Source organism: Klebsiella sp. V115_8 (genome assembly GCF_029967715.1).
GTDB lineage: Bacteria > Pseudomonadota > Gammaproteobacteria > Enterobacterales > Enterobacteriaceae > Klebsiella > Klebsiella quasipneumoniae.
Map to the genome: position 1 here is coordinate 57,060 of NZ_JASCAR010000043.1, position 57,044 is coordinate 114,103.

At 62.7% G+C, this 57,044-nt stretch carries 49 protein-coding genes and 1 pseudogene (2 of these 50 cut by a window edge); 27 read left to right on the plus strand and 23 right to left on the minus strand.

The genetic code is table 11. The annotated features are described in order from the left end of the window. The 3 genes in view from QLG03_RS19810 to QLG03_RS19820 are tightly spaced (at most 12 nt apart) and all read right to left on the minus strand, a layout consistent with a single transcriptional unit that may run on beyond the window. Positions 1 to 92, minus strand: the 5' end (the start) of a protein-coding gene (locus tag QLG03_RS19810) for a 2-hydroxyacid dehydrogenase (protein WP_255988284.1). The gene continues 937 nt to the left of window position 1, outside the view; 92 of the gene's 1,029 nt are visible here — the first part of the coding sequence; the start codon lies at positions 90 to 92; the stop codon falls past the left edge of the window. Then, entirely contained in the window at positions 89 to 1,585 is a 1,497-nt protein-coding gene (locus tag QLG03_RS19815) for an FGGY-family carbohydrate kinase (RefSeq protein ID WP_048297029.1), read from the minus strand. The genes QLG03_RS19810 and QLG03_RS19815 overlap by 4 nt, the downstream gene beginning before the upstream one ends. Positions 1,586 to 1,597: 12 nt before the next feature. Next, positions 1,598 to 2,206 (minus strand): methylthioribulose 1-phosphate dehydratase, encoded by a 609-nt coding sequence (locus tag QLG03_RS19820; RefSeq protein ID WP_147734044.1) that lies wholly within the window; start codon positions 2,204 to 2,206, stop codon positions 1,598 to 1,600. Between the two features lie 452 nt (positions 2,207 to 2,658). Between QLG03_RS19820 and codB the strand changes: the two genes are divergently transcribed. From codB to QLG03_RS19855, 7 genes are all read left to right on the plus strand, one after another. Continuing rightward, positions 2,659 to 3,921 (plus strand): cytosine permease, encoded by a 1,263-nt coding sequence (codB, locus tag QLG03_RS19825; RefSeq protein ID WP_032455098.1) that lies wholly within the window; start codon positions 2,659 to 2,661, stop codon positions 3,919 to 3,921. Next, positions 3,918 to 5,153 carry a PucR family transcriptional regulator ligand-binding domain-containing protein gene (locus QLG03_RS19830; protein ID WP_023288805.1) on the plus strand — a complete coding sequence of 412 codons (1,236 nt, stop codon included), beginning with the start codon at positions 3,918 to 3,920 and terminating at the stop codon, positions 5,151 to 5,153. Before codB ends, QLG03_RS19830 begins: the two co-directional genes overlap by 4 nt. Then, positions 5,150 to 6,388 carry a cytosine deaminase gene (gene codA / locus QLG03_RS19835; RefSeq protein WP_023288804.1) on the plus strand — a complete coding sequence of 413 codons (1,239 nt, stop codon included), beginning with the start codon at positions 5,150 to 5,152 and terminating at the stop codon, positions 6,386 to 6,388. The genes QLG03_RS19830 and codA overlap by 4 nt, the downstream gene beginning before the upstream one ends. Before the next feature lie 145 nt (positions 6,389 to 6,533). After that, positions 6,534 to 7,490 carry a LacI family DNA-binding transcriptional regulator gene (locus QLG03_RS19840; RefSeq protein WP_255988524.1) on the plus strand — a complete coding sequence of 319 codons (957 nt, stop codon included), beginning with the start codon at positions 6,534 to 6,536 and terminating at the stop codon, positions 7,488 to 7,490. 121 nt (positions 7,491 to 7,611) lie between these two features. Further along, a complete protein-coding gene (locus QLG03_RS19845) occupies positions 7,612 to 8,421 on the plus strand; it encodes an inositol monophosphatase (RefSeq protein ID WP_023288802.1) in 810 nt (269 codons plus the stop codon). Positions 8,422 to 8,531: 110 nt separating this feature from the next. Then, positions 8,532 to 9,890 carry an MFS transporter gene (locus tag QLG03_RS19850; protein WP_044521583.1) on the plus strand — a complete coding sequence of 453 codons (1,359 nt, stop codon included), beginning with the start codon at positions 8,532 to 8,534 and terminating at the stop codon, positions 9,888 to 9,890. Positions 9,891 to 9,916: 26 nt separating this feature from the next. Beyond that, on the plus strand, positions 9,917 to 11,185 hold the full coding sequence (locus QLG03_RS19855; protein ID WP_132134043.1) for a histidine phosphatase family protein: 1,269 nt from the start codon (positions 9,917 to 9,919) through the stop codon (positions 11,183 to 11,185). Between the two features lie 59 nt (positions 11,186 to 11,244). On the opposite strand, the gene mtnA is transcribed toward QLG03_RS19855, so the two are convergent. Beyond that, complete coding sequence (gene mtnA, locus QLG03_RS19860; protein WP_023288799.1) at positions 11,245 to 12,273, minus strand: S-methyl-5-thioribose-1-phosphate isomerase; 1,029 nt, start codon at positions 12,271 to 12,273, stop codon at positions 11,245 to 11,247. A gap of 101 nt (positions 12,274 to 12,374) precedes the next feature. Here mtnA and mtnK point away from each other — a divergent pair, with 101 nt between their 5' ends. Continuing rightward, entirely contained in the window at positions 12,375 to 13,574 is a 1,200-nt protein-coding gene (gene mtnK / locus QLG03_RS19865) for an S-methyl-5-thioribose kinase (RefSeq protein WP_023288798.1), read from the plus strand. Positions 13,575 to 13,836: 262 nt separating this feature from the next. Here mtnK and QLG03_RS19870 read toward each other — a convergent pair whose 3' ends face one another. The 4 genes from QLG03_RS19870 to QLG03_RS19885 all read right to left on the minus strand — a co-directional run bounded on the left by QLG03_RS19870 (position 13,837) and on the right by QLG03_RS19885 (position 18,778). Next, complete coding sequence (locus QLG03_RS19870) at positions 13,837 to 15,078, minus strand: LVIVD repeat-containing protein (RefSeq protein ID WP_233672776.1); 1,242 nt, start codon at positions 15,076 to 15,078, stop codon at positions 13,837 to 13,839. Positions 15,079 to 15,195: 117 nt separating this feature from the next. Then, complete coding sequence (locus tag QLG03_RS19875) at positions 15,196 to 16,260, minus strand: sugar ABC transporter substrate-binding protein (protein WP_032455089.1); 1,065 nt, start codon at positions 16,258 to 16,260, stop codon at positions 15,196 to 15,198. Positions 16,261 to 16,280: 20 nt separating this feature from the next. Beyond that, on the minus strand, positions 16,281 to 17,279 hold the full coding sequence (locus QLG03_RS19880) for an ABC transporter permease (RefSeq protein ID WP_032455088.1): 999 nt from the start codon (positions 17,277 to 17,279) through the stop codon (positions 16,281 to 16,283). Then, positions 17,276 to 18,778 (minus strand): sugar ABC transporter ATP-binding protein, encoded by a 1,503-nt coding sequence (locus QLG03_RS19885; RefSeq protein WP_060589606.1) that lies wholly within the window; start codon positions 18,776 to 18,778, stop codon positions 17,276 to 17,278. The genes QLG03_RS19880 and QLG03_RS19885 overlap by 4 nt, the downstream gene beginning before the upstream one ends. Before the next feature lie 163 nt (positions 18,779 to 18,941). Here QLG03_RS19885 and QLG03_RS19890 point away from each other — a divergent pair, with 163 nt between their 5' ends. From QLG03_RS19890 to QLG03_RS19905, 4 genes and pseudogenes are all read left to right on the plus strand, one after another. After that, entirely contained in the window at positions 18,942 to 20,030 is a 1,089-nt protein-coding gene (locus QLG03_RS19890; RefSeq protein WP_132134049.1) for an oxidoreductase, read from the plus strand. 57 nt (positions 20,031 to 20,087) lie between these two features. Next, positions 20,088 to 20,831 carry a 3-oxoacyl-ACP reductase family protein gene (locus QLG03_RS19895; RefSeq protein WP_233672773.1) on the plus strand — a complete coding sequence of 248 codons (744 nt, stop codon included), beginning with the start codon at positions 20,088 to 20,090 and terminating at the stop codon, positions 20,829 to 20,831. 183 nt (positions 20,832 to 21,014) lie between these two features. After that, positions 21,015 to 21,147: pseudogene (locus tag QLG03_RS19900) on the plus strand (hypothetical protein). After that, complete coding sequence (locus tag QLG03_RS19905; protein WP_072421327.1) at positions 21,122 to 21,526, plus strand: helix-turn-helix transcriptional regulator; 405 nt, start codon at positions 21,122 to 21,124, stop codon at positions 21,524 to 21,526. Before QLG03_RS19900 ends, QLG03_RS19905 begins: the two are co-directional and overlap by 26 nt. Here QLG03_RS19905 and QLG03_RS19910 read toward each other — a convergent pair. The 7 genes from QLG03_RS19910 to entC all read right to left on the minus strand — a co-directional run bounded on the left by QLG03_RS19910 (position 21,523) and on the right by entC (position 29,267). Then, positions 21,523 to 21,720: a YbdD/YjiX family protein gene (locus QLG03_RS19910; protein WP_023288790.1), complete on the minus strand. Its 198-nt coding sequence runs from the start codon at positions 21,718 to 21,720 to the stop codon at positions 21,523 to 21,525. The two genes, QLG03_RS19905 and QLG03_RS19910, sit on opposite strands and share 4 nt — an antisense overlap. A gap of 60 nt (positions 21,721 to 21,780) precedes the next feature. Then, entirely contained in the window at positions 21,781 to 23,886 is a 2,106-nt protein-coding gene (gene cstA / locus QLG03_RS19915) for a pyruvate/proton symporter CstA (RefSeq protein WP_023288789.1), read from the minus strand. Between the two features lie 554 nt (positions 23,887 to 24,440). Next, positions 24,441 to 24,854 carry a proofreading thioesterase EntH gene (gene entH / locus QLG03_RS19920; RefSeq protein ID WP_023288788.1) on the minus strand — a complete coding sequence of 138 codons (414 nt, stop codon included), beginning with the start codon at positions 24,852 to 24,854 and terminating at the stop codon, positions 24,441 to 24,443. Beyond that, a complete protein-coding gene (gene entA / locus QLG03_RS19925) occupies positions 24,855 to 25,601 on the minus strand; it encodes a 2,3-dihydro-2,3-dihydroxybenzoate dehydrogenase EntA (protein ID WP_255988526.1) in 747 nt (248 codons plus the stop codon). An 8-nt stretch (positions 25,602 to 25,609) separates the two neighbouring features. After that, on the minus strand, positions 25,610 to 26,461 hold the full coding sequence (entB, locus tag QLG03_RS19930) for an enterobactin biosynthesis bifunctional isochorismatase/aryl carrier protein EntB (protein WP_048334361.1): 852 nt from the start codon (positions 26,459 to 26,461) through the stop codon (positions 25,610 to 25,612). 13 nt (positions 26,462 to 26,474) lie between these two features. Beyond that, positions 26,475 to 28,082 (minus strand): (2,3-dihydroxybenzoyl)adenylate synthase EntE, encoded by a 1,608-nt coding sequence (gene entE / locus QLG03_RS19935; RefSeq protein ID WP_072421329.1) that lies wholly within the window; start codon positions 28,080 to 28,082, stop codon positions 26,475 to 26,477. Positions 28,083 to 28,091: 9 nt separating this feature from the next. Next, positions 28,092 to 29,267, minus strand: a complete 1,176-nt coding sequence (entC, locus tag QLG03_RS19940; RefSeq protein ID WP_255988297.1) for an isochorismate synthase EntC — start codon at positions 29,265 to 29,267, stop codon at positions 28,092 to 28,094. A 188-nt stretch (positions 29,268 to 29,455) separates the two neighbouring features. Between entC and fepB the strand changes: the two genes are divergently transcribed. Next, a complete protein-coding gene (gene fepB / locus QLG03_RS19945; protein ID WP_032455076.1) occupies positions 29,456 to 30,415 on the plus strand; it encodes a Fe2+-enterobactin ABC transporter substrate-binding protein in 960 nt (319 codons plus the stop codon). Positions 30,416 to 30,672: 257 nt separating this feature from the next. On the opposite strand, the gene entS is transcribed toward fepB, so the two are convergent. Next, positions 30,673 to 31,914, minus strand: coding sequence for an enterobactin transporter EntS (entS, locus tag QLG03_RS19950; protein ID WP_255988299.1), 1,242 nt, complete (start codon positions 31,912 to 31,914; stop codon positions 30,673 to 30,675). Between the two features lie 112 nt (positions 31,915 to 32,026). On the opposite strand from entS, the gene fepD reads away from it, so the two are divergent. From fepD to fepC, 3 genes are read left to right on the plus strand one after another with little or no spacing between them, the layout of a single operon-like run. Further along, a complete protein-coding gene (gene fepD, locus QLG03_RS19955; protein ID WP_023288781.1) occupies positions 32,027 to 33,034 on the plus strand; it encodes a Fe(3+)-siderophore ABC transporter permease in 1,008 nt (335 codons plus the stop codon). Continuing rightward, a complete protein-coding gene (gene fepG / locus QLG03_RS19960; RefSeq protein WP_165457695.1) occupies positions 33,031 to 34,023 on the plus strand; it encodes an iron-enterobactin ABC transporter permease in 993 nt (330 codons plus the stop codon). The genes fepD and fepG overlap by 4 nt, the downstream gene beginning before the upstream one ends. Further along, positions 34,020 to 34,814, plus strand: a complete 795-nt coding sequence (gene fepC / locus QLG03_RS19965) for an iron-enterobactin ABC transporter ATP-binding protein (protein WP_032455067.1) — start codon at positions 34,020 to 34,022, stop codon at positions 34,812 to 34,814. Before fepG ends, fepC begins: the two co-directional genes overlap by 4 nt. A gap of 64 nt (positions 34,815 to 34,878) precedes the next feature. On the opposite strand, the gene entF is transcribed toward fepC, so the two are convergent. From entF to fes, 3 genes are read right to left on the minus strand one after another with little or no spacing between them, the layout of a single operon-like run. Then, a complete protein-coding gene (entF, locus tag QLG03_RS19970) occupies positions 34,879 to 38,760 on the minus strand; it encodes an enterobactin non-ribosomal peptide synthetase EntF (RefSeq protein ID WP_255988306.1) in 3,882 nt (1,293 codons plus the stop codon). 10 nt (positions 38,761 to 38,770) lie between these two features. Continuing rightward, positions 38,771 to 38,974: an MbtH family NRPS accessory protein gene (locus QLG03_RS19975; RefSeq protein ID WP_032455062.1), complete on the minus strand. Its 204-nt coding sequence runs from the start codon at positions 38,972 to 38,974 to the stop codon at positions 38,771 to 38,773. 27 nt (positions 38,975 to 39,001) lie between these two features. Further along, complete coding sequence (gene fes / locus QLG03_RS19980) at positions 39,002 to 40,210, minus strand: enterochelin esterase (protein ID WP_072421904.1); 1,209 nt, start codon at positions 40,208 to 40,210, stop codon at positions 39,002 to 39,004. A 259-nt stretch (positions 40,211 to 40,469) separates the two neighbouring features. Here fes and fepA point away from each other — a divergent pair, with 259 nt between their 5' ends. Next, positions 40,470 to 42,698 carry a siderophore enterobactin receptor FepA gene (gene fepA, locus QLG03_RS19985; RefSeq protein ID WP_048296999.1) on the plus strand — a complete coding sequence of 743 codons (2,229 nt, stop codon included), beginning with the start codon at positions 40,470 to 40,472 and terminating at the stop codon, positions 42,696 to 42,698. 66 nt (positions 42,699 to 42,764) lie between these two features. Further along, on the plus strand, positions 42,765 to 43,394 hold the full coding sequence (gene entD / locus QLG03_RS19990) for an enterobactin synthase subunit EntD (RefSeq protein ID WP_048334344.1): 630 nt from the start codon (positions 42,765 to 42,767) through the stop codon (positions 43,392 to 43,394). A gap of 34 nt (positions 43,395 to 43,428) precedes the next feature. On the opposite strand, the gene QLG03_RS19995 is transcribed toward entD, so the two are convergent. Beyond that, positions 43,429 to 44,364: a transketolase C-terminal domain-containing protein gene (locus QLG03_RS19995; protein WP_049013966.1), complete on the minus strand. Its 936-nt coding sequence runs from the start codon at positions 44,362 to 44,364 to the stop codon at positions 43,429 to 43,431. Then, positions 44,357 to 45,187, minus strand: coding sequence for a transketolase (locus QLG03_RS20000; RefSeq protein ID WP_032455056.1), 831 nt, complete (start codon positions 45,185 to 45,187; stop codon positions 44,357 to 44,359). The genes QLG03_RS19995 and QLG03_RS20000 overlap by 8 nt, the downstream gene beginning before the upstream one ends. A gap of 382 nt (positions 45,188 to 45,569) precedes the next feature. On the opposite strand from QLG03_RS20000, the gene QLG03_RS20005 reads away from it, so the two are divergent. The 8 genes from QLG03_RS20005 (at position 45,570) to QLG03_RS20040 (ending at position 54,511) form a co-directional block, all read left to right on the plus strand. Further along, positions 45,570 to 46,520, plus strand: coding sequence for a sugar-binding transcriptional regulator (locus QLG03_RS20005; protein WP_002893602.1), 951 nt, complete (start codon positions 45,570 to 45,572; stop codon positions 46,518 to 46,520). 347 nt (positions 46,521 to 46,867) lie between these two features. Beyond that, the gene (locus QLG03_RS20010; protein ID WP_110243922.1) at positions 46,868 to 48,388 is read left to right on the plus strand and encodes an FGGY-family carbohydrate kinase; all 1,521 of its coding nucleotides are present in this window, start codon (positions 46,868 to 46,870) and stop codon (positions 48,386 to 48,388) included. 160 nt (positions 48,389 to 48,548) lie between these two features. After that, complete coding sequence (locus tag QLG03_RS20015; RefSeq protein ID WP_023288769.1) at positions 48,549 to 49,484, plus strand: D-ribose ABC transporter substrate-binding protein; 936 nt, start codon at positions 48,549 to 48,551, stop codon at positions 49,482 to 49,484. Positions 49,485 to 49,527: 43 nt separating this feature from the next. Beyond that, positions 49,528 to 50,148 (plus strand): DUF2291 domain-containing protein, encoded by a 621-nt coding sequence (locus QLG03_RS20020; RefSeq protein ID WP_032455053.1) that lies wholly within the window; start codon positions 49,528 to 49,530, stop codon positions 50,146 to 50,148. Position 50,149: 1 nt separating this feature from the next. Continuing rightward, on the plus strand, positions 50,150 to 51,694 hold the full coding sequence (locus tag QLG03_RS20025) for a sugar ABC transporter ATP-binding protein (RefSeq protein WP_023288767.1): 1,545 nt from the start codon (positions 50,150 to 50,152) through the stop codon (positions 51,692 to 51,694). Between the two features lie 17 nt (positions 51,695 to 51,711). Beyond that, entirely contained in the window at positions 51,712 to 52,779 is a 1,068-nt protein-coding gene (locus tag QLG03_RS20030) for an ABC transporter permease (RefSeq protein ID WP_023288766.1), read from the plus strand. 60 nt (positions 52,780 to 52,839) lie between these two features. Further along, positions 52,840 to 53,637, plus strand: a complete 798-nt coding sequence (locus QLG03_RS20035) for an SDR family oxidoreductase (RefSeq protein WP_255988315.1) — start codon at positions 52,840 to 52,842, stop codon at positions 53,635 to 53,637. An 88-nt stretch (positions 53,638 to 53,725) separates the two neighbouring features. Next, positions 53,726 to 54,511: an SDR family oxidoreductase gene (locus QLG03_RS20040; protein WP_072413688.1), complete on the plus strand. Its 786-nt coding sequence runs from the start codon at positions 53,726 to 53,728 to the stop codon at positions 54,509 to 54,511. A 52-nt stretch (positions 54,512 to 54,563) separates the two neighbouring features. Here the strand turns inward: QLG03_RS20040 and QLG03_RS20045 are convergent, their stop codons facing one another. Further along, a complete protein-coding gene (locus QLG03_RS20045) occupies positions 54,564 to 55,169 on the minus strand; it encodes a glutathione S-transferase family protein (protein ID WP_255988318.1) in 606 nt (201 codons plus the stop codon). Positions 55,170 to 55,423: 254 nt separating this feature from the next. On the opposite strand from QLG03_RS20045, the gene QLG03_RS20050 reads away from it, so the two are divergent. Next, positions 55,424 to 56,317: a LysR substrate-binding domain-containing protein gene (locus QLG03_RS20050; protein ID WP_023288763.1), complete on the plus strand. Its 894-nt coding sequence runs from the start codon at positions 55,424 to 55,426 to the stop codon at positions 56,315 to 56,317. Here the strand turns inward: QLG03_RS20050 and QLG03_RS20055 are convergent. Beyond that, positions 56,314 to 57,044, minus strand: partial view of a mechanosensitive ion channel domain-containing protein gene (locus QLG03_RS20055; RefSeq protein ID WP_306064786.1) — the 3' portion only. Its footprint extends 205 nt past the window's final position; the window shows 731 of its 936 coding nt (coding positions 206–936); its start codon lies off the right edge, out of view; it ends in the stop codon at positions 56,314 to 56,316. The two genes, QLG03_RS20050 and QLG03_RS20055, sit on opposite strands and share 4 nt — an antisense overlap.

The following is a 57,044-nucleotide window of genomic DNA, read 5'->3' on the forward strand; positions in this document are numbered from 1 at the left end:
TTGCCCAGCGCCCATCCCTCTACCAGCAGTTCGCCCAACTGGTGGAAGGCGCTAAGGTCGCCAGCATGCTCGGCGGTAAAAACGATTTTCATGGTTGAACTTCCTGAGAAAGACGTTGAAGAGCGGCCTGCCTGGCCTGCCATACCGGCAGCATCTGCTCGCGCAGCAGGCGATAAACGGGATACAGCGCCGCATAGCGGGCATGCGCCTGAGGGCGCGGCTGATAGCGGGTCTGCGCCAGCGGAGGCGTCTCGGCCAGCGCAGCGACGCTGCGGGCCGCCAGAATCGCCGCCCCGCGCGCGCTCAGTTCGTTAAAGGCGCTGGAGACCACCGTGCGCCCGGTACAGTCGGCGATAATCTGCAGCCAGGTGGCCGAGGCGGCGCCGCCGCCGGTCAGATACAGCTCGCCGCCCTGCGGATAACCCTGCAGCGCATCGACAATGGCGAAGGCCAGGCCTTCAAACACCGCGCGCTGCAGTTCGGCGCGGGTGGTGTGCGGGCTAATGCCGATAAAGCCGGCCCGCGCGTCGGGACTGTAAAACGGCGCGCGTTCGCCATTGAGGTACGGCTGCCAGAAGACGCCGCCGCTGCCCGGCTCCACGTCCGCGATCGCCTGCTCCAGCCGACCCAGATCGGCGTCCAGCGAAATATGCTGCTGCAGCCAGTCAATGTTTGGCGTACCGGCCTGCATCGGAAACAGCGAGATCACCTGTCCGGCTTCGGTATGGGTGACAAAGCGCGTCGCCTCGTTCACCGTCTGCGGGCCGCGGCAGACGATCCCGGTGCAGCAGGTGGTGCCGAGGATCGTGTAGATGTCCCCTTCGTTGACCGCGCCGCAGCCCAGCGCGGCGCTGCAGACATCCAGCGCCCCGGCGGCCACCGGCGTCGCGGCGGGCAGCCCGGTTAGCGCCGCCACCGCGTCGCTCAGCGTACCGGCCGGAGCATCCGGAGCCAGCAACGGGGGAAACAGCGGCAGCAGTTCGTCCAGCCCCATCTCGTTCATCACCACCGAGGACCAGCTGCCGCTCTGCTGATTGAGTAACGAGCTGCTGGCGTCCGTCAGCTCCAGCGCCGCCACGCCGGTCAGGCGAAAGCGGATCCAGTCCTTGGCGAAAAACAGATAGCGCGCGGCCGCCAGCCGCTCCGGCTGATACTGTTTCAGCCAGTACAGCTGCAGGCTGGTATTGCAGGGCTGCAGGTGGGTGCCGGTATCGGCGAAATAGCGGCGGTCAAAGCCGGGCCGGCGCAGCAGGTCGCTCATCAGCGCGTGGCTGCGGGTATCGCTCCACAGGATCCCCGGGCCCACCGGTTCGCCCTGCTCATCGCTGAGCCAGACTCCCTCCCCTTGCCCGGCGAGGCCGATGGCCCGCAGCCGCCCCGCCTGCAGCGCCGGGTGGCGGGCAATCTGGCGCAGAATAGCCAGCACCGAATGCCACAGTTGGGTCATATCCTGTTCCGCGTAGCCATTGGCCGACAGGCGGGGGGAGGTGTTTTCCGCGGCGCTGGCGCGCGCGGTGAAATGCTGATCAAACAGCACCGCTTTCACCCGGGAGGTGCCGATATCGATACCAAGATAAAAATCCATACCTGCTCCGGCTCAGGGCTCGTAGCGGCGGCGCATCAGCTCGCACTCGAACAGGAACTCCAGCCCTTCCAGTTGTCGGCGGGCCTCCTGAATATCTTTCCCCCAGCAGGTCAGGCCATGTCCACGCAGCAGAAAACCGTAGCGCAGCGGGCGGGTTTGCGCATAATCGGCAATCCGCGCCGCCAGGGCGTCAATATCCTGATCGTTATCGAAGATGGCGACCGGAACGGTGTCGAGATGGCTGTGCTGCCCGCTGAGGGTTTTCTGCATTTCATACCCCTGCAGCGCCAGCGTGTCGCTTTTTTCGATGCGCGACAGCACGGTGGCGTTGACGGTATGCACATGCAGCACCACGTTGGCCTCCGGGAACAGGCGATAGACCAGCGTGTGCAGGCCGGTCTCGGCCGACGGTTTCCGTCCGGAAGGGGCCAGGTTGGTGGCGATCTCCACCTGCAGGAAATCCTCGGTCGTCAGGCTGCCTTTGTCGCGGCCCGACTCGCTTAGCCAGCACCAGGTGTCATCCTGACGCACCGACATATTGCCGCCGGTCGCCGGCGCCCAGCCTTTCGCGCCGATCCAATGACAGGTGGTAACCAGTTGCGCGAGTCTTTCTTGCCACATAGCAGTTCCTTAGGTTAGCGATGATTTATTTAGCCGTCTAAATGGCTATTTACCCGATACTAACACCGCTAACCGGAGGGAACAATATTTCAGGAAACACACATAAGACAAATGGTTATATCATAAATGCATATTAAATAACCTTTATTCACAGCAATTTAACCAACCGCGGTGAGTCCGCTACGATTCCCTCCTGTCTGGCGCCAAAACGCTGGCGGATTCTGCTGGCTGAAATTCTCCGCCTGCGCCGGAAATGCCGTCGCCGCTCTCCTCTGCCCCCGACTGGTGCAAAACATGGCAGGATGCACACTAAAATGGCATTACTCCCCCTGCATCCTGCAATAACTGTGCATATTGCACACCGCGCGCTATTCCCCGTGCCCGGTTTTTCCTGGCACATCTCTTGCTACTTCCGGCTATCACCGCCCATCTAACCAGCCAGAGGTTCCAGGATGTCAAACAGCAATGATTTTCCCCTCGTCGAAGCGCCCGCCGCCGGACGCAAAGGCGTATTTTCCATCGCCATGGTGTTATTCAGCTTTACCTTTTTCACCGGCACGATGTTCGCCGGCGGTAAACTCGGCGTCTCCTTTTCCATCGTCAATCTGCTGTGGATAGCCGTCATCGGCAACGCCTTGCTGGCCCTGTATGCCGCATCGCTGGGCTGGATCGCCGCGCGCAGCGGCCTGAATACGGTGCTGATGGGCCGCTTCTGCTTCGGCGAGATCGGCAGCAAGCTGGCCGATTTTATCCTTGGCTTTGCCGAGCTGGGCTGGTACGCGTGGGGGACGGCCACGGTCGCTATCTCGCTGGTGAAGATCCTCGCCCTGCCCGAGGCGCTGACCCTGCCGCTGATGGTGCTGTTTGGCATTCTGTTCTGCGTCACCGCGCTGGTGGGCTACAAGGGGCTGGACGCGCTGTCGCGCCTGTCGGTGCCGCTGATGTTCGTGCTGCTGGTGGTCTCCATGTATCTGGCGCTGCGCCACGCCGGCGGCTGGCAGGCGATGACCCGCATTGCGCCAGGCGACGCCATGACCTGGTCGGCGGCCATCACCATGGTCTTTGGCACCTTCGCCAGCGGCGCCACCCAGGCGACAAACTGGACCCGGCTGGCCAACTCCAGCCGTACCGCCATTCTCGCCAGCATGGGCAGCTTCCTCGTCGGCAACGGGCTGATGATCGTCGCCGGCGCCTGGTGCGCTATCGTCTATCAACAGGCCGATATCGTCGAAGTGCTGATCCTGCAGGGGCTGTCGGTGGCCGCGGTGATCATGCTGTGTCTCAATCTGCTGACCATCCAGGGCCCCACCATCTATAACGTCTCCGCCGCCGCCTGCCATCTGCTGCGCAGCGAACGTCGCCGCACGCTGACCCTCGCCGCCGCCGGGGTGGGCATTGTGCTGGCCATTGGCGGTATGTACGAAATGCTGATCCCGTTCCTCGTGCTGCTGGGCAGCATTATCCCGCCCATCGGCGGGGTGATCCTCGCCGACTACTGGTTCGCCCGTGGCGGACGCTATCCCCTGCTGCAGAACGCCCGCCTGCCGCGTTTTAACTGGCTGGGACTCGGCGCCTACGCCGCCGGCGCGGTGGTGGCTTATCTGTCGCCGTGGATCGCGCCGCTGGTGGGGATCACCGTCTCCGCGCTGGTCTATATCGCCCTGACCCTGCTAAGCAAGCGTCAGCCTGCCGCCGTCGCGGAGCAGGAGCCATGAGCCTGACGGTCAGCGAACTGCTGGCCCTTGAGGGACTCTCCGCCCTGCGTCTGCGGGCGGGAAAGCAAGGGCTGCAGCGGGCGGTACGCTGGTACTACGTGGCGGAAAATGAGCATATCGCCGAGTGGATCATGGGCGGCGAGCTGGTCTTTATCACTGGCATCAACCATCCCCGGGATGAAGCCAACCTGATCCAGCTGCTGATGGAGGGCAAACAGCGCGGCATCGCCGGGATGGTGATCCTCACCGGCGAGGCCTATATCCACGCCATTCCCGCCACGCTGATCGCGCTTGCCGACGAGCTGGGCATTCCGCTGATCGAGCAGCCCTACCTGCTGAAGATGGTGATTGTCACCGAGCGGGTCGGCACCGCGCTGGTCCGCAGCGAAAGCGCCCTGCAGTCGCAGCGCGACATCCTGATGCAGCTGGTCACCGGCGACTATCCGGACCTGCAGATGCTCCACCAGCGCGCCCTCCACCAGCAGCTCGATTTTACCCGCCCGCTGCGGCTTGCGGCGCTGCGCCTGGAGGGACTGTCCCGCCTGTTTCGCCAGTTTCCGCCCGAACAGGCCGAAGCCTGGCTGCAGCAGGCCCACCGCAGCGTGCGCCAGCAGCTGCAGCTGCAGCTCAACCAGCAGGGCAACCCCTTCCCGCTGTTGGAGCGCAGCAACATGTTCCTTTTCCTGCTGCCGGATGAGGAGGGGGAAGGCTTTCAGCAGAAAAAGTGGCTGCAGCAGTGGCTGCAGACGCTGGCGGAGGGAGAAGAGAGTTTGTCGCTGCTCTGCGGCCTTTCCGCGCCGGTCAGACAGCTGCAGGGCTACCCGCGGGCGCTGTCGCAGGCGCGACAGGCGCTGGATCTTTGCGATACCCTGCGGCCGACCCAGCGGATCAGCGACTATCAGCAGCTGGGGTTTATCAAACTGCTGTCCGCGGTCAGCGACCCGGCGCTGCTCAACGATTTTATGCACGACACCCTGGGCTGCCTGATCGAGCCGGGCCGTAAAGCGCCGTGGCTGCTGCTGGAGACCCTCGAGACGCTGCAGCAGGAGAACGGCAACGTGGTGCGGGCCGCCGACCGGCTGGGTCTCCATCGCAACACCCTGCATCAGCGCATCCAGCGTATTGAAAAACTGACCGGCTACCCGGTCAGCCACCCTCAGTTTCATCTCAACGCCTCGGTCGCGCTGGTGATCTGGCGTTTATCGCAAAACCATTTACAGGACCAACCATGAAAATTGTTAACGCCCGCCTGCGCCGCCAGGAGGCGCTGTTTACCCTTGAGCTGCAGGACGGCCTGATTCAGCGCATGACCGCCCAAACCGCGATGCAGACCGCCGTCGCCGGCGATATCGACGCCCAGGGCCGGCTGGCGATCCCCCCCTTCGTCGAGCCGCATATTCATCTTGACGCCACCCTCACCGCGGGCGAGCCGGAGTGGAACCGCAGCGGCACCCTGTTTGAAGGCATCACCCGCTGGAGCCAGCGCAAAGCGAGCATCACCCCGGAGGACACCCGCCAGCGGGCGCTGAAAACCATCGGCATGCTGCGCGATTTCGGCGTCCAGCACGTCCGGACCCATGTGGATGTCACCGACCCGTCGCTGTCGGCCCTGCAGGCGCTGCTGGCGGTGAAAAAAGAGGCCGCCGATCTCATCGATCTGCAGATTGTCGCCTTTCCGCAGGAGGGGATTGAATCCTACCCCGACGGTCGGGGGCTGATGACGCGCGCCATCGAGATGGGCGCCGACGTGGTGGGCGGCATTCCGCACTATGAAAACACCCGCGACAAAGGGGTCAGTTCGGTGATGTTTTTGATGGACCTCGCCCAGCGCTATGGCCGCCTGGTGGATGTCCACTGCGATGAAATCGACGATCCGCAGTCGCGTTTCCTCGAAGTGCTGGCGGAAGAGGCCCGGGTGCGCGGTATGGGGGCGCAGGTCACCGCCAGCCACACCTGCGCGATGGGCTCTTATGACAACGCCTACTGTTCGAAGCTGTTTCGCCTGCTGAAAGCCTCGGGGATCAACTTTATCTCCTGCCCGACCGAAAGCATTCATCTGCAGGGCCGGTTTGACAGCTGGCCGAAACGGCGCGGCGTCACTCGGGTGGCGGAGCTGGATCGCGCCGGCATCAACGTCTGCTTTGCTCAGGACTCGATTCAGGATCCGTGGTATCCGCTGGGGAACGGCAATATCCTGCGCATTCTGGATGCCGGACTGCACATCTGTCATATGCTCGGCTATGACGATCTGCAGCGCTGCCTCGACTTCGTCACCGACAACAGCGCCCGGGCGCTCTGTCTGGGCGATAACTACGGCCTCGCCGAAGGCCGCCCGGCTAACCTGCTGATCCTCGATGCGGAAAACGACTACGAGGCCGTCCGCCGCCAGGCGCGGGTGCTAACCTCCATTCGCCACGGTAAGGTGATTTTGCAGCGTGAGGTGGAGCACATCCGCTACCCGGCATAAGGCGCAAGGCGCTGCGCGTCAGCGCCTTTCTGTGATACCTTTTCAGGCAGTGTGCGTGACCGACGCCCGCCCGGGCGTCGGCTTCCTGGAAAACAGACGGCGCGAAACGACGATGAGCGATAAAAAATGGATTAAGGCCGAGGATGTGGCCAGACTGGCCGGCGTCTCGCGCTCGGCGGTCTCCCGGACCTTCACCCCCGGCGCCTCGGTGTCGGAGAAGACCCGGCAGAAGGTGCTGAGCGCCGCGGAAGCTCTGGGCTATCAGGTGAATATCATCGCCCGGACGATGATCACCGGCAGCAGTAATTTTATCGGCATCGTCACCGCCGGTTTCGACAACCCGTTTCGCAGCAAACTGCTGGCGCCGCTGGTCCATCAGCTGGCGCTCAACGGCTTTATGCCGCTGCTGATGAACGCTGACGATCCGCAGCAGCTCGCCCCTTCGCTTAAACAGCTGCTGAGCTACCACGTCGCCGGCGTGATCATCACCTCCGGCGCGCCGCCGCTGTCGCTGGCGGAAGAGTACCTGGCGCGCAAGATCCCCGTCACCCTGATCAACCGTCATGCGGACCTCGCCGGCTGCGACCGGGTGTGCAGCGATAACGCCCAGGGGGCGAAGCTGGTGGCGGGCTTGTTCAGTCGTCGAGGCTGGCGGCAGGTTGGCTTTATTGGCGAAAATCGCGAGAACTTCAGCACCCGCCAGCGTTATGACGCTTTCATCGCTCAGACGTCGGGCATGGCGGTAACCAGCCGCTTCTGCGACGGCGGCGGTTATCAGGCCGGCCACCAGGCCGCCAGAGAATTAGTTGCTGAAAACCCCGGGGTGCAGGCCCTGTTCTGCGCCACCGATATGCTGGCGCTGGGCGCCCTGGACGGCCTGCGGGACGCCCCCGCCGCCGCCCCGCTACCGGCCATCGTCGGCTTTGACGATATCCCGCAGGCGGACTGGCGCCCCTATCAGCTCACCACCGTTCAACAGAATACCGCCCTGCTGGCCCACCACGCGGTGGATCTGTTGATGACGCGGATCGCCCGCTTCAGCCTGCCCTCGCGCCATCGCGAAGTGCCGGTGAAACTAATTATTCGTCAAAGTGCGAAATGAAAAAATCATTTTATGCTGGATCGATCACAGAATCTTCTGTGAAACCCGGCCACACTCATTCGGCCCTTCGGGGCTGTTTTTTTCACGCAAAATGCACACGTGTGCAAAATAGGGAGTCACTATGCAATCTCAGGAATCAGAAGCGCTACAGGCCCGCTACCGCCTGGCCTGCGAGCTGGCGAAAGCAGGGGCTGAGCTGGCGTTTGAATACTATCAACAACGCGAAGCGCTGACCGTCGACCATAAGGGCGACGATCTGCAGGATGTGGTCAGCGTGGCCGATAAGCGGGTGGAGGCCTTTGTGAAACAGCGCATTCAGAGCGCGTTTCCGGAGGATGGCTTTCTCGGCGAAGAGAGCGGCGCCCGCCTGTCCGACGCGCGGGTGCTGTGGGTGGTCGACCCCATCGATGGCACCAGCTGTTTCCTCAACGGCCTGCACACCTGGTGCCTGTCGCTGGCGATCGTCGCCGACGGCGAACCGGTCATCGGCGTGGTCTATGACCCCAACCATCGCGAGCTGTTTCACGCCCTGCGGGGCCATGGCGCCTGGCTCAACGACGCCCCGATCCGTCCGCACCCCGCGACGACGGTCAGGGAGGGGGTGATGGGCGTCGGCACCTCGCATCGCGTCACCCCGGCGGACTTTCTGCCGTTTCTGCAGGCGCTGCTCAGCGACGGCGGCATGTTTATCCGCAACGGCTCCGGCGCGCTGATGAGCGCCTGGGCGGCGGCAGGCCGGTTGATTGGCTACTACGAGCCGCACATGAACCCATGGGACGCCCTGCCGGGGCTGGTGCTGATGCGCGAAGCGGGCGGCGCCAGCAACGATTTTCTGGCGCAGGAGGGGATCCAGCGCGGCAACCCGCTGCTGCTGGCCAGCCAGACGCTCTACCCGCAGCTGAAAAAGATGATCCTACAACCATTACATTAACCCTTACGGGTCAGGCTATTTCTGATTATGTACTCTACACAGTAACGATAACTTCATTCACGGACGAACCACATCAATCAGTCAGGCCTCCGACCTGCGGAGAACCACCTATGTCTGGAATTATCGCTTTTTTCCGGGCGTCGCCGCCGAAAGCGGGCGCCGCGTTTGATGAACACCGTTTTCGCCGGGTGCGCTGGCAAACCTTTATCGCCATGACCCTGGCCTACGTCACCTTTTACGTCTGCCGGTTATCGTTCACCGTCGCCAAAAGCGCGCTCGTGGAGCTGGGGATCACCCCGACGGAGCTCGGCATGATCGGCTCCACCCTGTTCTTCAGCTACGCCATCGGCAAACTGGTCAACGGCTTTATCGCCGACCACGCCAACGTGGTGCGCTATATGAGCCTCGGTTTATTGCTCAGCGCCGGGATGAACCTGATGATGGGCATGACCACCAACGCCCTGCTGCTGGCCATCTTCTGGGGGATCAACGGCTGGGCGCAGTCAATGGGCGTCGGCCCCTGCGCGGTCTCGCTGGCGCGCTGGTACGGCGTTAAGGAGCGCGGCACCTTCTATGGCATCTGGTCGACGGCGCATAATATCGGCGAGGCCGTCACCTATATGGTGATCGCCGCGGTGATCGCCGGGTTTGGCTGGCAGATGGGCTACCTGTCCACCGCCGCGCTCGGCGCCGCCGGCGTGGTGCTGCTGGTGCTGTTCATGCACGATTCGCCGCAGAGCAGCGGCTTCCCGTCCATCAACGTCATCCGCGATGAACCGCAGGAGGAGGCCGAAGCCCGCGGCTCGGTGTTTAAAAACCAGCTGCTGGCGCTGCGCAACCCGGCGCTGTGGACCCTCGCCCTCGCCTCCGCCTTTATGTACATCGACCGCTACGCCGTCAACTCCTGGGGGATCTTCTTTCTGGAGCAGGATAAAGCCTACTCCACGCTGGAGGCCTCTGGGATTATCGGCGTCAACGCCATCGCCGGCATCGCCGGGACCATCATCGCCGGCATGCTCTCCGACCGCTTTTTCCCGCGCAACCGCAGCGTGATGGCCGGGTTTATCAGCCTGCTGAACACCGCCGGCTTCGCCCTGATGCTCTGGTCGCCGCACAGTTATTACACTGATATTCTGGCGATGATTATCTTCGGAGCAACCATTGGCGCTCTGACCTGCTTCCTCGGCGGGCTGATCGCCGTCGATATCTCCTCGCGCAAAGCGGCGGGGGCCGCGCTCGGCACCATCGGCATCGCCAGCTACGCCGGCGCCGGCCTGGGCGAGTTTCTCACCGGGATCATTATTGATAAAACGGCTATCCTTGAGAACGGCAAAACGCTGTATGATTTCAGCACGTTGGCGCTGTTCTGGGTGGGTACCGGTCTGGGTTCCGCGCTACTCTGTTTTACCACTGCCGCCATCGTCGCCCGGCGCCATGCCGTCGAACGGCAGACCTCGTTCTCCTCATAACCGATTAACGAATTAAGGAAGAAGATATGATGCCTGCAAGACATCAGGGGCTGTTACGCCTGTTTATCGCCTGCGCGCTGCCGCTGCTGGCGCTGCAATCTGCCGCCGCCGCGGACTGGCAGCTGGAGAAAGTGGTGGAGCTTAGCCGCCACGGGATTCGTCCGCCGACGGCCGGCAACCGGGAAGCCATCGAGGCCGCCACCGGACGACCGTGGACCGAGTGGACCACCCATGACGGCGAGCTCACCGGTCATGGCTATGCCGCCGTGGTCAATAAAGGGCGTGAGGAAGGCCAGCACTATCGCCAGCTTGGCCTGCTGCAGGCGGGATGCCCGACGGCGGAGTCGATTTACGTGCGCGCCAGCCCGCTGCAGCGGACGCGGGCGACCGCCCAGGCGCTGGTGGATGGCGCCTTCCCCGGCTGCGGCGTCGCTATCCATTACGTCAGCGGGGACGCCGATCCGCTGTTTCAGACCGACAAATTCGCCGCCACGCAAACCGACCCCGCCCGCCAGCTGGCGGCGGTAAAAGAGAAGGCCGGGGATCTGGCGCAGCGTCGGCAGGCGCTGGCGCCGGCCATCCAGCTTTTGAAACAGGCGGTTTGTCAGGCCGATAAGCCCTGCCCGGTCTTCGACACCCCGTGGCAGGTCGAGCAGAGCAAAAGCGGGAAAACCACCATTAGCGGACTGAGCGTGATGGCCAATATGGTGGAGACGCTGCGTCTCGGCTGGAGTGAAAACCTGCCTCTCAGCCAGCTGGCGTGGGGCAAGATCGCCCAGGCCAGTCAGATCACCGCCCTGCTGCCGCTGTTAACGGAAAACTACGATCTGAGCAACGACGTGCTGTATACCGCGCAAAAACGCGGGTCGGTGCTGCTCAACGCCATGCTCGACGGCGTCAAACCAGAGGCGAATCCGAACGTACGCTGGCTGCTGCTGGTGGCCCATGACACCAATATCGCCATGGTGCGCACGCTGATGAACTTTAGCTGGCAGCTGCCGGGCTACAGCCGGGGAAATATCCCGCCGGGCAGTAGCCTGGTGCTTGAGCGCTGGCGCGACGCGAAGAGCGGGGAACGCTATCTGCGGGTCTATTTCCAGGCGCAAGGCCTCGACGACCTGCGTCGTCTGCAGACGCCGGACGCGCAGCACCCGATGCTGCGTCAGGAGTGGCGTCAGCCGGGCTGCCGTCAGACCGACGTCGGTACGCTGTGTCCCTTCCACGCGGCTATCACCGCGCTGGGTCAGCGTATCGACCGGCCCTCCGCCCCGGCGGTAGCGATGGTCCTGCCGTAGCGGCCAGGCGATTGCCCGGGCCCGGGAAACCGTTTTTTCCAGGCCCGGCACAGGGTCCGCTATCCGTGGTCCGGCGCAAACGCCCCGGCGGCAACTTGCGCCGGGGTGACCACCCCGCTGTCCAGCACCCAGCCGCTAATCAGCCCGGCAGGCGTGACGTCGAACGCCGGATTGTAAACGGCGGCCCCGGTCGGCGCCCACTGTACCGCGCCAAAGCTGCCCGCCACCCCGGTCACTTCCGCCGCGGCGCGCTGCTCAATGGGGATGGCCGCCCCGTTCGGGCAATGGCGGTCGAGGGTCGTCTGCGGCGCAGCGACGTAGAACGGGATCTGGTGGTAATGGGCCAAAACCGCCAGCGAATAGGTGCCGATTTTATTCGCCACATCGCCGTTGGCGGCGATACGGTCGGCGCCGACCCACACCGCATCCACCTGCCCCTGCGCCATCAGGCTGGCGGCCATTGAATCGGTGATCAGCTGATAGGGCACGCCCAGCTCGCCCAGCTCCCACGCGGTTAAACGTCCGCCCTGCAGCAGCGGCCGGGTTTCATCGACCCACACGCTGGCCACCTTTCCCTGCCGGTGCGCCAGCGCGATAACGCCCAGGGCGGTCCCCACCCCGGCGGTCGCCAGGCCACCGGTGTTGCAGTGGGTCAGCAGACGGCTACCGGGCTTCACCAGCGCACTGCCTGCCTCAGCGATGCGGTCGCACAGCTGTTTATCTTCTTCGACCAGACGCAGGGCTTCCGCTTCCAGCGCCTGCGGGTAATCCTCCCGGGCCAGCGCCTGCTTCATGCGATCCAGATTATTCATCAGGTTGACCGCCGTCGGCCGCGCCGCGCGCAGCGTCTCCAGCGCCTGCTGGAGTTCATCCCGGCTCAGGCCGCGCTGGGCCAGCAGGGCCAGCAGCAGGCTGGCGGACAGGCCAATCAACGGCGCGCCGCGCACCCGCAGGGCGTGAATATGGTCCACCAGCAGCGCAACGTTATCCGCCGCCAGCCAGCGTTTTTCCTGCGGCAAGGCCTGCTGGTCGAGAATAAAAAGCTGATTTTCACTCACCCGCAGGCTGGTGGTCTGTAATGTCTGCATGTCGTTAAATCCCTGTTGCGTTGTTGTATCACATTGTGTCAGGATGAAATCCAGAAGTATAGACGTCTGAACGGCTTAATCAGAATTCGAGGATCGAGGCAATGTCGCAATACCATACCTTCACCGCCCACGACGCCGTGGCTTACGCGCAGCAGTTCGCCGGCATCGACAACCCATCTGAGCTGGTCAGCGCGCAGGAAGTGGGCGATGGCAACCTCAATCTGGTGTTTAAAGTGTTCGATCGCCAGGGCGTCAGCCGGGCGATCGTCAAACAGGCCCTGCCCTACGTGCGCTGCGTCGGCGAATCCTGGCCGCTGACCCTTGACCGCGCCCGTCTGGAAGCGCAGACCCTGGTCGCCCACTATCAGCACAGCCCGCAGCACACGGTAAAAATCCATCACTTTGATCCCGAACTGGCGGTGATGGTGATGGAAGATCTTTCTGACCACCGCATCTGGCGCGGGGAGCTTATCGCTAACGTCTACTACCCTCAGGCGGCCCGCCAGCTTGGCGACTATCTGGCGCAGGTGCTGTTTCATACCAGCGATTTCTATCTCCATCCCCACGAGAAAAAGGCGCAGGTGGCGCAGTTTATTAACCCGGCGATGTGCGAGATCACCGAGGATCTGTTCTTTAACGACCCGTATCAGATCCACGCGCGCAATAACTACCCGGCGGAGCTGGAGGCCGATGTCGCCGCCCTGCGCGACGACGCCCAGCTTAAGCTGGCGGTGGCGGCGCTGAAGCACCGTTTCTTTGCCCATGCGGAAGCGCTGCTGCACGGCGATATCCACAGCGGGTCGATTTTCGTTGCCGAAGGCAGCCTGAAGGCCATCGACGCCGAGTTCGGCTACTTCGGCCCCATCGGCTTCGATATCGGCACCGCCATCGGCAACCTGCTGCTGAACTACTGCGGCCTGCCGGGCCAGCTCGGCATTCGCGACGCCGCCGCCGCGCGCGAGCAGCGGCTGAACGACATCCACCAGCTGTGGACCACCTTTGCCGAGCGCTTCCAGGCGCTGGCGGCGGAGAAAACCCGCGACGCGGCGCTGGCTTACCCCGGCTACGCCTCCGCCTTTCTGAAAAAGGTCTGGGCGGACGCGGTCGGCTTCTGCGGCAGCGAACTGATCCGCCGCAGCGTCGGGCTGTCGCACGTCGCGGATATCGACACTATCCAGGATGACGCTATGCGGCATGAGTGCCTGCGCCACGCCATTACCCTGGGCAAAGCGCTGATCGTATTGGCCGAGCGTATCGACAGCGTCGACGAGCTGCTGGCGCGGGTGCGCCAGTACAGCTGAGCGCGGCCTGTTGCCCTCTCCCCAGCCCTCTCCTCTGGGAGAGGGAGCAAAGCCTAAAAAGTGCATTCTTCTGGGATTGCCCGGCGGCGCTGCGCTTGCGCGGGCCTACAGATAACCGCATGACGGTTTGATATTGCAGTCTTTTGTAGGCCGGGTAAGGCGAAAGCCGCCACCCGGCAGACATGCGAGCACAATAACGAAACAGGTTTGTCATCAGCCAGAAAAAGGCAATTGTCATTGCCTTTTTGCGTTTACCTTGCCCTCACCCCAGATACTCAATCACCGACAGCCCGCCGTTGTAATCGGTGCTGTAGATAATGCCCTGCGCATCGACAAACACATCGCAGGACTGGATCACCCGCGGGCGGCCGGGACGGGTATCCATCATCCTCTCAGGAGCAGCCGGCACCAGCGCCCCGGTCTCCAGCGGACGATACGGGTTGGAAATATCGTACGCCCGTACGCCGGCATTCTGATAGGTGGCGAAGATAAGCGTTGAGCTGACAAAGCTCCCCGGCCGGTTCTCATGCAGGTTATGCGGCCCGAAGTGCGCCCCTTTCGCCGCATAGTCGATTTCGTCAGGCTGTGGGAAAGTTGAGATACTCACCGGGTTCGCCGGCTCGCGAATATCAAACAGCCAGATCAACTTCTCGCCGTCCTCCTGATTGTCGAGCACCGCTTCATCCAGCACCACCAGCAGATCGCGATCCGGCAGCGGCAGCGCGGTATGCGTTCCGCCGCCGAACGGCGGGCTCCAGTTGCGATGGCTGATCAGCGTCGGCTGGGTACGGTCTTTGACATCCAGCAGCGTCAGGCCGCCGTCGCGCCAGCTGCCGTAGGCGGTATCCCCGGCAATAATGGCGTGGTGCAGCGCATAGCGTTTACCCTGCGGCCAGTCCGGTGTTTCACCGCCCGCCTGGTGCATCCCCGGCAGCCACCAGCGCCCGGCAACCTGCGGTTTACGCGGATCGGCCAGATCGATGGTCAGGAAGATGTAGTCGGTAAAACCGTCGATCAGCGCGGACACATACGCCCAGCGGCCGCCGACGTACCAGATGCGGTGAATGCCGATACCGCTCAGCGACAGAAAGCCAATTTCACACGGCTTATCCGGCGTGGAGATATCAAACACGCGCAGCCCGGCGCTCCAGCCGTTGTCCTGCACATCGCTGACCGTGTCACCCACCGAGCGGGTGTAGTACACCTTCTCATCGGCAAAACGGGCATCGGCAAACAGATCCCGGGCGTTGATCACCAGCAGCAGATCGTCATGCGTCTGGAGGTGCACGTTCCAGGTGCCCGGCGGCGCGGCAATATAGTTGACCGTGGTGGGCCGGGTCGGATCGCGAACATCGACCACGGAAAAACCCTGCGACACCATATGGCCAATATAGGCGAATCCGCGATGCACCATCAGCTGGACGCCGTCCGGACGACCGCCCTGGTCGCTATGGCCGATCAGCCGCATATTGCGGCTGTATTCTGGGGAAGGTAATGCTGACATAGGGAATTCCTTTCGCCCGGTGGCGCTGCGCTTACCGGGCCTAAGGGCGCTGTTGGTTTTCCCCCTCTCCCTGTGGGAAAGGGCAACAGGCCGCCCCCGCCGCCACCCGGCTTCGTTTTATTTGTTTTTCGCTTCCAGCGTCGCAAACCACGGCGCGATAAAGTCTTCCGTCTGGCCCCAGCCCGGAATGATTTTCCCCAGCGTGGCCACGTTCACCGCCCCCGGCTGGGCCGCCAGCAGCGCCTGCGGGATCGCCGCCGCCTTGAAGTCGTAGGTGGCCGGCGTCGGCTCGCCGGCGATCTTATTGGCGATCAGCCGCACGTTGGTCGCGCCGATAAGCTTCGGATCCACCGCCACGCTCACCTTCCACGGGCTGCCGGCTTCGCGCATCAGCTGCAGATCCTGGTTGGAAATATCAATACTGTAGAGTTTGATCTCGGTGCGGCCGTTCTCTTTCAGCGCCTTATAGGCCCCCTGGCTAAAGGCATCCCAGGTGCCCCAGATAGCGTCGATTTTCCCTTTCGGATATTTGGCGAGGATCGCCCCCACCTTGTTAGCGGTATCTCCCTGCACATCGGACGAAACGGCGCCGATCGACTCCAGCTCTTTAATCCCCGGGTTTTGCTTCAGCAGTGTCTGGTAAGCCGCCTGACGGCGCTCCATTGGCGGGAAACCCGCCACCCACAGCTTGACGATGTTGGCTTTGCCGTTGAAGTCTTTCACCAGCTGGCCAAAGGAGAGATCGGTCAGTGAGGCGTCATCCTGCTGGCTGACCGTCACGCCGGGGATCTCGCCGCTCACCGCGGTATCGAACACCGCCACTTTGATCCCGGCGTCCACCGCCTTCTTCACCAGGGCCGTCGAATAGGGGTCACGCCCCTGGGAGAGAATAATGCCGTCGTATTTCTGGCTGATCGCCTGGTTGACGAAGTCCTGGAATTTGGCGTCATCGCCGTTGCTCAGGAAGGTGCTGATTTTGAAACCGAGCTTTTTGCCTTCCTGCAGCGCCCCGGCGACAAACTGGGTGGTGTTATCGTCAGACCCCAGGTTGCGGATCACTGCAATGCGGATCGGGCCATTGTGTTCGGCAATGGCCGCCGGCACCGGCGTCGGGGCGGTGGCCAGCGCCGCCGTCGACTGCAGCAGACCCAGCGTAATGAGAGAGAGTGCGATCTTTTTCATGCGGTTTACCCTGTAAAATGTTAAGTACGGCGCTGAAAATAGGTCAGTGCCAGCGCGCCAGCCAGTACCAGCCCTTTAATAATGTCCATCGCGTAATACGGCACCGAGAGCATCACCAGCCCGTTGGAGAGCACGCCGAGGATCACCGCCCCCACCAGCGTCCCCAGGGCGTTCGGCTTGCCGGAACCGGCCAGCGAAAAGCCGATCCAGGCCGCCGCCACCGCGTCCATCAGATAGCCGCCGCCGGCGTTAACCTGCGACGATCCGATACGCGAGGCCAGCAGAATGCCGCCGAGCCCGGCCAGCAGCGAGGCAATCACGTACGCCGCCACTTTATAACGCGTGATCCGCAGGCCGGAGAGCCGCGCCGCCTCCGGGTTGCCGCCGATGGCGTACATCCGCCGGCCGTGGGTGGTGAACGACAGCGCCAGCTGGGCGACCAGCGTCACCACCAGCATGATGATGACGATGGTCGGCACCTGGCCCAGCGCGCCAAACGCCGCCGGGATGGTGCCTTCTGCCATCTCGCCGCTCGGCAGCACCATGTTTTCGGTAATCGACCCGCCGTAGCTGTATGTCATTGCCACCCCCTGAATCACAAACAGGCTGGCCAGGGTGGCGAGCATGTCGGGGATGCGCAGCACCACGATCAGAAAGGCGTTAAACAACCCCACCAGGGTGCAGAGCGCGAGGGTGATCAGAATGGCTTCGGTGGTCCCCAGGCCGTGCCAGACAAACAGGGAGATCACCAGGGCGTTGGCCAGCGACGCCGTCGATCCGACGGACAGATCGAAGCCACCGATGGTGAGGGAAATCGACACCCCAATGGCAATCACCGTCACGATGGCTATCGAGCGCAGAATGTTGATGATGTTGAACGGGTCAAGGAAGTTGTCCGAGGCGAAGCCAAAGACCGCCACCAGCAGCACCACGGTCAGCAACATGCCCCACTTATAGAGAAAATCAAAAAATCGCTGACGGCCCGATACCGTCGCGTTCACTGCCAGGGCCTTGCTCACGCTGCCGCTCCTCCGGTTGAATAATAAAGCAGTGTCTCTTCCCGGGCTTCCGCGCCGGGGATCTCCGCCACGATCCGTCCGTCCCATAGTACGCAGATGCGGTCGCATAAACCGACCAGCTCGGCGAATTCACCCGAGGCATAAATCACCCCTTTGCCTTCCCGCGCCAGACCATCGATCAGCATGAACAGATCGGTTTTCGCTTTCACATCGACCCCTTTGGTCGGTTCGTCAAAAATCAAAACGTTGGCATCGCCGCGCAACCATTTGCCAATGGCCACCTTCTGCTGATTGCCGCCGGACAGACGGCGCAGCGTCTGACCGGGACCGGTGGCGCGCACGCCGAGGCGGGCTATCACCTCCTCCGCCCAGCGCCAGGCCTGGCGATGGCCGAACAGGCTCCAGCGCGAAAAGTGGTTATCGGCGCTGACCGCCAGGTTCATCGCGATCGGCTCTTCGATGAAAATGCCCTCTTTGCGCCGCTCCTCCGGGACCAGCGCCAGGCCGCGCCCCACCGAGTCGGCGGGATCCCGCGGCCGCCACGGCTGGCCGTTCAGCTCGCCGCGCTGCACCCGGCTTTTGCTGGCGCCGAACAGCGCTTTGCACAGCTCGGTTTTGCCCGCCCCGGCCAGCCCGGCGATCCCCAGAATTTCCCCCTTACGCAGGCGCAGCGAGATATCCTGCAGCAGCGCCTCATCGTGCAGCCCTTCCACCTGCAGCAGCACGTCTTCACCGTGCGGCGGACGCGGCGGCGGGAAGATATCGCTCAGCTCGTGGCCCAGCATCTTTTCGACAATCTGTTCCCCGCTCAGCGGCGCCATCGGGCCGCTCTCAATCAGACGCCCGTCGCGCAGCACCGTCAGGGTGTCGCAGATCGCCTTCAGCTCGTGGATGCGGTGCGAAATAAACACCACCCCGATCCCCTGCTGCTGCAGACGGCGTACCACCGCAAACAGGCGTTCGCTTTCATGCTGATCCAGCGGCGCGGTGGGTTCATCGAGGATCAGAAAGCGGCAATGGTGCGACAGGGCGCGGGCCAGCAGGATCTGCTGTTTTTCGGCGAGCGTGCAGCTGTCAATAGAGCGCCTGACGTCCAGCGCCACGTCCAGCTGCGCCAGCGCCTCGCGCGCCAGCTGCCGAACCCGCGACCAGCGGAAGGTCGTCCCCGGCTCCGCCAGCCTGTCCAGCATGATGTTTTCGGCAATGCTCAGGCCCGGCACCAGCGCCACGTCCACCTCCTGCTGCACCAGGTGGATCCCCAGCTGTTTGGCATCCCGCGGCGAACGAATGGTGACCGGCTGGTTATTGATCGTCACTTCGCCCTGATAATGGGCGTGGGTGCCGCACAGTACCGCCATCAGCGTCGACTTACCCGCGCCGTTGGCGCCGGTCAGGGCATGCACCGACCCGCCATGAAGGGTGAAGGCTACCTTGTTCAGCGCCTGAAAGCCGGAGAAGGCCAGGCTAATGTTATGCATCTCAAGGCGATTCGCGCTCATCACTGCTCCCGTGCGGCAATTAATCTTCTGATTTAACGAATTTTTCATAGCCGCCGCTGGCTGACAACTGCGTAAAAAGCATAAGATACAACGAAATAATATTAGCCATCTGGATGTCCAGACATAACATCAGGTTAGCCCAACACCTATAAGGACAGCTTTCATGAGCAACAGCGAGATCCGCGTCGTGCCCGGCCCGGCCAACTATTTCTCCCACCCTGGCAGCCTTCAGCGGCTAAGCGATTTTTTTAACGCCGACCAGCTATCGCGGGCGGTGTGGGTCTATGGCGAGCGCGCCCTGGCCGGCGCCGAACCTTTTCTGCCGGCGGCCTTCCACCTGCCGGAGGCAAAAAAGATCCGCTTTACCGGCCACTGCAGCGAACGCGATGTGGCGGCGCTGGCGCAGGCCTCAGGTGACGATCGGGCGGTAGTGATTGGCGTAGGCGGCGGCGCGCTGCTCGACAGCGCGAAAGTGCTGGCCCGCCGCCTGGGGGTTCCGCTGGTGGCCATCCCGACCATCGCCGCCACCTGCGCGGCATGGACGCCGCTGTCGGTGTGGTACAGCGACGCCGGACAGGCCCTGAATTTTGAGATCTTCGATGACGCGAATTTCCTGGTGCTGGTCGAGCCGCGCATCATTCTCAACGCCCCGGCGGAGTACCTGCTGGCGGGCATTGGCGACACCTTAGCCAAATGGTACGAGGCAGTGGTGCTGGCGCCGCAGCCGGAGGCGCTGCCGCTCACCGTGCGGCTGGGGATTAACGGCGCGCTGGCGATCCGCGACGTGCTGCTGGCCAGCAGCGAAACGGCGCTGGCGGACCAGCGCCGCGGCGAGCTGAGCCAGGCGTTTCGCGATGTGGTGGATGCGGTTATCGCCGGCGGCGGGATGGTTGGCGGGCTGGGGGAACGTTACACCCGGGTCGCCGCCGCCCACGCGGTGCATAACGGGCTGACGGTGCTGCCGCAGACGGATAAATTCCTCCACGGCACCAAGGTGGCCTACGGCATTCTGGTGCAAAGCGCCCTGCTCGGTCAGGATGAGGTCCTGGCGCAGCTGGTGCAGGCCTGGCAGCGCTTTAACCTGCCGGCGACGCTGGCGGCGCTGGAGGTCGATATCAATAACCGCGCAGAGCTTGACCGGGTCATTGCCCATACCCTGCGCCCGGGCGAGTCGATTCACTATTTACCGGTGACGTTAACCCCTGAGGTTCTGCGCGCGGCGTTTGAGAAGGTGGAATACTTCAGCCGTTAATCACCCCGACCGTCTATACCTAATGATGATTCTCACCACTCTCGCAACGAGGTCATCATGCAGATCGATTTAACAGGTAAGAAGGCGCTGGTTACCGGCGCCAGCCGTGGGTTGGGTCGGGCTATCGCCCTGTCGCTGGCGCGCGCCGGCGCCGATGTGGTTATTACGTATGAAAAATCGGCCGATAAAGCCCAGGCGGTCGCCGATGAAATAAAAGCGCTGGGCCGGCACGGTGAAGCGGTGCAGGCCGACAGCGCCAGCGCGCAGGCGATTCAGGATGCCGTCACCCATGCGGCGCGTTCCCTCGGCGGGCTGGACATTCTGGTCAACAACGCCGGGATCGCGCGCGGCGGCCCGCTGGAGTCCATGACGCTGGCGGACATCGACGCGCTTATCAACGTCAATATTCGTGGGGTGGTTATCGCCATCCAGGAGGCGCTGGTGCATATGTCAGACGGCGGGCGCATCATCAACATCGGCAGCTGTCTGGCTAACCGCGTGGCGCAGCCGGGCATCGCGGTTTACTCGATGACCAAGTCCGCCCTCAACTCCCTTACCCGCGGCCTGGCGCGCGATTTAGGCCCCCGCGGGATCACCGTTAACCTCGTCCATCCCGGCCCGACCAACAGCGATATGAACCCGGAAAACGGCGAGCAGGCCGATGCCCAGCGTCAACTTATTGCGTTAGGTCACTACGGCCAGCCGGAAGACATCGCCGCGGCGGTCACCTTCCTCGCCAGCCCGGCCGCCGGGCAGATCTCCGGCACCGGGCTGGACGTGGATGGCGGTTTGAACGCCTGATCGCACATTTTCTGCAAGCCTCTGTCGCCCGGCAGAGGCCTTTTCGAGCCGCCTCGACGGGTTGCGTTTTGCCGCTTACCTGCGTTTTTTCTCCGCTCTACCCTACCCCATAAGAAATTCGGAATTTATCTAATAGTCTTATTATTTCCTTATATTTTGTGTGGTCGTACAGTGGAGGTACGGATGAAGATTGTCTGGTCAAAAACGGCAGATAAGCCATTTTCTAAAATCGATAGTGGCGGTTGAACGCCGAACCACCACCACCTACCTGCATGAGGAGCATGCCGAATATGACTATTCAGTACATCAAGGATGAAGAAGGAAAAGATCAGTATGTCGTCATTCCTTACAGTGATTACTTTCGTATGCGCCTGGCTCTGCTGGAGTACGACGACGAGGATGAAAGCGACTGGGAAGATATTCCTTATGAATCAGACATCTATGATAACGTCATGCTGCCAGGCCAAGTATGCGACGTGATGCATAAAGAAAACGTCAGCCTGCAGGCTGCGTGGCGCATCCTGCGCGGGATGTCCCAGCAGGAGGTCGCCGAAAAGCTCGGCATCAGCCAGTCCGCCGTGTCACAGCTGGAAGCGCTGGACTCCCGTCCGCAGAAGCGCACCCGCGAGAAGCTGGCGGCGCTCTACGGCTGTAAGCAGGAGCAGATCAGCCTCTATCTGCCGAAAGAGGGTTAACAGCACTTCGCCCCGCCCTTGCCGCCGTAGCGGGCGTCCTGGCGTTCGCGGAAAAATGCTTCGTAGGTCATTGGCGTCTGATCCGGATGGTTGACGCGCATGTGCTCGACGTAGTTGTCGTAATCCGGCACGCCAATCATCATTTTGGCGGCCTGGCCCAGGTACTTACCTGCTTTGGAAAGGGTGTCGAACATAATTCTGATCTCACAGAAAAAGTACGCCGGGTAAGGCGAAGCCGCCACCCGGCACACAGGTTAATGCGCCCCTTTCGCCTGGGTCACTATCGCGTCCAGGTTTTCAGGCATTGGCTCATACGGTGTCTCTTTCGCCGTCGGTTTATTCTCTTTCAGCGCCGCCAGCGCGGTTTTTATCGAGAACAGCGCCAGCACCACCACCACGATCATAAAGAAGATGGTCAGCCCGGCATCGAGACGGTTGTTAAACACCAGCTGCGCCAGCTGCGACTCGGTGTACTGCGCCGGGATTTTGCCGCTGTCGATCATCGCCTGGAACTTGTTGGCAATCGCCAGGAAGCCCACTTTATTGTCCGGGCTGAAGGCCTTCTGCCAGCCGGCGGTGAGGGTACAGATCAGCAGCCAGGCCGTCGGCACCAGCGCCACCCACGCATAGCGCTGACGTTTCATCTTGAACAGCACCACTGCGCAGAGCATCAGCGCCATCCCCGCCAGCATCTGGTTGGCGATACCGAACAGCGGCCACAGGGTGTTAATGCCGCCCAGCGGATCGACCACTCCCTGATGGAGGAAGTAGCCCCACGCCAGCACGCACAGCGCCGTCGCCAGCAGGTTAGCCGGTAACGAGTCAGTACGCTTCAGGTTCGGGGAGATCACCCCCAGCAGATCCTGCAGCATAAAGCGCGCCGCACGGGTGCCGGCATCCACCGCCGTCAGGATAAACAGCGCTTCAAACAGAATGGCGAAGTGGTACCAGAACGAGACGTCCATCAACCCGCCCAGCGCGCCGTGGAGAATGTAGGCCATGCCCACCGCCAGCGTAGGCGCCCCGCCGGCGCGGGAGATGATGGACTGCTCGCCCACCTCATTCGCGATATGCGTCAACGTTTCCGGGGTAATCGCAAAGCCCCAACCGCTCACCACCTGCGCCGCCGACGCCACCACATCGGTGGTTCCCGCCGGCGCCAGCACCGCCATCGGGCTGTTCATCGCGAAGTAGACGCCCGGGTCAATGATACAGGCGGCCACCAGCGCCATAATCGCCACGAAGGATTCCATCAGCATGCCGCCGTAGCCGATAAAGCAGGCCTGATTTTCATTCGCCAGCATCTTCGGCGTGGTACCGGAGGCAATCAGGGCGTGGAAGCCCGACACCGCGCCGCAAGCGATGGTGATAAACAGGAACGGGAACAGGTTGCCAGTCCATACCGGGCCAGTACCGTCGATAAATTTGGTCAGCGCCGGCATGGTCAGGGTCGGACGCATAATCAGAATGCCGATCGCCAAACCGACGATAGTGCCGATTTTCAGGAAGGTGGAGAGGTAGTCGCGCGGGGCGAGCAGCAGCCAGACCGGCAGCACCGCGGCGACAAAGCCGTAGCCCACCAGCATCCAGGTGAGCTGGACGCCGGTAAAGTCAAAGAACGGCGCCCAGGTCGGGCTTTCCGCTACCCAGCCGCCGGAGATAATGGCGAACACCAGCAATACCAGCCCAATCACCGACACTTCGCCAATGCGCCCCGGGCGCAGATAGCGAATATAGATCCCCATAAACAGCGCCAGCGGAATGGTAAAGGCCACGGTATAGGTTCCCCACGGGCTGTGGGTCAGCGCTTTCACCACGATCATCGCCAGCACCGCGAGGATGATCACCATGATCATAAAGGTCGCCACCAGGGCAATCACCCCGGCGGTCGCCCCCATCTCCTCTTTCACCAGCTCGCCCAGCGAACGGCCGTCGCGACGGGTGGAAACGAACAGCACCATAAAGTCCTGCACCGCCCCGGCCAGCACTACGCCGGCGAGGATCCAGATCATCCCCGGCAGATAGCCCATCTGCGCGGCGAGCACCGGACCCACCAGCGGCCCCGCGCCGGCGATGGCGGCAAAATGGTGACCGAACAGCACTTTTTTGTCAGTCGGGACATAGTCGAGGCCATCGTTATGCCGCACCGCGGGCGTCATGCGCGTCGGGTCGACGCCGAGCACGGTTTTGGCGATATACAGGCCGTAAAAACGATACGCGATCAGATAAACGCAGACTGCCGCGACGACAATCCACAGCGCGTTGATCTGCTCACCCCGGTTTAAAGCAATGTAGCCGAGGGCAAAGGCTCCGATCACGGAGAGCAGTGCCCAGATAAGGTATTTCCCTGAATTATTCATTGTTGTGGTCCACCGGTAGGGTAATCAGGATGTTACAGTTTGTTTCTAGAACACAACGCAGAATTTAACAACATCGAAACAGCGCAGATGCCGTCCACCCACAGAGATTTGTCTCACATTGCTAGCGAGATCACTTAAGGCAGGAAAATGAATGAAAGGATTATCGTGAACGGTGCCGTTTGTTTGTCGGGTGGCGGCTAACGCCTTACCCGACCTACAGATCCGTAGTCCGGCTAAGCGCAGCGCAAGCCGGGGAAACAGCGGCTTCCTGACCCAGAAACCGTAGCCCTGCTAAGTACAGCCGAGCGGGGATATTCCCGGATGGCGGCGCGCTGCGCCTTATCCGGGCTACCCATTGCGCCGATACGTAGTCCGGCTCAGCGCAGCGCAAGCCGGGGAAACAGCGGCTTCCTGACCCAGAAACCGTAGCCCTGCTAAGTACAGCCGAGCAGGGATATTCCCGGATGGCGGCGCGCTGCGCCTTATCCGGGCTACCCATTGCGCCGATACGTAGCCCGGCTAAGCGCAGCGCAAGCCGGGGAAAGCGTGGCTTCTTAGCCCAGCACCGCGGTGCCCAGACGACAGGTGCAGCAGCGCCGTCCCTTCTCGTCATACACCACAATCTCCCAGCTCTGGCTCTGCCGGCCAAGATGCAGCGGGCGGCACTCGCCGCGCACTTTCCCGCTGGAGACCGCCCGGTGATGGGTGGCGTTCAGCTCGGTGCCGACCACGCACTGCCCCTCGTCGGTCATCAGCCAGCCGGCCATCGACCCCAGCGTCTCCGCCAGCGCCGCTGAAGCGCCGCCGTGCAGCAGGCCAAACGGCTGATGGGTGCGGGCATCCACCGGCATCTCCGCCTCCAGCAGCCCCGCCTCCAGCCGGGTGTAGACGATCCCCAGATGCGCCACCAGGGTGTTTTCGCTGCTGGCGTTCAGCGCCGCCAGCGTGAGCGCTCGTTTCCAGGCCATTTACGCCCCCAGCGTCGAGCCGCCGTCCACCACGATATCCTGCAGGGTGATATGGCTGGCATGAGCAGAGGCGAGGAACAGAATGGTATTCGCGATCTCCTGCGGGCGGGCAATCTTACCCAGCGGGATGCCGAGCTTAAACTGCTCGCCGAAACCGCGGATCCGCTGCTGCTCCGCATCGTCGCTGACCCACAGCGTGCGCTGCATATCGGTATCGGTAGAGCCCGGCGAGACCAGATTACAGCGCACCCCGCTGCCCGCCAGCTCAAGGCCGACGGTCAGCGCCAGGCTTTTCAGCGCCGCCTTCGAGGCGCCATAGGCGCTCATGCCGATGCGCGGCGTGTGCGCGGCATCGGAGGCGACGGTGACGATGGCCCCGCCCCGCTGGCGACGGAACCGGGCCATCGTCTGCTGAAACAGGTTGAACGCCCCGCCGACGTTGACCGCGAAGGTCTGCTGCCAGTCTTCCGCGCTTAGCTGGTCGGTGGCGCCCATGCGCAGGATCCCGGCGGCGTTCACCAGCACGTCTAACCGCTCGGTGTTCGCCAACAGGCGGCTGCACACCTCGCGCACCCGGTCGGCATCGGCGACGTCCAGCGTTTCGGTCGCAAACGGGTAGCGTTCGCCGTCAAAGGTGAGGTCGAAACCAGTGACGTTGGCGCCGGCCTCCACAAAAGCCAGCGCGGTGGCATAACCGATCCCTTTACCTGCGCCGGTCACCCACACGGTCTGACCGCGAAAATCCAGCGCCGCCATTATCGCACCTCGCGGGAAAGCAGCGCCCACCAGGCGTCGATGGTCGGGTTTTTCGCCAGCATCACGAAGTCGATATCACCGTGCACTTTGCGCCAGCGGGCGGCCAGGGCCATCATCCGCACCGAATCCAGACCGTAGTCGATCAGGTTTTCATCATCCAGCGGTTCATCGGATTCGTCGAGCAGCGGCAGGATCAGCGCGCGCAGCGCCGCTTTGGAGGCCGGCAGCGGCAACAGCGCTTCGGTCATCACCACGCGGCCGGAGCGGCCGGCGACGTATTTCAGCGCCATCAGGTGCTCTTCGCGGCTGAAGTCCGCCAGCGCGTCGGCGACAAAGAACGGTTTGATATCACGCATAAAGGCGTCGGTGGCGGTGGTCATGCAGCCGATATGGGCATACACGCCGGTGATGATCAGCTGGTCGCGGCCGCTCTCCTTCAGCATCGCCTCCAGCGGCGAGCGATGAAACGCGCTGTAGCGCCATTTCACCAGCACGGTGTCGTCTTCATCCGGCGCCAGGGCGGCAATCACCTGCTGCTGCTCCGGCGAACGGGTCAGCCCCGGCCCCCACATATCATTCAGCAGCGCGCGATCTTCATCGCTCTGCTCTTTCGGCTGGGCGGTGTAGTACACCGGAATGCCGTTCTGTTTGCAGAAGTCGCGCAGGGCGGCGATATTGGCCACCACTTTCTCCATCATCGCGCTGTTTTCGCCCCAGAAATTGAGGAAATACTCCTGCATATCGTGGATCAGCAGCGCGGCGCGGGAGGGCTCAAAGGCCCAGCTGACTTTGTTCGCCGGGATATCGCTGGCTTCCGGCAGCGCGTAAGCCTGTAATTTAGGGATTGCCATTTTCTGTTCTCCTTCAGCCCAGCTTGCCTTCGGCCAGCCACTGACGTAATTGTTTCTTATCGACTTTGCCCACCGGCGTCAGCGGCAGCGCGGCAACGCACTCCACGCGGTCCGGCAGTTTAAATTCAGCCACCCCCTGCTCGCGCAGGAAGCGGCGCACCGCGACGGCGCGCAGCGGCGAGGTCGCCACCAGGTAAGCGCAGCTCTTCTCGCCCAGCAGGTTGTCTTCAATGCTGACCAGCGCGGCGTGGATCACCGCCTCATGGCGCAGCAGCAGGTTTTCGATCTCTTCGGCGGCGATCTTCTCGCCGCCACGGTTGATCTGGTCTTTTTCCCGGCCCTGGACGGTGATATACCCGTCTTCATCGATCGATATCAGATCGCCGGAGCAGTAGAAGCCGTCGGCGTCAAAGGCTTCCGCGTTATGCTGCGGGCTGTTGTAGTAGCCGCGGAAGGTGTACGGCCCGCGGGTCATCAGGCGGCCCACTTCGCCGCGCGGCAGCGGGTTGCCGTCGGCATCCGCCACCCACACTTCATCATCCGGGCACATCGGGCAGCCCTGGGTATGAATGATCCGCTCAGGGCTGTCGTTAAGGCGGGTGTAATTCACCAGCCCCTCCGCCATGCCGAACACCTGCTGCAGCTGGCAGCCAATTTCCGCCGGGATGCGCGCGGCAAGGGTCGCCGACAGGCGCGCGCCGCCGACCTGCAGCAGCTGCAGCGACTGCAGCTGGGCATTGCCGCCCCATTCATGGATCGCCTGCAGCCACAGGCTGACCGCCGGCGGCACCAGCGAGGCGACGTTGATCTGATGTTTTTCAATCAGCGGGAAACAGAGGGTGGCGCTGGGGTCGGCGGCAAGGATCACTCGCCCGCCGGCGAGGAATACGCCCAGCGACCCCGGGGAGCTCATCGCATAGTTATGCGCCGCCGGCAGCGCGTTGAGGTAGCGCGTCTCAGCGTTAATCCCGCAGATCTCGTTGCTGCGGCGAATGCTGTAGTCGTAGTCGTTATGGGTACGCGGGATCAGCTTCGGCGTCCCGGTGCTGCCGCCGGAGAGCTGGAAAAAGGCCACTTCGTCGGCAGGGGTTGGGTTAGCGATAAAGTTATCCGCCGGGCGGTTAATCTCCGTCGCCAGATCGCGCTCGCCGCCGTCGTTACGCAGCAGCGCGACGCGCAGGGAAGGATGTTCAGCGATAAACGCGTGAAGAAAGCTATCGTCGGCAAACAGCGCGTGCTCGCGGTCGGCGATCAGCAGCGCCGGTTTAATCTGCGCGGCGTAGGCGTTAAGCTCGCTGCGCTGGTGGCTGAACAACGCGTTCACCGGCGCGACGCCGATGCGCAGCAGCGCGAAGAAGGTGATGTAAAACTCGGCGACGTTGCCCAGCTGCACCAGCGCGGTTTCCCCGCGCTTCAGTCCCTGACGCTGCAGAGAGCAGGCAAGGTTGTCCACCCGCTGGTTAAACTGGCGGTAGCTAATGTGTCGATCGCCATCGATAATCGCCACGGCGTCGTTTTCCGCGTGACGGGTGATCAGATTGGTTAATGGCAGATCCTGCCAGTAGCCTTTTTGGCGATAGCGGGCCGCGAACTCATCCGGCCAACGGGTAAATGCAATCATCCTTGCCTCTTAATTCAAGCCAAATACGTTAAGCATGGTGGTCAGTTTGACGCCGGTTTCGCGCCATTCGCCCAGCGGCGAGGAGGCCGGAACGATGCCCGCGCCGGCAAACAGGCGCAGCGTACGCTGCTGCAGACGCGCGCAGCGGATGGTCACCACCCATTCGCCGTTGCCTTCATCGTCACACCAGCCGACGATGCCGCCGAACAGCTGGCGGTCGAAGGGTTCCAGGTCGGCAATCAGGCGCTTCGCCGCCTGGTGCGGGAAGCCGCTCAGCGCCGGAGTCGGGTGCAGCAGGCAGGCCAGCGACATGGCGTTTTCTTCCGCCAGCGCCGTGCCCTCGATCGGCGTCGCCAGATGCCAGAGCGTCGGGGTGGTGATCAGCTGCGGCGATGCCGGCAGCGACAGCTGGCTGCTGCGCGGGCCCAGCACGTTCTTCATCGCCTGGGTCACCAGTTCATGCTCGTGGCGATCTTTGCCGGACGCCAGCAGCCTGTTGCCCGCTTCGCGGTCCAGCACATCGTCCGGCTGGCGGCGGGCGGAGCCGGCCAGCGGCAGCGAGCTGAAGTGCGGTCCTTCTTTACGCAGCAGCAGCTCCGGGCTGGCGCCCAGCAGCACGCCGCCGTCGGAGAGCGGCACATGGAAGTTGAAGCTGGCGGGGTTCTGGGCGATCAGTCGCTCCATCAGGGCGCCGCTATCGACAGGATCGCGGGTGGTGATATCGATAAGTCGTGATAGCACCACTTTGTCCACTTCCGGCGTGGCGGTCAGCGCGGCGGCGCGTTCCACCATGGCCAAAAACGCATCCTGTTCCGGGATCTCCCGGCGCTCCACCACCTCCATCGCCTCCAGCGGCGCGGCATAGCGGGCGGAACGCTGTTTTTCCGGGCGCGAGAACGCTTCCCAGCGCTCCGGGATATAGAGCTCGGAAGGCTGACAGGTGTCGAACGGGATGGCCCCAACCATCACCGGCTTGCGGATCCCCGCCGCCCGGGCCTCGGCAAAGGCGGCGGCCATCTGCTGCTGGAACTCGCCATTCAGCGCATCGCCGCCGTCGGCGGGCGATGAGAAGCGGCGGAAGCAGCCTGAGGTGCTAAAACTGCGGTACGGCGACATAAAGAAGAAGCTGTCCGGCGATAAGGTCCGGGTAGATTTCTGTACATCCTCAGCCAGTGACGTTTCCATATCATCCTCCAAAAACGATAAATATATTACGAATAATTATCATTTGTATTTTGGTTGGCTAACCTAAAAGGTATTGCCCGTCATGTCAACCGCGTTACGTCATCGCGCCGCCACTTTGGCTTGCATCCTGTCGGCGCAAAGTTGAAAATGAGACGCATTTATTACCCTTCGAATCAGGATGCGATGACGTGAACTTCTCTTCTTTTTACCGCCGCGGCGCGCTGGCCGGGATGCTGTTGTTTTTAGGAATTACCTCAGCCCAGGCGGCGGACTGGCCGCGCCAGGTCACCGACAGCTACGGGACGCACACCCTGCCGAGCCAGCCGCTGCGCATTGTCTCCACCAGCGTGACCCTCACCGGCTCGCTGCTGGCGATCGACGCCCCGGTGGTCGCCAGCGGCGCCACCACCCCGAACAACCGCGTGGCCGATAGCCAGGGCTTTCTGCGCCAGTGGAGTGAGGTCGCCAAAGCCCGCAAGCTGACGCGGCTGTACATCGGCGAACCGAGCGCGGAAGCGGTGGCCGCCCAGATGCCGGATCTGATCCTGGTGAGCGCCACCGGCGGCGACTCCGCCCTGCCGCTGTACGATCAGCTCAAAACGATCGCCCCGACGCTGGTCATCAACTATGACGATAAAAGCTGGCAAACGCTGCTTACCCAGTTGGGGCAGATCACCGGCCATGAGCAGCAGGCCAGCGCGCGCATCGCCGACTTCAATAAACAGCTCGTTTCGTTAAAAGAAAAAATGAAGCTGCCGCCGCAGCCGGTCACCGCCCTCGTCTATACCGCCGCCGCGCACAGCGCCAATATCTGGACGCCGGAATCGGCCCAGGGGCAGATGCTCGAACAGCTGGGCTTTAGCCTGGCGACGCTGCCGGGCGGCCTGCCCGCCAGCCATAGTCAAGGCAAACGCCACGATATCGTGCAGCTGGGCGGGGAGAACCTGGCCGCCGGTCTGAACGGCCAGAGCCTGTTCCTGTTCGCCGGCGACCAGAAAGATGTCGATGCCATTTACGCCAACCCGCTGCTGGCGCATCTCCCGGCGGTCGAAGGCAAACGCGTTTACCCGCTGGGCACCGAGACCTTCCGTCTTGACTACTACAGCGCCCTGCTGGTGCTCCAGCGTCTCTCCAGCCTGTTCGGCTAACGCGGGCCGTGCCATCGGGACGGGTATGCAGCCTGAACGCTTTGCCGGGCGGCGCTGCGCTTGCCCGGCCTACAATGCTTGCGCCCTCCAGGCCAGACCCCAGGCCCGGTAAGGCGTAGCCGCCACCGGGCATCAGGACGGGTACGCGGTCGGAACACCTTGCCGGGCGGCGCGGCGCTTGCCCGGCCTGCAACGCCCGAGCCCCCAGTACCGTAGGCCCGGTAAGGCGCAGCCGCCACCGGGCAATCGCACCGTACTCAGCTTTCGTTGACTATTTCCGGGCGCTGGAAACGGCGCAGCTCGCGTAGCAGCCCCACCAGCAGCACGCCGACGAGGGCCAGCGCCCAGCCGCTGGCGCTGGCGGAAGCGACCGGCGTCATCACCGCCCCTAACCCGCCGAGCAGCGCCGCGCCGATGGCGTCGCCGGTAACGTTCTGCGCGGTCCACAGACCGTTAATTCGCCCGAGCATATGTTCCGGCGTCTGGGTCTGGATCAGGGTGTACTGCAGCAGCGAGCTAATAGCGCTCAGCCAGCCAAACAGCGCCAGGCACAGCGCGCCCAACGCCCAGTGCGGCATCAGGCTGAACAGCGCAATGGCGACAAAGGAGCACACCGTCGTCGCCAGCATCAGCGCGCCCGGCCGCACGGTCTGGGCCAGCTGGCCGCTGGTCAACGCCCCCAGCGCCGCGCCGAGCGGAATCGCGGCGTACAGCAGGCCAATCTGTCCGGCCGACATCTGCCAGCTCCCGGCCAGCGCCGGATAGAGCACCCGCACCGCGCTGGCCATGGTCAGCAGGCCGCCGAGCAGCGCAATCCCGCCGATAAGCGGACTCTGGCAGAGGAAGGTCAGCCCCGCCAGCAGGGCACGCAGCGGATGCTCGCGCGGCCGCGGAGGCGGCGGCAGCTGTGGCAGACGCAGCAGGGTTAAGGTGGTGATAAAGGTCCCCGCCGCCGCCAGGCCGAAATTCCAGGCCACGCCGCCGGAGGCCAGCAGCAGGCCGCCGATCATCGGCGAAATCACCGAGCCCAGGCGCACCGTGAGCATAGTGATGGCCCCGGCCTGCATCAGATTTTCCCGCCCCACCAGCGCCGGCGTCGCCGCCAGCAGCGCGGTCACCCCCAACGAGGCGAAGAACCCATCCCAGATCCCCAGCAGGTAGATCGCCGCCAGCGACGGCTCCGGCAGCAGGGCGTTCAGACACAGGCCGACAAAGCCCACGCCGCAGGTGCCGCGCGCCAGCAGGATCAGGCGTTTGCGCTCATAGCGGTCGGCCAGTACCCCCCCTACCATCAGGCCAATAAACATCGACGCGCCGGTCAGCGTCACCGACAACCCGACCTGCCAGGTCGAATGGGTCATCATCTGGATCTGCACCGGGATGGCCACGCCCAGCAGGCCAAGCGACAGAATAGAGATAAAGCGAGCGATAAAAACGGCGCGAAACGCCGGGTGAGTTTTCAGCAGGCTGAGGTTGAGCAGCCAGGATTGTCGGTTCATTACAGCGCCTTGTCGTTATTTTTAATACCCTTTTTACTGTGGGTCATGCTACCATAGCTGAATAAAATCGATAACGATAATTACTATCATTATCATATCAGGGATGTCAGTTATGTCGTTTTCTACGACCGCGGTACGCTCTGTCGCCGTGCCCGGATTGTTGCTGTTACTCGCCTTAGCCGCCGCGCTTAGCCTGACCATCGGCGCCAAATCGTTGCCGATCGGCACGGTATTCACCGCCTTTAGCGGAACCTGTCAAAGCGCCGACTGCACCATCGTGCTGGACGCGCGCCTGCCGCGCACCCTGGCCGGTCTGCTGGCCGGCGTCGCCCTCGGCCTCGCCGGCGCGCTGATGCAAACGCTCACCCGTAACCCGCTGGCCGACCCCGGCCTGCTGGGGGTCAACTCCGGCGCCAGCTTCGCCATCGTCCTCGGCGCGGCGCTGTTCGGGATCACCTCCCCGCAGGAACAGCTGCTGCTGGCGTTTTGCGGCGCGCTCTGCGCCTCGCTGCTGGTGGCCTTCACCGGCAGTCAGGGCGGCGGCCAGCTGAGCCCGGTGCGCCTCACCCTCGCCGGGGTCGCCCTCGCGGCGGTACTGGAGGGGCTGTCCAACGGCATCGCCCTGCTCAACCCGGACGTCTACGATCAGCTGCGCTTCTGGCAGGCCGGTTCGCTGGATATCCGCACCCTGCAGACGCTGAAAATTGTCCTGCTGCCGGTGGCGATGGCGGGGATCGCCGCCCTGCTGCTGAGCCGGGCGCTTAACAGCCTGAGCCTCGGCAACGATACCGCCACCGCCCTCGGCAGCCGCGTCGCCCGCACCCAGCTGATCGGCCTGATTGTGATTACCGTCCTGTGCGGCAGCGCTACCGCTGTGGTTGGCCCGATCGCCTTTATCGGCCTGATGATGCCGCATATGGCCCGCTGGCTGGTAGGGGCCGATCATCGCTGGTCGCTGCCGGTCACCCTGCTGGCCACCCCGGCCCTGCTGCTGTTTGCCGACGTGATTGGCCGCCTGCTGGTGCCCGGCGAACTGCGGGTATCGGTGGTGAGCGCCTTTCTCGGCGCGCCGGTGCTGATCTGGCTGGTGCGGCGCCAGCCGCGCGGAGGTGGCCTGTGATTGCCCCGTCCCGCCGCCTGATAGCCAGCTGTCTGCTGCTGATGGCCGCCAGCCTGTTGATTTCCCTGCTCGGGCTGGCGCAAGGCCCGGTGCCGCTAACGATTGACCAGGTCTTCTCCGCCCTGTTCGGCGACGCGCCGCGCAACGTCGCGATGGTGGTGAACGAATGGCGGCTGCCGCGGGTGTTAATGGCGCTGCTCATCGGCGCCGCGCTCGGCGTCAGCGGCGCCATTTTCCAGTCGCTGACCCGTAACCCGCTCGGCAGCCCGGACGTGATGGGCTTTAATACCGGCGCCTGGAGCGGCGTGCTGGTGGCGATGGTTCTCTTCGGCCAGAACCTGACGGCGATTGCCCTGGCGGCGATGGCCGGCGGGGTACTCACCTCGCTGGTGGTCTGGCTGCTGGCCTGGCGCAATGGGATCGAGACCTTTCGCCTGATTATTATCGGCATCGGCGTGCGCGCCATGCTGGTGGCCTTCAACACCTGGCTGCTGCTGCGCGCCTCGCTGGAGACCGCCCTTTCTGCGGGCCTGTGGAACGCCGGATCGCTTAACGGCCTGACCTGGGGTAAAACCTGGCCGTCGGCGCCGCTGATCCTGCTGATGCTGGTGTGCAGCGCCCTGCTGGTTCGTCGGATGCGGCTGCTGGAGATGGGCGACGATACCGCCTGCGCGCTGGGCGTGCAGGTCGAGCGTTCGCGCCTGCTGCTGATGCTGGTGGCGGTGGTGCTCACCGCCGCCTCGACGGCGCTGGCCGGGCCCATCTCATTTATTGCGCTGGTGGCGCCGCACATCGCCCGCCGCCTGAGCGGCACGGCCCGCTGGGGATTGACCCAGTCGGCCCTGTGCGGCGCGCTGCTGCTGGCGCTGGCCGATTACGGCGCCCAGCGGCTGTTTATGCCCTGGCAGCTGCCGGTGGGCGTGCTAACCGTCAGCCTCGGCGGTATTTACCTTATTGCATTATTGATTCAGGAGTCCCGCAAAAAATGAGTGCTGTCCCCTCCCGTTTGCGCGGCGAGCAGTTAACCCTGGCCTACGGAAACAAGACCATCGCCGAGTCGCTGAACGTGACCATCCCTGACGGCCACTTTACCGCCATTATCGGCCCCAACGGCTGCGGCAAGTCGACACTGCTGCGCACCCTCAGCCGTCTGATGACGCCGGCCAGCGGCCATGTCTGGCTCGACGGCGCGCAGATCCAGCAGTACGCCAGTAAAGAGGTCGCCCGCCGCATCGGCTTGCTGGCGCAAAATGCCACCACCCCTGGCGATATTACGGTGCAGGAGCTGGTGGCCCGCGGGCGCTACCCGCACCAGCCGCTGTTCACCCGCTGGCGCAAAGAAGATGAAGCGGCGGTGAATAATGCGATGCGGGCCACCGGGATCAGCGACCTGGCGCTGCAGAGCGTCGATACGCTTTCCGGCGGCCAGCGGCAGCGGGCGTGGATTGCGATGGTGCTGGCCCAGGAGACGGCGATTATGCTGCTGGATGAACCGACCACCTGGCTGGACATCAGCCATCAGATCGACCTGCTGGAGCTGTTGAGCGAGCTGAATCGCGAGAAGGGCTATACCCTGGCGGCGGTGCTGCACGATCTGAACCAGGCCTGCCGCTACGCCACCCACCTGATCGCCCTGCGCGACGGTAAGATCGTCGCCGAGGGGGCGCCGAAGGAGATCGTCACGGCGGATCTGATTGAACGGATTTACGGTCTGCGCTGCACGATCATTGAGGATCCGGTGGCGCATACGCCGCTGGTGGTGCCGCTGGGCCGCCGGTAATTTCCCCTTTCCCCGGCTGGCGCGACGCTGAGCCGGGCTACCTGCTGTAGCCCGAACTCAACTGTTATCCCAGAATCTCCCTGACCACCGGGCCGATGGCTTCAAAGGCCTGCGGGGAGATAATGTCGACGTGGGCGCAGTTCTGGCTGAACACCTCCAGCTCGCCCACCCACGGGCCCCATACGACCTGCGGATCCATCCCCGCCTGCCGCGTCTTCTCCGCCACGAACAGCGTCGCCTTGCCGTCAAACTTCGCGCTGTGCGCGGTGGTTAACAGCCGCACCGCGTCGGCATAGTTGCCTTCGATGGCGCTGAACAGCTCGCCGGAGGCTTGCCCCTGCTGGGCGGCGAGGAACGCTTCGCGCTCGCGGGCAATTTCCGCCAGCACCGCCGGATCCAGCCCGTTCGCCTCTTTCTCCGCCCAGTTTTGCGTCTCCGGCGGCCAGGTATCCAGTAGGCCGAGGAAGGCCACCGCTTCGCCGCGCTGGCGCAAGCGGGCGGCAATGCCCTGGGCTAAGGTGCCGCCGAGCGAATAACCGAACAGATAATAAGGACCGTGCGGCTGCTGCGCCAACAGCGTTTGCAGATGATGCTCGCACACCTCGTCGAGGCTGGCGGCGCCGGCCATCGGCCCCTGCGGGCGCGGCGACTGAATACCGGTAATCGACCAGCGCGGGCTGAGATAGCGCGCGAGCACGCTGAACTGCCAGGCGAAGCCGGAGGCCGGATGGAAACAGAACAGCGTTGGGCCGTCGCTCTCGCGCAGCGGCAGAAGCGCATCCAGCCCCAGGCGCTGAGCCTGCTCATCGCTGAGATCGGCGGCCAGCAGCGCGCTCAGTTTGCCCACCGTCGAGGCCACCATCACCTGCCCCGGGGTCACCTGCCGCGCCAGCTGGCGGCTGAGCTGCGCCGCCAGGCGCATCGCCAGCAGCGAATGACCGCCGAGGGCGAAGAAATCAGCGTCGATATCATTCACCTCGCAGCCCAGCAGCTGACTGAAGGCGGCGGCGACAACGGTTTCCATCCCGGGCTCCGGCGGCCGGCCGCTGCGCTCGCCGCCGAGGGTCGGCAGCGGCAGCGCTTTGCGGTCCAGTTTGCCATTGGCGCTGAGCGGCAGGTCGGGGAGCTGCATCAGCACCACCGGGACCATATGCGGCGGCAGCTGTTCCGCCAGCCGCGCTTTCAGCGCCGCGGTATCCAGCGGCAGGCCGGAGTCAGAGACCAGATAGCCCACCAGCTGCCGGGCATCGCCGCCGGTCGCCGCCGCCTGGTTGAAGACGCAGGCGTGACTCACCGCCTGCGCCACGTCCGGCAGGGCCGACATCACCCGGTCAATCTCGCCAAGCTCGATGCGCTGCCCGCGGATCTTCAGCTGATCGTCGCTGCGGCCAAGATACTCCACCGCGCCGTTCGCCAGCCAGCGCGCCACGTCGCCGGTGCGATACATCCGCTCGCCGGGGGCAAACGGGTCGGCGATAAAGCGGCTGGCGGTGAGGTCCGGACGCCCCAGATAGCCCTGCGCCAGCTGAATGCCGGTGAGATAGAGATCCCCGGCCACCCCCGGCGGCACCGGGCGCATCGCGGCGTCGAGAATGCGCAGCCCGGTGTTCCATACCGGCCAGCCAATCGGTACGCTGCTGCCGGTCACCGCCGCCAGCTCAGGCCCGCAGGCCGGATACCAGCTGACGTCCACCGCCGCTTCCGTCGGGCCGTACAGGTTATGCAGCGGCGCGCCGGTCAAGCGCTCCCATTCGCGGCACAATTCCGTCGGCAGCGCTTCGCCGCTGCAGAATACCCGCCGCAGCGTGCGGCAGGCGGCCACGCTGTCGGCATCCAGCGAGGCGACAAACGCCGCCAGCATCGACGGCACAAAGTGGGTGGTGGTCACGCCGTAGTGGGCGAAGAACTGCTGCATCGCCTGCGGGTCGCGGTGCGCCTCCGGCTCGGCCATCACCAGCTGCGCGCCGGCGATAAACGGCCACCAGAACTCCCACACCGAAACGTCAAAACTGCACGGCGTTTTCTGCGCCACCACGTCGTCGGCAGATAACGGATAACGATCCTGCATCCACAGCAGGCGGTTGACGATGGCGGTCTGGCCGACCATCACCCCTTTTGGCCGCCCGGTGGAGCCAGAGGTAAAGATGATATAGGCGGTATGCTCCGGTTTTGACAGCGCCAGCGGCGCGTCATCCGCAACGGCCAGCGGCTGCTGGTAGCAGAGGCTCTCCAGCCCGGGGATATCGCTGAAGCGGGCCAGCTGATCCTCCGTGGCGATCAGCAGCGACGGCCGGGCGTCTTCCAGCATCATCCGCAGGCGGTCGTCCGGGTAGCCAGTGTCCAGCGGCAGCCAGGCGGCTCCCGCTTCGACAATGCCGTGCAGCGCCAGGGTCAGGAACACCGAGCGCGGCAGGGCCACCGCCACGCTGTCGCCCGGCTTCACGCCGCGCTGACGCAGCAGCTGCGCGAGCGCCACCACCTGCTGACGCATCTCACGATAGCTGAACTGCCAGTTAGCATCCGCCAGCGCCGGAGCATCCGGGGTCTTCCGCGCCTGGTCGGCCACCAGCGCGCTGAGGGTGGTGGCGGGCAGCGGCATAGCGGTATCGTTGACCGCCGCCAGCCGGGCCTGCTCGTCGGCGGAGAGCATCTCCGCTTCGCCGCAGCGTAGCGTCGGATCGGCGGCAAACTGCGCCAGCAGCTCGGTCAGTCGCGCCATGTGGCGACGCAGCTCGGCTTCATCGTACCGGGCCTTGTTAGCGAGGAGCTCCAGCGACAGCCCGCCGGTCTCATCCGGGAACAGCGCCAGCTCGAGATCGTTGACCGGGCCTGTGGCGAGGGTGTGGGTCACCGCCTCGACGCCGTCGATATCCACCTGGTAATCAAAAACTTTGACGTTCAGCACCGGGCCGAACAGCGGTTCGTCCCCGGCCGCTTTGCCGCTGTCGCGGACGATCTGCTCGGCGTCATAGCGCTGATGGCGGCGCATCTTTTTCAGCTGCGCGGCGAGGCGCATCGCCAGGTCCGCCAGCGTCTCCTGGGCGTCAATATGCACCGCCAGAGGCAGGACGTTGAGCACCGGCCCCGTCGAGGTCAGCGCCGCTGAGCCCATCCGGCGCATAAAGATAAAGCCCGCCGCGTAGTCCATCCGGTTGCACAGGCGGCCCAGCCACAGCGTGGTGAGCGCCAGCGCCAGGTCAGCGGGCTGACACTGCGGCGCATGGCCGGCCAGGCGGCGGAAGGCATCGGCGTTCATCGCCAGCTTCATCCGCCAGATATCGCTCCCGGCGGCCCGCCCGCCCAGCGGGGCGGCAGAGAGCGAGGCGGGAGCCGGTAACGCCTGGAGCTGGGCCTGCCAGAAGGCTTTATCCCGCTGCCAGGCCTCGCTGCCGGCGTAGCGCCGGTACTCGTCCACCACCTCGGCAAAGGGGGTGAAAGGCGATTCCGGGGTGGCTTCTCCACGCTGCCAGGCGCGGTAAATGGCGGCGATCTGCCGGGTAATCGCCGGGAAACTGAAGCCATCCACCAGCAAGTGGTGATAGCGCTGATACCAGTACCAGTGGTCGTCGCCGACGCGCAGCAGCTGATGGCACACCAGCGGGTTGCCGCCGTCGACGCGCAGATCCTGCGCCAGATCCGCCTGCATCCGCTCCGTGGCGGCGCGGTGCGGATCCGGCGCCGTACGCAGGTCAACGATCGGCGGTTCGCCAAAGGTGCGTTCCGCCGCCAGCCACTGCCAGACTTCCCCTTCCTCTTCCTCAAAGCGCAGGCTGAGGGTATCCGCCTGCTGCAGCCCGGCGACAATCGCCTTACCCAGCAGCGCCGGGTCGAGCGCGCCGCGCAGTTCAACATAGTGGGCCACGCTCCAGGCGCCAGGCAGAGTGGAGAGGCGCTCGGCCATCCAGATCCCCGGCTGCGCGGCAACCAGCGGTAAACGAGTGGTCATGGTCAGCTCCTTATGCCGCATGATGGGCGGGGGTCAGTGTCGGCCAGTTGGCCGCCAGCCAGGCGTTGCACGCCTCGACCGACTGCGGAGGGCACACCACCGTCCAGCCGGCAGGCAGCGCGCAATGCCCCGGCCACAGGCTGAACTGCCGCTGGTCATTGCGCAGAATGTAAAACTGCCCTTGCGGATTGTCGAAGGGGTTACTGAATTGCATATCAAACTCCTGTCGTAAAGCGCTGTGCTAAGGGGGCGACAGCAGAGGCTGCCAGAGCTGGATCAGCCCCGCCGTCAGCCCGCCGCGCCAGCAAAGCGCATCATGCCCGCCGTCAACCTGACGCCAGAAAATCGTCTGCTGCGTTGTGGTGAGTTGCGCCAGCAGCGCCTGGTTGGCGCGAAAAATAATCGGTTCACGCTGGCCCGCCTCCAGCCAGATGCGCAGCCCGGCCGCGGACGCCTCGCCCTGGCGGAGACGTTCGCCGATAAAGCCCGTCCCGCTGCCATCGCGATGCGGCCACCAGTAGGAGCCTGACTGGCTGAGCACGCAGCCAAAGCGCTGCGGCCAGTTGAGGGCGGCGAACATTGCCGCCAGGCCGCCGAAGCTTTGCCCGGCCACCACCGTCCGCTCCGGGCGGTCGCTGAACGGGACGTGACCGCGGACCAGCGGCAGGAGCTCCTCCTGCACCGCCAGCCAGAAATCGCGATGACAGGGCAGCTCAACCCCACGGCGCTGGTTGTCGATCGCGTCGATCAGCAGGTAGACCGCCGGCGGCAGCCTCCCCTCGCGGGTCAGCGCGGCCAGCGGCGACCACACCGGCATGCTTTCGGCCCAGAACTGGCCGTCAAGCAGGATCGCCAGGGGCCGCGTTTGCGGGTCGACGGCCTCGCCGGGGGTGTAGATCCAGACCCGGCGATGGTTGCCCAGACGCGCGCTGCGCCACTCAAGGCAACGGGCGGGAGGATGCGCCTCATTAAGCTGATCCCAACCGGGCTGCGCCGGCGCCTGCGGCATCTCCAGGGCGGAGACGCCATGGCCGCGTCCGCCCCGCCAGCTGTGCGGGTTCAGCGGATCGGCTATCGCCCGCGGCAGCAGTTTGCGCCAGCCTTCGCGCAGCAGCGCGCGGTCCGGCTTATCGGCGCTGAACACCTCAGGGGAAAAATCATCGTCACGGTCGGAGGGAATAAAGCAGTAGCTGCCGCGCCAGGTCGGCGACAGCGTGGTTCGCCAGCACCAGGCGTCGGTCCCGGGCAGACGTTGCAGCGATTGCGGTCGCGCATTTTGATGGTGGTCGGTCACGCCGGTGATATAGAGCCATACCCGACGCCGTGGAGAACGCGTTTCATCCCCCGCCGGATCCCGCCACCAGAACGTCACCTCGATGGCACCATCCACCGCCCGGGACTGCGGTCCCTGCAGAGTTCGCCACCACTCCTCGCTTCCTGTCGTTAACATTCAGTCATTAACCCTATGTATCGCGTGACTTTTTTAATTAATTGTCATTCTTTATTGATAATATTATTGATAACTATTTGCATTTGCAATAGCGTATTAGCGCGCCGTGGGAAGCGCGTCTTTCACAACACATGTCGAAGAGAGCTTATTCAGCTAGCGACGGAATGCCTTTGCCCTCTTCCGGCAACATTTATGCCGCCTCCCCTCCCGGTGGGAAGGGGCGTTTGGGGAACGTGGCGACAAAAAAGCAGGAATAACAATGAATAACAGGATCAAATCCCTGGCCTTGCTGGTCAATCTGGGAATTTACGGGGTTGCTTTTCCGTTAAGCGCAGCGGAAACCGCCACCGACGATAAAAACAGCGCCGCGGAAGAGACCATGGTGGTCACCGCCGCCGAGCAGAACCTGCAGGCGCCGGGCGTCTCCACCATCACCGCCGATGAGATCCGCAAACGTCCGCCGGCGCGCGACGTCTCGGAGATCATTCGCACCATGCCGGGGGTCAACCTGACCGGCAACTCCACCAGCGGCCAGCGCGGGAATAACCGCCAGATTGATATCCGCGGCATGGGCCCGGAAAACACCCTGATCCTGATCGACGGCAAGCCGGTCACCAGCCGCAACTCTGTGCGTCTCGGCTGGCGCGGCGAGCGCGACACCCGCGGCGACACCAGCTGGGTGCCGCCGGAGATGATCGAACGCATCGAAGTGATTCGCGGCCCGGCCGCCGCCCGCTACGGCAACGGCGCCGCCGGCGGCGTGGTGAATATCATCACTAAAAAAACCGGCGATGAGTGGCACGGCTCCTGGAACACCTATATGAACGCCCCGGAGCACAAAGACGAAGGCTCCACCAAGCGCACCAACTTCAGCCTCAGCGGCCCGCTGGGCGGCGATTTCAGCTTCCGCCTGTTCGGTAACCTCGACAAAACCCAGGCCGACGCCTGGGACATCAACCAGGGCCATCAGTCCGAACGTACCGGGATCTATGCCGACACCCTGCCGGCCGGGCGCGAAGGGGTAAAAAATAAAAACATCGATGGTCTGGTGCGCTGGGAATTCGCGCCGATGCAGTCGCTGGAGTTTGAGGCCGGATACAGCCGCCAGGGCAACCTCTACGCAGGCGACACCCAGAACACCAACTCCAACGACCTGGTAAAAGAGAACTACGGCAAAGAGACCAACCGTCTGTACCGCAACACCTACTCGGTCACCTGGAACGGCGCCTGGGACAACGGGGTGACCACCAGCAACTGGGCGCAGTACGAACGTACCCGCAACTCACGCAAAGGCGAAGGACTGGCCGGGGGGACCGAGGGGATCTTCAACAGCAACCAGTTCACGGATATCGATCTGGCGGATGTGATGCTGCACAGCGAAGTCAGCATCCCGTTCGACTATCTGGTTAATCAGAACCTGACGCTGGGCAGCGAGTGGAACCAGCAGCGCATGAAGGATAAGGCCTCCAACACCCAGGCGCTGTCGGGGGGAGAAATTCCGGGCTACGACAGTACCGGCCGCAGCCCGTACTCGAAGGCGGAGATCTTCTCCCTGTTCGCTGAGAACAACATGGAGCTGACCGACACCACCATGCTGACCCCGGCGCTGCGTTTCGATCATCACAGCATCGTCGGCAACAACTGGAGCCCGTCCCTCAATCTGTCTCAGGGCCTGTGGGACGACTTCACGCTGAAGATGGGTATCGCCCGTGCCTATAAAGCGCCGAGCCTGTATCAGACCAACCCGAACTACATTCTCTACAGCAAAGGCCAGGGCTGCTACGCCAGTAAAGACGGCTGCTATCTGCAGGGGAATGAAGATTTAAAAGCCGAGACCAGCATCAACAAAGAGATTGGCCTCGAGTTTAAACGCGACGGCTGGCTGGCGGGCGTGACCTGGTTCCGCAACGATTACCGCAACAAGATTGAAGCTGGCTATGCTCCGGTCTATCAAAACGGTAAAGGTACCGATCTCTACCAGTGGGAAAACGTGCCGAAAGCGGTGGTGGAAGGCCTGGAAGGTACGCTGAACGTCCCTGTGAGCGAGACCGTGAACTGGACCAACAACATCACCTACATGCTGCAGAGTAAGAATAAAGAGACCGGCGATCGGCTGTCGATTATCCCGGAATACACGCTGAACTCCACGCTGAGCTGGCAGGTACGCGATGACGTTTCGCTGCAGTCGACCTTTACCTGGTACGGCAAACAGGAGCCGAAGAAGTACAACTATAAGGGTCAACCGGTCACCGGCAGCGAGAAGAACGAGGTCAGCCCCTACAGCATCCTCGGCCTGAGCGCGACCTGGGACGTGACCAAATACGTTAGTCTGACCGGCGGCGTGGATAACGTCTTCGACAAGCGCCACTGGCGCGCGGGCAACGCCCAGACCACCGGGGGCGCCACCGGCACGATGTACGGCGCCGGCGCCGAGACCTACAACGAATCGGGCCGCACCTGGTATATGAGCGTCAACACCCACTTCTGATAGCGGGTTCTCCCTCCCCCGCCCTTGCAGGATAAAGGGCGGGGACAACCGCGGTATACTTGCCTTATGCGCATTCTTCACTCCACCCTGCCGCTGGCCGGCTATCGCTTGCAGCACGTCGACTTCGACCCGGCGACTTTTCAGGCTGCCGATCTGTTGTGGTTGCCCTATCACGCCAGCCTGAGCGGCTGGAGCCGCAAGCGGCAGGCGGAGCACCTGGCCGGGCGCATCGCCGCGGTGTACGCCCTGCGCGAGGTGGGAGAAAAACGGCCTCCCGCGATTGGCGATCGGCGCCAGCCGCTGTGGCCCGCGCCCTGGTTCGGTAGTATCAGCCACTGCGGCCAGCGCGCGCTGGCGGTGGTCGCCGACCGGCCGGTGGGCGTCGACATCGAGCGCCGGTTTACTCCACAGCTGGCGGCGGAGCTGGAGAGCAGCATTATCAACGAGGCGGAAAAAAAGGTGCTATTGCACAGCGGCCTGCCCTTCCCGCTGGCGCTGACGCTGGCCTTTTCGGCGAAAGAGAGTGGGTTTAAGGCGACGCCGACGGCAGGCCAGCGCGCGCTGGGGTTCACCGATTTTCAGATCGTGGAAATAACGGCAAGCACCTTAGCGCTTCGGTTTGCGGGGCAACGCTATCCGCTGTACTGGACAGCGTCGGAGGAGCAGGTCGTCACGTTTTGCGCATTGCAGCAGTAAACGCCCGCGCTACACGCGACGGGCGTTCAGACCATCAGCCCCTGTTTTGCACCCGGGCGACGATGGCGGCGGCATCAAACCCGTGGTGTTGGCGCATCCAGCCGCGATCGGCGGCGGCGGCGTACTCCCCGTCCGGGATCCCCAACCGCTGCAGGGTAATGCCCACGCCCGCTTCCGCCAGCACCTCGGCCACCAGGCTGCCCAGCCCGCCGTTGACGTTATGCTCTTCGACGGTGATCACCGCTTTGCACGGCTTCAGCGCCGCCAGCAGCGCGGCGGTATCGCAGGGGCGGATCGACGGCACGCTGACCACTTTCGCCTGAACGCCGAGGTCGGCAAGCTGCTGCGCCGCCTCCACTACCTCATGCACTGTCGAACCGGTGGCTACCAGTGCGACGTCCTCGCCTTCACGCAGAGTCAGCACGGCGCCGGGAACAAAGCGATACGACTCGTCAAGCAGCTCCGGCAGCGCCTTGCCATCGAGGCGAATATAGACCGGCCCCTGATAAGCAAGGGCATAGTCGATAATCTGCCGACATTCGCGCGGCGTGGAGGGGGCGAAGATCTGGATATTGCCGAAGCCGCGCATCACCGCCAGATCGTCAATCGCATGGTGGGTGCTGGCCAGCGGACCGTAGCTGGCCCCGGCGTTAAGGCCAAACAGCTTCACGTTGGTGTTGTTGTAACAGACATCCACTTTGATTTGCTCATTGGCCCGCGAAATAAGAAACGGCGCGGCGTTACAGGTCACCGCCACTTTGCCGCCCAGCGCCAGACCGGCGGCGGTGCCGACCATACTCTGCTCAGCGATGCCGACGTTCACCAGCCGGCCGGGAAATTGCTTAATAAAGGGGGCGATTTTGGCCGTCGACGTGGAGTCGGCCACCACCGGCACCAGATCGACACCGCTTTCCACGGCGGCGATAAAGGCCTCGACCATGACGTTAGCCAGGTGTTCTGCATTACTCATCTTTCAGTTCCTCCAGCGCCAGAGCGATCTCTTCACCTTTCGGCACCCGGTGGTGCCACTCCGGGCGCCCCTGGATAAAGGAGATCCCCGCGCCTTTCGTGGTGTTGGCAATAATGACGTTTGGTTTACCCTTCTGCTGCAGCCCCTCGATGGCCGCGACCACCGAGGCCATATCGTTACCCTGGCATTCGCTGACCTCCATGCCGAAGGCGCGCCATTTGTCGGCCAGCGGATCGGTATTCATGATTTCGCGCGTCGGCCCGGCCAGCTGGAGGTTGTTCTTATCATTAATAATGACCAGGTTATCCAGCCCGTAGTGCGCCGCCGCCAGGGCGGCTTCCCAGTTACTGCCTTCCGCCAGTTCGCCATCGCCGGTGATCAAAAAAATGCGGCGGGTGCTGTTGCTTTTCTTCGCGGCCAGCGCCAGCCCCACCGCAACAGGCAAACCGTGGCCCAGCGCGCCGGTGTTCAGCTCAATACCCGGCGTTTTCTGCCGCACCGGGTGGCCAGGGAGATGGGAATTGGCATGCTGGTAAGTCTCCAGCCACTCCACCGGGAAGAAGCCGGCTTCCGCCAGAACGCAGTAGTAGCAGCCCACTGCGTGGCCTTTCGACTGGATGTAGATATCGCGCTGCGGGTCGTCGAGCCGATCCGCCGCCACGTTGAGGACCCGGAAATAGAGCGCGGTTAACAGTTCGACCTGCGAAAGGTCGGCCCCGGTGTGGCCGCCGGCCGGACTATTGGCGTTTAAGCGCACAATGTGGCGCCGCACCGCGCGGGCTTTACGCTCCAGCGTCTGAATATCAAATCTGTAGGGATTCATTTCACACCTCTGAATTTATTTTCAGCATGGAATATTTATTCCAGCAAGAACTAAAAAAACCAGATATCCCTATGCCGGGTGGTAAGCCTTCTGCCACAGCGCCCTACTCAGGAACATTCTGCCTCCCGCTCCGGACTTAGCCCGGAGAAACACATTGACTTGAAATCGCCTTGAATATATATTCAATGATGATTCTTTATTCGATTATGACCTGGCTGTTTTGTTTTTGTCCATAGTCGATTTTGAGGATTGGCAAAAGTTAGACGCCTGTCACACTTAAGTGTGATTTTTTTTCGCGTATGATAGAAGCCTCTATACCCTAAATAAAATGGCTGCCGCTAAGCGCCTGAACACAGGCGATAAATGATTTTCGAGGATTAATATGGCTAAGCAGGATGAACAACGGCTATTGGTTAAGATTGCCACGCTTTACTACCTGGAAGGACGAAAGCAGTCTGATATCGCCCAACTTCTCTCGCTCTCACAGTCATTTGTCTCCCGCGCCATCACCCGCTGCCAGAAAGAGGGCGTCGTCAAAATCAGCGTCGTACAGCCGTCAAACATTTTTCTGAAGCTCGAAAAAGGGCTTGAGGATCGCTACGGTCTTAAGCAGGCGGTGGTGGTGGATACCGAAGAAGAGGCCAGCGATCACACCATTAAGCGGGCGATTGGCTCCGCCGCCGCCCACTATCTGGAAACCCGTCTGCGGCCAAAAGATCTGATTGGCGTCTCCTCCTGGAGCTCAACCATTCGCGCGATGGTCGATGAAGTTCATGCGCAGAACCTGAAGGCCAGCGGCGTGATCCAGCTGCTCGGCGGCGTCGGGCCCAACGGTAACGTGCAGGCGACGATTCTTACCCAGACCCTCGCCCAGCGCCTGAACTGCGACGCCTGGCTGCTGCCGTCGCAGAGCATTGAGGGATCCATGGAGGAGCGCAACCGGCTGCTGGCCAGCAAGGACGTCGCGGACGTGGTGTCGCGCTTTGACGAGGTGGATATCGCCATCGTCGGCATCGGCATTCTCGAACCCTCCCAGCTGCTGAAAACCTCCGGGAACTACTATCACGAAGATATGCTGCAGGTGCTGGCGGCGCGCGGCGCGGTGGGCGATATCTGCCTGCACTACTACGACAAAAACGGCCATCCGGTGTTACGCGATGATGAAGATCCGGTGATCGGCATGGCGCTGGAAAAGGTCAAAAAATGCCCTAACGTCGTCGCGCTGGCCGGTGGCACTGACAAAGTCGCGGCCATCAAAGGCGCCCTTACCGGCGGCTACATTGACGTTTTAATCACCGATTATCCTACCGCCCGCATGCTGGTCAGCGACTAACCTGCCGCGCTGTTTTTCCTCTCTGCCGCCCTGACGTGCTTTTTTAACCTCAGGGCTGGCTCTGCTAATACATTTAAATTCAATAATTTAGTCAACCAACCCAGCCGCCTGCCGCCGCTTTTGCCGATCGGCGAAATGTGATTGCCAGCACAATTGATGATTTTTCCGGTAGCCCGTCACCGGGTTTGTGGCTTAAGGTATCAAATAAATAATCACTATCGAATATATATTCAGTGATTAAAAAGATGATAACGAAATGTCACATCATGGCCTGCGTAGACGCATGAGACGGTGGAAAAGATCCCGTCTCCGCTGTTCCAGGACACCGGGTGACCGAGGAGAGCACGATGCAGGCGACAGCAAAAGAGTTCATCATTGCCCTGGATGAAGGCACCACCAACGCCAAAGCGGTGGTGCTGGATAGCCGGGGTAAGGTTATCGTCAAATTCTCGCAGCCGCTGGCGATCCAAACGCCGCGCGACGGCTGGGTGGAGCAGTCGGGCGAGGCGCTGGTGGCCGCCTCGCTGGCGGTGATCGCCAGCGCGATAGCCCACGTCGGCGCGGAAAACGTCGCCGCGCTGGCCATCAGCAACCAGCGGGAAACCGCCATCGGCTGGTATCGCGACAGCGGCAAACCGATTAACGCGGCCATCACCTGGCAATGCACCCGCAGCGCCGCGTTCTGCGACACGCTGCGTCACGATCGTCAGGAACAGCGGATTAAACAGGCCACTGGCCTGCCGATCGCCCCGCTGTTCTCGGCCTCCAAAATGCGCTGGCTGCTGGATGCGACTGCCGATGGCCACCTGCGCGCCGAACGCGGCGAGATTTGCCTCGGCACCATCGACAGCTGGCTGCTGTGGAATCTGACCGCCGGAGACGCCTTCTGCTGCGACTACTCCAATGCCGCCCGCACCCAGTTGTTGAATCTGCACCGCGGCGAGTGGGACAACGAGATGCTGGCGCTGTTCGGCATTCCGCGCGCGGCGTTACCAGAAATTAAACCGTCGAGCGGCCTCTTCGGCCATACCAAAGGGCTGGCCGCCATTCCGGACGGTATTCCCATTATGGCGATGATCGGCGACTCCCACGCGGCGCTGTTCGGCCACGCGCTCGGCGAAGCGGGCTGCGTGAAAGCCACTTACGGCACCGGTTCATCGGTGATGGCGCCAGTCAAATCGGCGCAGTGCGATATCGAGGCGCTGGCGACCACTGTCGCCTGGCACGATGGCGACCAGCTGGTGTGGGGTCTGGAAGGTAATATTCCCCACACCGGCGATGCCGTCGCCTGGATGGCGGACAGCACTGGCCTGAGCGAGCTCTCTGCCGCCGAGCTGGCCCATGAGCTGAACACCCTTCCCGCCTCCGTTGATTCGACCCTCGGGGTGTACTTCGTGCCGGCGCTGACCGGCCTCGGCGCCCCCTGGTGGGACGACAGCGCCCGCGGCGTGATCTGCGGCCTGAGTCGCGGGGTGAAACGCGCGCATCTGATCCGCGCGGCGCTGGAATCCATCACCTATCAGATTGCCGACGTGGTGGTGGCGATGCGGCAACATGAAGAGTTCACTCTGACGGCGCTGATGGTGGACGGCGGGCCGACCAACAATGACTGGCTGATGCAATACCAGGCCGATCTGCTCGGCTGCCCGGTGATGCGCAGCGACGTACCGGAGCTGTCCGCCATCGGCGCGGCGTTGCTGGCGCGCAAAGCGCTCCATCCGGGGTCGACCGCCGACCTGCAGGCCTTCTTAACCGAACACAGCACCTTTCAGCCCGATATGGCCCGCCACCAGCGCTTGCAAACGCGCTGGCAGGAGTGGCGCCATGCGGTCGACCGAACATTATGGAAACCGGACTCGCCAGCCTGACCGCCGGACTGCGCGACGACATGCATTCACTTATTACAGGAGAAACCCGGCCCATAACGATATCGCTATCCCTGAATGTATTCAGGGGAAATTTCAGACCGTAAAAGCCTGCCCGCTCAGGGGCTCATTTGTTCGAATATAAAAATACAGGAACAGAGTCATGAAATTACGTAAAACCCTTTTAACCGCTGCTACCCTGACCGCCTTATCCTTTGCCGCGCACGCCGCGGAGAAAGGCACCATTATGATCATGGTCAACTCGCTGGATAACCCGTATTACGCCTCGGAAGCCAAAGGCGCCAGTGAAAAAGCGCAAGCTCTCGGCTATAAAACCACCGTGCTTTCCCATGGCGAAGATGTCAAAAAGCAGAATGAGCTTATCGACACCGCCATTGGTAAAAAGGTGCAGGGCATTATTCTTGATAACGCCGACTCCACCGCCAGCGTCGCCGCCATTGAAAAGGCCAAAAAAGCCGGCATTCCGGTGGTCTTAATTAACCGTGAAATTCCGGTTGATGATGTGGCGCTGGAACAAATTACCCACAATAACTTCCAGGCCGGCTCCGAGGTCGCCAACGTCTTCGTCGAGAAGATGGCGGAGAAAGGCAAATACGCCGAGCTGACCTGCAACCTCGCCGATAATAACTGCGTCACCCGTTCTAAATCTTTCCATCAGGTCATTGACCAGTATCCGGATATGGTCAGCGTAGCCAAACAGGATGCCAAAGGGACCCTGATCGACGGCAAGCGCATCATGGACAGCATTCTGCAGGCTCACCCGGACGTGAAAGGCGTGATCTGCGGCAACGGGCCGGTGGCCCTCGGCGCGATTGCGGCGCTGAAGGCGGCCAACCGCAGCGATGTGATCGTCGTCGGCATCGACGGCAGCAACGATGAGCGCGACGCCGTGAAGGCCGGCACCCTGCAGGCGACCGTGATGCTGCAGGCGCAGGCCATCGCCGCTCAGGGCGTCACCGATCTGGATAATTACCTGCAAAAAGGCGAAAAGCCGGCTAAACAGCGCGTGATGTTCCGCGGCATCCTGATTACTCAGGATAACGCCGATAAAGTCCAGGATTTCAACATTAAGTCCTGAGTTCGGGTGGTTGCGCCCCTGCGGGGGCGCAGAGGAGAGCATTATGTTTAAGAAAACCTGTCTGACGCTGGCCGTGCTGGCGCTTGGGGGCTGTCGCATCGTCTCGCAGCAGGAGCTGGCAGACCTGAAATCGCCGCCCAACCCGCATATGGCAAATATGGATAAAACCTGGCAGCAGAGCATCGTACCGCAGGTGGTGACGAAAGCGCGCCCGGCGGCGGAATTGATGAGCGCGCTCAAGGCGGCAAAAGACATTGATAGCGCCTGCAAAACCCTCGGCTACCGCGCGCAGGACGAAAACCCCTGCATCTTCTACGTCAAGGTTTCAGGAACCGTCAGCAAACTCGATACCGCCTCGCGCAGCGGCAAGATGACCCTGTCCGACCCCAGCGTCGGCAAGGTGACGGTGCAGATTGGCCCCACCCTGCGCGGCACCCAGCTGCGCGACGGCTACAGCGGCGCCAGCTATCAGGACTTTAATGACCAGGTGCTGTTCGGCGAGTACAGCAAGAATATCAACAGCCAGGCGGTCAAAATGATTCAGACCGCCAACCTCAAAACCGGCGACAGCGTGGAGGTCTACGGCGTCTTCTCGGCCTGGGATATTCCGCCAACTCTCCCGGAAATTACCCCGGCGAAAATCGTTCACGCGGGGGGGCAATAATATGGCGCCGCAAGAACTCGTCGCTCCCCAGCCCGCTGAGTCCGAAGTGATTATCGAAACCCGCGGCCTGTCACGCGTCTATCCCGGCGTGACCGCCCTGGATAATGTCAATTACCGGGTCTATCGAAATAAGGTCAACGTGCTGATCGGAGAAAATGGTGCGGGTAAATCCACCATGATGAAAATGCTTGCCGGTGTGGAAACGCCCTCCTCCGGGCAAATTATTCTCGATGGCGAAGCGGTTTCATTACATTCGACTCATCAGGCAGAAAAACTCGGCATCAGCATTATTTTCCAGGAGCTGAATTTATTTCCCAATATGAATGTGATGGACAACATCTTCATGGCAAATGAATTCTTTCAGAAAGGACGCATCAACGAAAAATACCAGTACGCGCTGGCCAAATCGCTGCTGGAGCGACTGGAGCTGGATGTCGATCCCTACACCCCGCTGGGCGAACTCGGTATCGGCCACCAGCAGTTAGTCGAGATTGCCCGCGCGCTGTCGAAAGACACCCGGGTGCTGATCATGGACGAACCCACCTCGGCGCTCAGCCAGTCTGAGGTGAAAGTGCTGTTCAAGGTGATCGCGCAGCTTAAGCGCCGCGGGGTGACCATTATTTATATCTCTCATCGCCTCGAAGAGCTGATGGAGATCGGCGACAACATCACCATTTTCCGCGACGGTCGCTTTATCAGCGAGCGTCACGTCAGCGACGCCAGCGTGCCGTGGATCATTGAGCAGATGGTCGGCGATAAGAAAAAACACTTTGATTATCAACCGGCGCCAAAAGGCAACGCGGTGCTTGACGTCAAGGGGCTGACCGCGCTGCATCCCAGCGGCGGCTACAAGCTCAATGACGTTACCTTCACTCTTAGCAAAGGCGAAGTGATCGGCATTTACGGCCTGCTGGGGGCCGGACGCACCGAGCTGTTTAAAGGTCTGGTGGGGCTGATGCCCTGCCAGCGCGGCGAGGTGCATCTCAACGGCGAAAGCATCGGCAAATCACGCTTTCAGCAGCGTCTGAAAAAGGGGCTGGCGCTGGTGCCGGAGGACCGCCAGGGCGAAGGCGTGGTGCAGATGATGTCGATTCAGGCCAACATGACGCTCTCTGATTTCAGCCTGCAGGGGTTTCGCCGCGCCTGGCGCTGGTTGAATCCGCAAAAAGAAGAGACCTGCGTGAAAACGATGATCCAGCAGCTGGCGATCAAGGTCAGCGACGCCAATTTGCCCATCACCTCGCTGAGCGGCGGTAATCAACAAAAAGTGGTGCTGGGTAAAGCGCTGATGACCCAGCCGCAGGTGGTGTTCCTCGACGAACCGACGCGCGGCATCGACGTCGGCGCGAAAACCGACGTCTATCACCTGATCGGCAAAATGGCCCAGCAGGGGCTGGCGGTGATGTTTTCATCTTCAGAGCTGGATGAGGTGATGGCCCTGGCCGACCGCATCCTGGTGATGGCCGATGGCCGCATTACCGCCGATCTACCGCGTCATGCGGTGACCCGCGAACAGTTAATCGCGGCTTCAACACCTCAAGATTAATCAGGCTGGAATCCATCATGAACCAGAAATATATGATTTATATGTACCTGCTGAAGGCCCGCACCTTTATCGCCCTGCTGCTGGTGATCGCATTCTTCAGCGTAATGGTACCCAACTTCCTGACCGCCTCTAACCTGCTGATCATGACCCAGCACGTGGCGATCACCGGCCTGCTGGCCATCGGCATGACGCTGGTCATTCTCACCGGCGGCATTGATTTGTCCGTCGGCGCGGTGGCGGGGATCTGCGGCATGGTGGCGGGCGCGCTGCTGACCAACGGCCTGCCGCTGTGGAACGGCGACATCCTCTTCTTTAACGTCCCGGAAGTGATCCTCTGCGTGGCGATCTTCGGCGTACTGGTCGGCCTGGTGAACGGCGCGGTGATCACCCGCTTCGGCGTGGCGCCGTTTATCTGCACCTTAGGCATGATGTACGTCGCCCGCGGCTCCGCGCTGCTGTTTAACGACGGGAGCACCTACCCGAATCTCAACGGTATGGAAGCGCTGGGCAACACCGGTTTCGCCACCCTCGGCTCCGGCACCCTGCTCGGCGTCTATCTTCCCATCTGGCTGATGATCGGCTTCCTGGTGCTGGGCTACTGGCTGACCACCAAAACGCCGCTTGGCCGCTACATCTACGCCATCGGCGGCAATGAGTCCGCCGCCCGCCTCGCCGGCGTGCCGATTGTGAAAGCGAAAATATTCGTCTATGCCTTCTCCGGCCTGTGCGCGGCCTTTGTCGGCCTGATCGTCGCATCACAGCTGCAAACCGCGCACCCGATGACCGGCAACATGTTTGAGATGGACGCCATCGGCGCCACCGTGCTCGGCGGCACCGCGCTGGCCGGCGGCCGTGGTCGGGTGACCGGCTCGATTATCGGCGCCTTCGTGATCGTCTTCCTTGCCGACGGCATGGTGATGATGGGCGTCAGCGACTTCTGGCAGATGGTGATCAAAGGCGTGGTGATCGTTACCGCCGTGGTCGTCGACCAGTTCCAGCAGAAGCTGCAGAGCAAGGTCATCCTGATGCGCCGCCATGAGGAGAAACTGGCCGCCCTCCCCCCCAACGGCGCCACCTCCAGCTAACCGGCAACGATTCACATCTTCCGCCGGGCCTGGTGCCCGGCTCAGCGAAAGGGAAAAAATATGCAACGAGATTTCCAGAACAAAACGGTGGTGATCACCGGCGCCTGCCGCGGCATTGGCGCGGGTATTGCCGAGCGCTTCGCCCGCGACGGCGCAAACCTGGTGATGGTCTCCAACGCCGAGCGCGTTCATGAGACCGCCGAAACCCTGCGTCAGCGCTATCAGGCGGATATTTTATCGCTGCAGGTCGATGTCACCGACGAAGCCCAGGTGCAGGGGCTGTATGAGCAGGCCGCCGCCCGCTTCGGCACCATTGACGTCTCGATTCAGAACGCCGGGGTCATCACCATTGATTACTACGATCGGATGCCAAAAGCCGATTTCGAGAAAGTGCTGGCGGTCAATACCACCGGCGTCTGGCTATGCTGCCGCGAGGCGGCCAAACATATGGTGAAACAGAACCACGGCAGCCTGATCAACACCTCATCCGGCCAGGGGCGTCAGGGCTTCATCTACACCCCTCACTATGCCGCCAGCAAGATGGGCGTGATCGGCATTACCCAAAGCCTGGCCCACGAGCTGGCGCCGTGGAATATCACCGTCAACGCCTTCTGCCCGGGCATTATTGAAAGCGAAATGTGGGATTACAACGACCGCGTGTGGGGCGAAATTCTCAGCACCGAGCAGAAGCGCTACGGCAAAGGCGAGCTGATGGCGGAGTGGGTCGAGGGCATTCCAATGAAGCGCGCCGGCAAGCCGGAAGATGTCGCCGGCCTGGTGGCGTTTCTCGCCTCCGACGACGCCCGCTATCTCACCGGACAGACCATTAATATCGATGGCGGTTTGATTATGTCCTGAGCACGGTAGCCCGGATTAGGCGCGACGCGCCGCTATCCGGGACGTCAGGCTCCCGACGTTCGACACTATATTGAAGAGAATAATCATTATGATCGGTAAAGACTTTGCACAACAGCTGTTTAGCCTGCAGGATCGCGTCGCCTTCGTTACCGGCGCCGGCAGCGGCATTGGCCAGACTATCGCCTGCAGTCTCGCCAGCGCCGGCGCGCGGGTGGTCTGTTTTGATCTTCGCGACGACGGCGGGCTGGCGGAAACGGTCAGTCATATTGAATCTATCGGCGGCCAGGCCTGCGCCTACACCGGCGACGTCCGCCAGCTGGCCGACCTGCGCGCCGCCGTCGCGCTGGCCAAAAGCCGCTTTGGCCGCCTCGACATCGCCGTCAACGCCGCCGGGATCGCCAACGCCAATCCGGCGCTGGCGATGGAGAGCGAGCAATGGCAGCGGGTGATCGATATCAATCTCACCGGGGTGTGGAATTCCTGCAAAGCGGAAGCGGAACTGATGGTGGAGTCCGGCGGCGGGTCGATTATCAACATCGCCTCGATGTCGGGGATTATCGTTAACCGCGGCCTCGACCAGGCGCATTATAACTGCTCCAAAGCCGGCGTGATCCATCTGTCGAAAAGCCTGGCGATGGAGTGGGTGGACAAAGGGATCCGCGTCAATTCCATCAGCCCGGGATATACCGCCACGCCGATGAATACCCGCCCGGAGATGGTGCACCAGACCCGCGAGTTTGAAAGCCAGACGCCGATGCAGCGGATGGCGAAGGTGGAAGAGATGGCCGGCCCGGCGCTGTTCCTCGCCAGCGACGCCGCCTCGTTCTGCACCGGCGTAGACCTGGTGGTCGACGGCGGGTTTGTCTGCTGGTGATCCTCTCCTGCTTCAGGGCGCCACGCTGCGGCGCCCCTCGCCATCCCCGCCGTTAACTCAGGGGATACTGTTGAAACGCCGGCAGCGCCTCTCCTTTCTCCGCCAGCGCGCGGATATGCGGAAACGCCGTTGCCGGCACCACCGTCGGGATCATCAACTGGATAAAGGACCAGACCACCGTGCTGGTGACCAACACCTGGTCCGGCTGCGCGGCGGCAACGCGGTCTGCCAGCCGGGCATCCCATTCCCGACAGGCGGCGAGCAGTTGACCGGTCATCCGGACTATCCACGGCTGATGCTGCTTCTCCTCCGGCCGCAGACGGTGCTCATAAACATGCTGGACCGCTTTTTCACTGGCGGCGAGGATCACCCCCAGCAGGTGCAGGTCGCGGGCCAGCGCCTCGGGATGCGCGGGAAGCAGCCGGCGTCCGGTGGGATGGGTCGTTTCGAAATAGTGGAGGATCAGCGTGGAGTCCATCAGCTGTGTCCCGTCATCGAGAACCACCGTCGGCGCCTTGACCACCGGATTAATACGGGAGAATTCATCAAAGCCGCTAAAGACCGACAGCGGCAGGCTCTCGAATTCCACGCCATAGAGCGCCAGAGAAACCGCCACGCGTCTTACATAAGGTGAATCCATCATACCAATGAGTTTCATCGTCACTCCTGCCTGCGATAAAGGGGTTGCTGGCTTACCTTACTGGAAAACCCGCCCCGCGAATATCAGGGGATGCTTACCGCAAAAGTTAGAAAAACTAACAAATTGGCGCCACGGGATAGTCCGCCTGTCTCCCCTGTGCTATACCGACTGAGAGCGCCTGAAGTCCGTCCACTGTCTGATCGCGGCGGCTTTAAATCCCGCTAACCCGGTAGTAACGTTAACGTATTGACGCCCTGACAAGAGAGATCACCATGGCAGATTTTCCCCCTGTCGCCAGCCTGCGCAGCTTTGAGGCGGTGGCGCGCCTCGGCAGCGTGACGCAGGCCGCCCACGAGATGAGCGTGACCCATTCGGCGGTCAGCCAGCACATCAAACAGCTGGAAGCCCTGGTCGGCGTCACACTGTTTGTCCGCCACGGCCGCGGGGTGCGCATCACGGAAGAGGGGCGGCTCTATGCCCTGCAAATCCGCGAGGCGTTACAGCACATCGCCGACGCCACGCGGATGGTGCAGATCAAACCCCGCACGATGGAACTGACCCTGGCGACGCTCCCCTCCTTTGGCTGCCACTGGCTGCTGCCGCGGCTGGCGCGCTTTCAGGCGCGGCATCCGCAGATCGCGGTGCGCCTGCTGACCAGCCTGGCGGTGGTCAACCTGCAGCAGGAGGGTATCGATCTGGCCATTCGCATGGGGCAAGGCGACTGGGAGGGGATGGAAAGCCGACATCTGTTTGCCGATGAACAGCTGGTGGTGGCCGCGCCGCACTATCGCGGCGGCGACCTGCCGACCACCCCGCAGGCGATCGCCGCCAGCGATATCGTTTTTTCCATGGAGTCCTGGAACGCCTGGTGCAGCCAGGCGGGGCTGGAAAAGACAATCATTCCTGCGGGCCTGCGCCTGAACGACTCCAACCTGGTGCTGGAGGCGGTTCGCCTGGGAGCGGGCGTGGCGCTGGAGCGGCGCTCGCTGGTGGCGGGGGCGATAGCCCGCGGCGAGCTGGTGCAGCTCACCGCCGTCACCGTCCCCTACCCCTGGCACTACTGGCTGACCGTCTCCCCGCAGGCGGAGAACCGCCCGGAAGTCGCCCGGTTCATCGCCTGGCTGGAGGAGGAGATCGCCCTCTGGCGCCAGCAGCTCAGCGCTTAGCCTTCTGCCGACGGCGGCAGGCCCGCCCGGGCGGCGTGCTCCTGGGAGAGACGCCAGAAATCGTGCCCGGCGGGATACTGATAGAGGCGCAGGGAAAATTGCCCGGCCACCGCGGTAATGTACTCAAATATCGCCGACTGGGTATTCTCGTAGTCTTTCCACAGCGTCGAAGAGGTAAAGCAGTAAATCTCTAACGGGATGCCCGACGGCGACGGTTTCAGCGTCCTCGCCACAATATACATCTCCTTAATAATATCCGGTCGCTCGGCGAGATAGTGCATCAGGTAGTGGCGAAACAGGGTCAGGTTGGTCAGGCCGTTATCGACAAACCAGCGGTCCGCCACGCCGCCGGGATCGCGACCGTCAAGCAGCGTGGTCAGAGGCTCGCTTACCCCGCGGATGGTCAGCATCGAGGAGAGCATCTCCTGGTTGAGAAAACGCACCGAGTGCTGATCGATGGCGATGCTGCGCATGATCCGCCGCGCCCCGGAGGAGAACATCGCCTGCCAGTTGGTATAGGTCTCGGTGAGGAAATTCTTGGTGGGAATACGGGAAATGGTATTGTCCCAGTTACGGATGGTAATGGTGTGCAGCGCGATATCCGTCACCTCACCGCTGAGGTTCTTGTCAGGCATTTCAATCCAGTCCCCCAGCTGGAGCACGTCGTTGGACGACAGCTGAACGTTCGCCACCAGCGACAGCAGGGTATGCTGGAAGACGATCATCA

What these genes read in the sequence shown, in the direction of transcription:
- QLG03_RS19910 (WP_023288790.1), bottom strand. Translation starts at nt 21,720, where the DNA reads ATGTTCGACACCCTTTCCAAAGCAGGTAAGTACCTGGGCCAGGCCGCC.
- QLG03_RS19820 (WP_147734044.1), bottom strand. Translation starts at nt 2,206, where the DNA reads ATGTGGCAAGAAAGACTCGCGCAACTGGTTACCACCTGTCATTGGATC.
- fepA (WP_048296999.1), top strand. Translation starts at nt 40,470, where the DNA reads ATGAATAACAGGATCAAATCCCTGGCCTTGCTGGTCAATCTGGGAATT.
- QLG03_RS20035 (WP_255988315.1), top strand. Translation starts at nt 52,840, where the DNA reads ATGCAACGAGATTTCCAGAACAAAACGGTGGTGATCACCGGCGCCTGC.
- QLG03_RS19830 (WP_023288805.1), top strand. Translation starts at nt 3,918, where the DNA reads ATGAGCCTGACGGTCAGCGAACTGCTGGCCCTTGAGGGACTCTCCGCC.
- fes (WP_072421904.1), bottom strand. Translation starts at nt 40,210, where the DNA reads ATGTTAACGACAGGAAGCGAGGAGTGGTGGCGAACTCTGCAGGGACCG.
- QLG03_RS19875 (WP_032455089.1), bottom strand. Translation starts at nt 16,260, where the DNA reads ATGAAAAAGATCGCACTCTCTCTCATTACGCTGGGTCTGCTGCAGTCG.
- mtnK (WP_023288798.1), top strand. Translation starts at nt 12,375, where the DNA reads ATGTCGCAATACCATACCTTCACCGCCCACGACGCCGTGGCTTACGCG.
- fepC (WP_032455067.1), top strand. Translation starts at nt 34,020, where the DNA reads ATGAGTGCTGTCCCCTCCCGTTTGCGCGGCGAGCAGTTAACCCTGGCC.
- mtnA (WP_023288799.1), bottom strand. Translation starts at nt 12,273, where the DNA reads ATGCAGACATTACAGACCACCAGCCTGCGGGTGAGTGAAAATCAGCTT.
- codB (WP_032455098.1), top strand. Translation starts at nt 2,659, where the DNA reads ATGTCAAACAGCAATGATTTTCCCCTCGTCGAAGCGCCCGCCGCCGGA.
- QLG03_RS19905 (WP_072421327.1), top strand. Translation starts at nt 21,122, where the DNA reads ATGACTATTCAGTACATCAAGGATGAAGAAGGAAAAGATCAGTATGTC.
- QLG03_RS19885 (WP_060589606.1), bottom strand. Translation starts at nt 18,778, where the DNA reads ATGAGCGCGAATCGCCTTGAGATGCATAACATTAGCCTGGCCTTCTCC.
- QLG03_RS20020 (WP_032455053.1), top strand. Translation starts at nt 49,528, where the DNA reads ATGTTTAAGAAAACCTGTCTGACGCTGGCCGTGCTGGCGCTTGGGGGC.
- cstA (WP_023288789.1), bottom strand. Translation starts at nt 23,886, where the DNA reads ATGAATAATTCAGGGAAATACCTTATCTGGGCACTGCTCTCCGTGATC.
- QLG03_RS20045 (WP_255988318.1), bottom strand. Translation starts at nt 55,169, where the DNA reads ATGAAACTCATTGGTATGATGGATTCACCTTATGTAAGACGCGTGGCG.
- entF (WP_255988306.1), bottom strand. Translation starts at nt 38,760, where the DNA reads ATGACCACTCGTTTACCGCTGGTTGCCGCGCAGCCGGGGATCTGGATG.
- QLG03_RS20015 (WP_023288769.1), top strand. Translation starts at nt 48,549, where the DNA reads ATGAAATTACGTAAAACCCTTTTAACCGCTGCTACCCTGACCGCCTTA.
- QLG03_RS20005 (WP_002893602.1), top strand. Translation starts at nt 45,570, where the DNA reads ATGGCTAAGCAGGATGAACAACGGCTATTGGTTAAGATTGCCACGCTT.
- entC (WP_255988297.1), bottom strand. Translation starts at nt 29,267, where the DNA reads ATGGAAACGTCACTGGCTGAGGATGTACAGAAATCTACCCGGACCTTA.
- QLG03_RS19850 (WP_044521583.1), top strand. Translation starts at nt 8,532, where the DNA reads ATGTCTGGAATTATCGCTTTTTTCCGGGCGTCGCCGCCGAAAGCGGGC.
- QLG03_RS20050 (WP_023288763.1), top strand. Translation starts at nt 55,424, where the DNA reads ATGGCAGATTTTCCCCCTGTCGCCAGCCTGCGCAGCTTTGAGGCGGTG.
- QLG03_RS19845 (WP_023288802.1), top strand. Translation starts at nt 7,612, where the DNA reads ATGCAATCTCAGGAATCAGAAGCGCTACAGGCCCGCTACCGCCTGGCC.
- entE (WP_072421329.1), bottom strand. Translation starts at nt 28,082, where the DNA reads ATGATTGCATTTACCCGTTGGCCGGATGAGTTCGCGGCCCGCTATCGC.
- entS (WP_255988299.1), bottom strand. Translation starts at nt 31,914, where the DNA reads ATGAACCGACAATCCTGGCTGCTCAACCTCAGCCTGCTGAAAACTCAC.
- QLG03_RS20000 (WP_032455056.1), bottom strand. Translation starts at nt 45,187, where the DNA reads ATGAATCCCTACAGATTTGATATTCAGACGCTGGAGCGTAAAGCCCGC.
- codA (WP_023288804.1), top strand. Translation starts at nt 5,150, where the DNA reads ATGAAAATTGTTAACGCCCGCCTGCGCCGCCAGGAGGCGCTGTTTACC.
- entH (WP_023288788.1), bottom strand. Translation starts at nt 24,854, where the DNA reads ATGGCCTGGAAACGAGCGCTCACGCTGGCGGCGCTGAACGCCAGCAGC.
- QLG03_RS19855 (WP_132134043.1), top strand. Translation starts at nt 9,917, where the DNA reads ATGATGCCTGCAAGACATCAGGGGCTGTTACGCCTGTTTATCGCCTGC.
- QLG03_RS19890 (WP_132134049.1), top strand. Translation starts at nt 18,942, where the DNA reads ATGAGCAACAGCGAGATCCGCGTCGTGCCCGGCCCGGCCAACTATTTC.
- QLG03_RS19895 (WP_233672773.1), top strand. Translation starts at nt 20,088, where the DNA reads ATGCAGATCGATTTAACAGGTAAGAAGGCGCTGGTTACCGGCGCCAGC.
- QLG03_RS19995 (WP_049013966.1), bottom strand. Translation starts at nt 44,364, where the DNA reads ATGAGTAATGCAGAACACCTGGCTAACGTCATGGTCGAGGCCTTTATC.
- entD (WP_048334344.1), top strand. Translation starts at nt 42,765, where the DNA reads ATGCGCATTCTTCACTCCACCCTGCCGCTGGCCGGCTATCGCTTGCAG.
- QLG03_RS20025 (WP_023288767.1), top strand. Translation starts at nt 50,150, where the DNA reads ATGGCGCCGCAAGAACTCGTCGCTCCCCAGCCCGCTGAGTCCGAAGTG.
- QLG03_RS20010 (WP_110243922.1), top strand. Translation starts at nt 46,868, where the DNA reads ATGCAGGCGACAGCAAAAGAGTTCATCATTGCCCTGGATGAAGGCACC.
- entB (WP_048334361.1), bottom strand. Translation starts at nt 26,461, where the DNA reads ATGGCAATCCCTAAATTACAGGCTTACGCGCTGCCGGAAGCCAGCGAT.
- QLG03_RS20030 (WP_023288766.1), top strand. Translation starts at nt 51,712, where the DNA reads ATGAACCAGAAATATATGATTTATATGTACCTGCTGAAGGCCCGCACC.
- QLG03_RS19975 (WP_032455062.1), bottom strand. Translation starts at nt 38,974, where the DNA reads ATGCAATTCAGTAACCCCTTCGACAATCCGCAAGGGCAGTTTTACATT.
- QLG03_RS19815 (WP_048297029.1), bottom strand. Translation starts at nt 1,585, where the DNA reads ATGGATTTTTATCTTGGTATCGATATCGGCACCTCCCGGGTGAAAGCG.
- QLG03_RS20040 (WP_072413688.1), top strand. Translation starts at nt 53,726, where the DNA reads ATGATCGGTAAAGACTTTGCACAACAGCTGTTTAGCCTGCAGGATCGC.
- fepD (WP_023288781.1), top strand. Translation starts at nt 32,027, where the DNA reads ATGTCGTTTTCTACGACCGCGGTACGCTCTGTCGCCGTGCCCGGATTG.
- QLG03_RS19870 (WP_233672776.1), bottom strand. Translation starts at nt 15,078, where the DNA reads ATGTCAGCATTACCTTCCCCAGAATACAGCCGCAATATGCGGCTGATC.